Genomic DNA, 56,246 nt, shown 5'->3' on the forward strand with positions numbered 1-56,246 from the left:
CCGTCGGCTCGCGGCGCGCGGCCGCGCGCCTGCCCGGCGGCCCGGGCGCGCGCGCCCCGCGCGCCCCAGTCCGGGGGCCGCGGGGCCCCCCCGACCCCCCCCCCCCCCCCCCACTCCTCTACGCCGGGTCGCCCACCGCCAGCACCACCTTCCCCCGGTTCCGCCCCTCCCCCAGCAGCCGGTGCGCCTCCGCCGCGTCCGCGAGCGCGTACTCCTCCGTGACATCGATCCGTACGGCACCGGAGGCGGCCAGGGCCAGGGCGCTGAGCGCGTGGGCGCGCACCGTCGCCGGGGCGCGGCGGCCGAGGTCGCCGATGTTGTAGCCGGTGAGGGTGCGGTTGTTCTTCCGGATCGGGAGGACGGGGAGCTGGAGGTCGGGGTGGCGGGCCGCTTCGCCGTAGACCGCGAGGCGGCCGGAGGGGGCGAGGACCTCGAAGCTCGCCGGTCGGGTGGGGTCGCCGACCGGGTCGAGGACGATGTCGACGCCCCGGCCGGAGGTGGCCGCGAGGACCGCCTCGGGGAATGCCTCGCGGACGAAGACCTCGTCGTAGCCGAAGGAGCGGCGGGCGTACTCCGCCTTCTCCGGGGTGCTGACGGTGCCGTAGGCCTCGGTCGCCCCCAGCGCCCGGGCGAGCTGCGCCGCCACACCCCCGACACCGCCCGCCGCCGCGTGGACGAGAACCGTGTCACCGGGCGCGACGCGGGCCGCGCCGGCCAGCACGCCGTAGGCCGTCGTCAGGACGAGCGCGGCGGCGCCTGCGGTCCGCAGGTCGAGGCCGGTCGGCCGCAGACCAGGGGCGCCGGTACTCGAAGAGAAGCCGTCCGGCCGCCGGTCGGAGTCGCCGGTACGCCCGCCGGAGTAGTCGGCACGCCCGCCGAGGCCGTCCGGCAGCGGCAGAGCCGAGGCGCCTGCCAGCGGGAGAGCCGAGGCGCCCGGGGCGAAGCCGCCCTGCGGCCGGTCGGGGTCGCCGGTACGCCCGTCGACGCCGCCCGCCGGCGGAAAAGCCGAGGCGCCCGCCAGTGGAAACGTGAACACTGCCGGAGCCACCGCGTACTCCGCGTAACCCCCGCCGTCCGGAAGGTACGCCGTCACCGCGTCGCCGACCGAGACTCCCGTGACGCCCTCGCCGAGCGCCGCCACCCGGCCGGAGGCCTCCAGGCCCGTGACGGTCTCGCCGTCGGGTTCGCCGAAGTCGCCGAGGCGGTGCTGTATCTCGCCGTAGTCGACGCCCGCGTAGGCGACGCGGATCAGGATCTCGCCGGGGCCCGGTTCGGGGTCGGGGAGGTCCACGAGCCGCAGTACCTCCGGTCCGCCGGTCACCTTGAACGCACTCGCCCGCATGGGCCCACCCCTCCGTGTCGAGTGCCCGGTGCCCGGTGATCGGGACCGGGTCGTGCGGAAAGCCGAAACCCGCGGTCTCCTGTCTCTGTTCCGGCCGTCCGGAGGCACGTCATTCCGGCCTTCCGGTGGCGTGCCCCGGTCCGAATTCGACTCGCCCCGACGCACCGCGGTCCGAATACTGGAATGCTGGGCCTGTCGTGCGGACGGACGCGAACAGGGCGCGGACGGGCAGGGCGGGCTATGGGGGGCCGAACATCGTGGAGGACAGGGTGCGTGTGGTCATCGCCGAGGACTCAGTGCTGCTGAGGGAGGGCCTGACCCGGTTGCTGACCGACCGCGGGCACGACGTGGTGGCCGGGGTGGGCGACGGGGACGCGCTGGTCAAGACGATCACCGAGCTGGCCGACCAGGGCGCGCTGCCGGACGTGGTGGTGGCGGACGTACGGATGCCGCCGACGCACACCGACGAGGGCGTGCGGGCCGCGGTGGAGCTGCGCAAGGCGCATCCCGGCCTCGGGGTGCTGGTGCTGTCGCAGTACGTGGAGGAGCGCTACGCCACCGAACTGCTGGCCGGTTCCACCCATGGCGTCGGCTATCTGCTGAAGGACCGGGTCGCCGAGGTGCGGGAGTTCGTCGACGCGGTGGTGCGGGTGGCTTCGGGGGGTACGGCGCTGGACCCGGAGGTGGTCGCGCAGTTGCTGGGGCGCAGCCGCAAGCAGGACGTGCTGGTGCGGCTCACCCCGCGGGAGCGCGAGGTGCTGGGGCTGATGGCGGAGGGGCGGACGAACTCCGCGATAGCCCGGCAGCTGGTGGTGAGCGACGGCGCGGTCGAGAAGCACGTCAGCAACATCTTCCTGAAGCTGGGGCTGTCGCCGAGTGACGGGGATCACCGGCGTGTTCTGGCCGTCCTGACCTACCTCAACTCCTGACAAACTGACACGGTGTCAGACATCAGCCGTTAGTCGAGCCCAGAACCGGACAATGCATGGGGAGCGTCTTCAAAGGAAGCGTCGGGGGGCGAGAAATCATGACAAGTCAGGTTGTCAAGCCGTCTCAAAACAGCGTCCAACATGCGAACGGCCCAAGGAAGGCGACCCTTACGGACGTAGGGTTGATCCTGGGAGGGTCGGCGGTTCGACCATGCCCGGACAGCGTCCTCGAAGAGGAGGTCCAGTTCAGTGACCAGCCAGGTCAGTAGCCCAGCGGAACAGGCCGACGGAGCCGACAGCACGTTGGTCGGGGAGCAACGCAAACCGGCGGGGGTGAAGGACGTCCACCGCCTGGACCGGGTGATCATCCGGTTCGCCGGTGACTCGGGTGACGGTATGCAGCTCACCGGCGACCGCTTCACCTCGGAGACGGCGTCCTTCGGGAACGACCTCTCCACACTGCCGAACTTCCCGGCCGAGATCCGCGCCCCCGCAGGCACCCTGCCGGGGGTTTCGTCGTTCCAGCTGCATTTCGCCGACCACGACATCCTGACTCCGGGCGACGCGCCCAACGTGCTGGTCGCGATGAATCCGGCCGCGCTCAAGGCGAACATCGGTGACGTTCCGCGCGGTGCGGAGATCATCGTCAACACGGACGAGTTCACCAAACGGGCGCTGCAGAAGGTGGGTTACTCCGCCTCGCCCCTCGACGACGGCTCGCTGGACGGCTACAGCCTCCACCCCGTCCCCCTCACCACCCTCACCGTCGAAGCGCTCAAGGACTCCGGCCTGTCCCGCAAGGAGGCCGAGCGCAGCAAGAACATGTTCGCGCTGGGCCTGCTGTCGTGGATGTACCACCGGCCGACCGAGGGCACCGAGAAGTTCCTCAAGTCGAAGTTCGCGAAGAAACCGGAGATCGCGGCGGCCAACATCGCGGCGTTCAGGGCGGGTTGGAACTTCGGCGAGACGACGGAGGACTTCGCGGTCTCCTACGAGGTCGCGCCGGCCGCCACCGCGTTCCCGACCGGCACCTACCGCAACATCTCCGGGAACCTCGCCCTGTCCTACGGCCTGGTCGCCGCGTCCCAGCAGGCGGACCTGCCGCTCTTCCTCGGCTCCTACCCCATCACCCCGGCCTCCGACATCCTGCACGAACTCAGCCGCCACAAGAACTTCGGCGTGCGGACCTTCCAGGCCGAGGACGAGATCGCCGGCATCGGCGCGGCCCTGGGCGCGGCGTTCGGCGGCTCACTGGCCGTCACCACCACGTCCGGCCCGGGGGTGGCGCTGAAGTCGGAGACGATCGGCCTCGCCGTCTCCCTCGAACTCCCGCTCCTCATCCTGGACATCCAGCGCGGCGGCCCCTCCACCGGCCTCCCGACCAAGACCGAGCAGGCCGACCTGCTCCAGGCGATGTTCGGGCGCAACGGCGAGGCCCCGGTCCCGATCGTCGCCCCGTGCACCCCGGCCGACTGCTTCGACGCGGCGCTCGAGGCGGCCCGGATCGCGCTGACGTACCGCACCCCGGTGTTCCTGTTGTCGGACGGCTACCTGGCCAACGGCTCCGAGCCCTGGCGCATCCCCGACATCGACGAACTCCCGGACCTCACCGTCCAGTTCGCGCAGGGCCCGAACCACACCCTGGACGACGGCACCGAGGTCTTCTGGCCCTACAAACGCGACCCGCAGACCCTCGCCCGCCCCTGGGCCATCCCCGGCACGCCCGGCCTGGAACACCGCATCGGCGGCATCGAGAAGCAGGACGGCACGGGCAACATCTCCTACGACCCCGCCAACCACGACTTCATGGTCCGCACCCGGCAGGCCAAGATCGACGGCATCGACGTACCGGATCTGACGGTCGACGACCCCCACGAGGCGCGCACGCTGGTACTGGGCTGGGGCTCGACGTTCGGCCCGATCACGGCGGCGGTCCGCCGCCTGCGCGCATCCGGCGAGTCGATCGCACAGGCGCACCTCCGCCACCTCAACCCCTTCCCCCGCAACCTCGGCGCGGTGCTGAAGCGCTACGACAGAGTGGTGATCCCCGAGATGAACCTCGGTCAGCTCGCCACGCTGGTCCGGGCGAAGTACCTGGTGGACGCGCACTCGTACAACCAGGTGAACGGCATGCCGTTCAAGGCTGAGCAGCTCGCCACGGCTCTCAAGGAGGCCATCGATGGCTGAGACGTCCACGGAAGGCACGGGCACGATCGAGGCGCTTTCGCTCGTCCCCAAGGCCGAGGCAGTGCAGTCCATGAAGGACTTCAAGTCCGATCAGGAAGTGCGCTGGTGCCCCGGCTGCGGTGACTACGCGATCCTCGCGGCGGTGCAGGGTTTCATGCCGGAACTAGGCCTCGCCAAGGAGAACATCGTCTTCGTCTCCGGCATCGGCTGCTCCTCCCGCTTCCCGTACTACATGAACACGTACGGCATGCACTCGATCCACGGCCGCGCGCCGGCGATCGCGACGGGCCTGGCGACGAGCAGGCGGGACCTGTCGGTGTGGGTGGTCACGGGCGACGGAGACGCCCTCTCCATCGGCGGCAACCACCTGATCCACGCCCTGCGCCGCAACGTCAACCTCAAGATCCTGCTCTTCAACAACCGGATCTACGGCCTGACGAAGGGCCAGTACTCGCCGACCTCCGAGGTCGGGAAGATCACCAAGTCGACGCCGATGGGTTCCCTGGACGCCCCCTTCAACCCGGTGTCGCTGGCGATCGGCGCGGAGGCGTCCTTCGTGGCCCGCACGATCGACTCGGACCGCAAGCACCTGACGCAGGTCCTGCGCGAGGCCGCCGCCCACCCCGGCACGGCGCTCGTGGAGATCTACCAGAACTGCAACATCTTCAACGACGGCGCCTTCGACGCGCTGAAGGACCGCCAGCAGGCCGAGGAGGCGGTGATCCGCCTCGAACACGGACAGCCGATCCGGTTCGGCGCGGACGCTGCGCGGGGCGTCGTACGGGACGCGACGACGGGTGACCTGAAGGTGGTCCACGTGACACCGGAGAACGAGTCCCGGATCCTGGTCCACGACGCCCACGCGACGTCTCCGACCACCGCCTTCGCCCTGTCCCGCCTGGCCGACCCCGACACGCTGCACCACACGCCGATCGGAGTACTGCGGTCGGTGGAGCGGCCTGTCTACGACACACAGATGGCCGACCAGCTCGACTCCGCGATCGTGCAGAACGGGAAGGGTGACCTGGCCGCGCTGTTGGCGGGCGGGGACACCTGGACTGTGGTGGGCTGACGGTCGTCCCACTAAAACGTGAGGGCCTGGGCGTGCTGCCCAGGCCCTCTTCTGCGTTCACGTCACGCGTCGGGGATGTCCCTCTTGGCTCTCAGGAGAGTGTCGCGAGTGATGACGACGATGCGCTCGTAGTCCGCGCGGGCGGCGTCGTGGGGGAGGAGGGCATCGAGTTCTTCTGTGCGATCGGTACCGATCACGGCGAAGTTGCCGTCGCTCAGCTCGAAGAGATCAGGGCACGTCTCCTGGGTGAGGCTCCCTCGTTGGCGCGGTGAGTCACCGAGGCGGCGGACGATGTTGACGGCAGAAGGTTCGCTGTGCACGCGCGCGAGCCTAGTGCCCCAAGTCGCCCTACCCCAAACCTAGTTAGGCCTCCGGAATGAACGGCTTCACACCTTGGGGCGACAGTCGCACGTCAGGGCGACGGTTCGGTGGGCGACCCGACCACCCACCATTCCTCGGGATCGTCGCGAAGCTCCTCCACCATCACGTCCACCGCCCTGCCCACGCGGGCCTCCAACGAGTCGGCGGGCAGGCTCCTGCGGTGTTCGCGGGTCATCTCCCAGTAGTGGTCGAAGACCGGGTTCCGGCACAACACCCTTAAATGGCCGATGAGTTCACTCCAGCCGATGGCTCCCACCCGGTGATTCAGGACGATCATGCCGTACTGCGCGTTGACGTAGATCACCTGGCGACGCTCGCGCTCGGACAGGTCCGGCAGGGCGGTGGTGGCCTCCGCCAGCACCGGATCCGCCATCGCGCGCTCCGCCTGAGCGACGGCGATGCCGTGCAGGTTGATCAGGTTCGCGTGCCGGATCTCCCGCGCGAGCGCCGTGAGCTGGCTCAGTAATTCCTCGGCCAGCCGTTCCTGGCGACGCCGGCGGGACGTGCGCTGGAACGGACTGCGTGTCCAGCCCGGCCGTACCCCTGCCGAAGAATCGTTCCCTCGCGCGTCCGAATTCTCTGTGGCCAATGCGAACCCCCGAGTCAGGCATCCGGACGTCGGCCTGCTGCCCCGTGGGCGGCACGGGAGACCGGCGCGCGGTTGGGCACAGCGCCCCGCCTCAGCATGCCCGGCATTTCAAGACAGCGTGAGAGGCGGAGAGGGGGCGCATGGATGGACGTACCGCTCATGTCAACCGGCGCCCTGACTTGTGTGTGCCCGGCGAGCGCCCGCCGCATTCCTGCGCCGGAGGCGTCCGCGCTGCTCAGCCCCGGGCCTTCGCCTCGTCGTAGGCCTGCCGCGCCTTCTCCACCTCCCCCATCCGCGACTCCGTCCACAGCGCCAGCCCCCGCACCTGTTCCGCCGCCTCGCGGCCCAGGTCGGTCAGGGAGTAGTCGACGCGTGGAGGGATCACCGGCTTGGCGTCGCGACACACGAAGCCGTCCCGCTCAAGCGTCTGCAGCGTCTGCGCCAGCATCTTCTCGCTCACGGGCTTCACCCGCCCGACCGCCCGGCGGAGTTCGCTGAAGCGGTAGGGGCGGTCGAGGAGTTCGATGAGGACGAGGACGCCCCAGCGGGAGGTCACGTGTTCCAGGACCAGGCGGTACGGGCACATCGCCGCGCCCGCGGTGTACTTGTCCGCCACCTCGCTGCTTACCGTCATGCCAGTACCTTACTTCAAAGTGGGTACTTTCCCAGAGTTAGCGCACACCCTAGGGTTAGTGCCATCGCACCCCACAAGGAGTAGTCATCATGAGCATCGTCGTCACCGGAGCCACCGGACACCTCGGCCGTCACGTAGTGGAACAGCTGCTGGAGAAGGTTCCGGCCGACCAGATCACCGCCGTGGTCCGCACCCCGGAGAAGGCCGCCGACTTCGCCGAGCGCGGCGTGAAGATCGCGGTTGCCGACTACAACACCCCCGAGACCTTCGACTCCGTCTTCGCCGCCGGCGACAAGGTGCTGCTGATCTCCGGCAACGAGTTCGACAAGGGCCGGGTCGAGCAGCACAAGGTCGTCATCGAGGCCGCGAAGGCCGCCGGTGCGGCGCTGCTCGCGTACACCAGCGCGCCCGGTTCCCTCACCGCCGCCCTGGCCGACGACCACCGCGGCACCGAGGAGGCGCTGCTCGCCTCCGGTCTGCCGTACACCCTGCTGCGCAACGGCTGGTACAACGAGAACTACACCGAGCAGCTGGCCCCGGTCCTGGAGCACAGCGCCGTCGTGAACGCCGCCGGTGACGGCCGTGTCTCCTCCGCCTCCCGCGCCGACTACGCCGCTGCCGCCGTCGCCGTACTGACCGGCGAGGGCCACGAGAACCAGACGTACGAGCTGGGCGGCGACGAGGCCTGGGGCTTCGCCGAGTACGCGGCCGAGCTGAGCCGGCAGACCGGCAAGGAGATCGCCTTCAACAACGTCCCCGTCGAGGTCCTCATCGGCATCCTCACCGGCGCGGGGCTGCCCGAGCCGTTCGCCGCGATCCTCGCCGGTGTCGACGCCTCCATCGAGAAGGGCGAGCTGGTCGTCGCGACCGGCGACCTGTCCCGTCTCGCGGGCCGTCCGACCACGCCGATCGCCGAGTCGATCGCGCTCGCCCTCAAGGGCTGACACCGCCCGCGCACGGAGCACCCTCGTCTGTCATGACCGTATGGCGATACGGGCATGACAGACGGGGGCGCTCGGCGCTACCTTCGTGCAGGTTGCACCGACGCAGCCGGGCAGGCGCGCGAAGGAGGGGCCCGTGAGCGGGAAGCCGAGCGGGAGGCCGAAGGGCGAACAGCACCACATAGGACTGCTGAACGGCTTCGCGGCCTACGGCATGTGGGGCCTGGTCCCGCTGTTCTGGCCGCTGCTCAAGCCGGCCGGCGCCGCCGAGATCCTCGCCCACCGGATGGTGTGGTCGCTCGCCTTCGTCCTCGTGGCGCTGCTCGTGGTCCGGCGCTGGGCCTGGATCGGCGAACTGCTGCGCCAGCCGCGCAAGTTGGGGCTCGTCGCGATCGCCGCGGGCTTCATCACCGTCAACTGGGGCGTCTACATCTGGGCCGTGAACAGCGGCCATGTCGTCGAGGCCTCGCTCGGCTACTTCATCAACCCCCTCGTCACCATCGCGATCGGCGTCCTGCTCCTGAAGGAACGGCTGCGCCCGGCGCAGTGGGCCGCGGTCGGCGTCGGTCTCGCCGCCGTGATCGTGCTGACCGTCGGCTACGGACAGCCGCCGTGGATCTCCCTCTGTCTCGCCTTCTCCTTCGCGACCTACGGCCTGGTGAAGAAGAAGGTCAACCTCGGCGGCATCGAGTCGCTGGCCGCGGAGACCGCGATCCAGTTCCTGCCCGCGCTCGGCTATCTGCTGTGGCTGGGCGCGCACGGCGAGGCGACGTTCGCGCAGGAGGGCGTCGGCCACGCCACACTCCTCGCCTCCACCGGCGTCGTCACCGCACTCCCCCTCGTCTGCTTCGGCGCGGCGGCGATCCGGGTGCCGTTGTCGACACTGGGCCTGCTCCAGTACCTGGCCCCGGTCTTCCAGTTCCTGCTCGGCATCCTCTACTTCCACGAGTCCATGCCACCCGCACGCTGGGCGGGCTTCGCCCTGGTGTGGCTGGCCCTCGTCCTGCTGACGACGGACGCGTGGCGCACCTCGCGGAGGGGCAGGGCGGCAGCGGCGGCGGCAGCGGTCCTACGGGACGAGGCCGCGACCGCGCGTACGAACCCGGTGGACACGGTCGAGGCGTAGCCCGGCGGATGGGGCAGGCGCGTCCTGTCGGCGCCGACTGGGCCTGAGTACCAGCATCAATGTCAGTGCCGGGTGCCACAGTGGAAGGCATGACACAGACTCCCGAGCCGACAGGCACCCCCGCCCCGGTCCACTGGAAGCTCGTCGTCGACGCCGCCGACCCGCACGCGCAGGCGGACTTCTGGGCCGCCGCGCTGCACTACGAGGCCGAGGACAACAGCGCCCTCGTCGAGCAGTTGCTGAAGATCGGCGCGTTGCCCGCCGCCGCGACCGTCGAGTTCCACGGCCGCCCGGCATTCCGCGACCTGATGGCCGTACGGCATCCCGACGACCCCTACGACAAGGAGCGCGGCACCGGGCTCGGCCGGCGGCTGCTGTTCCAGCGGGTACCGGAGGCGAAGACCGTCAAGAACCGGCTGCACATCGACCTGCATCCGGGAGAAGGACGGCGGGAGGCGGAGGTGGAACGGCTGACGGGGCTGGGCGCGAGCGTGCTGCGCCAGGTGTCGGACCCCGCCGGCGCGTGGGTGGTGATGGCGGACCCGGAGGGCAACGAGTTCTGCGTGTCGTAGGCCTTCCAACAACCCTTCCCGCGGCCTTTCCCGCGACGGGGTTCAGTCGGCGGCCCGGCGGGCGCGTTCGGTGAGGCGGCCCATGCGGGCGCGGGCGGACTCCAGTTGCTCGATGTCGTCGACGGCGGGGCCGTCCTCGGTGGCGAGTTCGGTCCACAGGTCGATCAGGGCGCGGCCGAGGGACAGGCCCTGCGCGGGGTCGCGTACGGCGCGCCAGGCGGTGGCCGCGCTCTGGACGTTGCCGTAGGCACCCTCCGCGTCGTGGGCGCGGTGGCGGATGCCGGCGAGGTCGAGGGAGAGGTGGAAGGAGCGGACCGGGTCACCCGCCAAGTAGGCGATATAGGCGGTGAGTTCGCGCAGCCGCAGTACTTCGAGGTGGTCGGGCCCGAGGGCGCCGGCGGCCTCGTCCACGGTCCGCTCCGCCAGCCCCGCCGCCTCCTCGATCCGGCCCGCCTTCACGGCCTCGTTGATCAGCGCCATCGGCTCCGCGAGAAACGCGACACCTTCACCGGCGGTCACCATCGGATCGTCCCCGAGCACGGCCTCGGCCACCGCGTCGAAGCCACGGGCGGGCGTCGGCTTGGGGTCCGGTTCGGGGGCGGTGAGCACCAGGTCGGGGATGGGGGCGGGAGCGGGGGCAGGGACAGGTTGGGGGGCGCGCTCGGCAGTGAAGGGAAGCGGCTCCGCGGTGAAGGGAAGCCGCTCCGCAGCGAACGGCGGTGCGTCCGCGACCGGCGGAACACCCGTGATCGACGGCGGGTCCGCGACCGGCGTGACGTCCCCGCCCGGCGGAAGGGCGGGCAGGGCCCGCGGCGGAGCGTCCATGCTCGGCGGCGGGCCGAACTGTCCCGTCGGGGGCTGGACCGAGCCGAGCGGTGTGCCGGTCTGCGCCGACTCCGGTACGGCGGACAGGGGGAAGGTCGGCGCCGACTCCCCCGCCGACTCGGGCACCGCCCGCAACGGGAAGGTCGGGACCACCTGCCCCGCGGCCCCTCCCTCCGGTTCCGACACGGGCACCGCCCGCAGCCGATGCGTCGCAGGGTCGCCGCCCTGCCAGCGGTCCTCGGGCTCCCGCTCCGGCTCCGGGTGCCCGGGGTGCCGTTCCGCCGCTACGACCGCTGCGGGCGCCGACACGGGCGGCAGCGAGGGCGGGAGCGCCGGCGGAAGCGTGGGCTGTGGCGGAGGAAAGCCCGCCGGAGCACCCGTATCCGAGGGCGCCGCCGCGAACTCGCCTCCCGCAGCCATGCCCGCCGGAACACCCATCGCACCCGCCGCCCCCGTCGCCCGCGGCTCCGCCGTGAAGTGCGTAGAGCCGTCGAGGTCGATCTGGAGGGGGACGACGTAACCGATGCGGTCGTCGTGGATCGTGGCGTGGACGGGGTGGCCGGTGGCCGTGGCGATGCGGTGGAGGTGGGTCAGGATCACCTGCTGGACCTCCTCGCCCGGGGGCACGGTGACCGGCACGCCGCCGATCGACGCGCCGCCCGCGCCCGGGCCGTCCACGGGGACGCGTACCTCGAAGGGCGACGCCGCGGGTGCCGAGCGTGCCGCTCGCTTCTGTTCCCGCTTCTTCTCGCGGCTGAGTCGAGACATCGGTTCCCTCACTCGCATGCGCCGGGGAGCCGGCCGGCGCTCCCCAGCGTCAAGATCCGTTCGTACGCGTACTGTTGAGTCTCGCCGTTCCCTTCCGGTTCTCAGGTCACCGCGACGTCACAGCCTCGTCCCAGGAGTTCCCGGACCCGTCGCGCCCGTTCGGAGGCCGTGAGGATCCGGCGTGGGCCACGAGGGAGGAGCTCGGTCATGCAGACAGGTGGACGGCGGGGGCCGGAGATCTGGCTCCGTGGACCGGTGGACACCGGACCACGCGCGGACACACCTGCGGAGCCCGGGCGCATCTCCAGTATCCCCGCCTCCCCGCGCCGCTTCTCCTGGGTCGCCACCCACGGCGGCGCCGGCGTCACCACCCTCACGACGGTCTACGGCGGCCAGGACTGCGGACGCGAGTGGCCCGGGCCCCAGGACCCGCCGTCGGTGCTGTTCGTCGCCCGTACGCACGCGGCCGGGCTGGCGTCCGTCTCGCGGGCCGTGGAGATGTTCCGGCGCGGTGCGGCGCCGGCCGGGCTGGACCTCGACGCGGTGGTCCTGGTCGCGGACGCGCCGGGGCGGCTGCCGCGCGAACTGGCCGCGCACGTCAGGGCGATCGAGTCGGTGATCGACGTGTACCGGGTGCCGTGGGTACCGGCCTGGCGGCTGGGCGATCTGAGTGGTGAACCGCCCCGCGAGACCGAGGCACTGGTCCGGCTCACGGGGGCCGATCGGCGCCCTCGCTGACGTCCCGGGTCCCTCTGTGCGCATCACGATGGACAATTAGTTGCGCGCGCATATAATGCAGACGGCTATAACGCTCGCACGCCGACTATCCCTGGGGGACCCATGAACCGCCGTTTCCTGTTCGTCCTGGGCAGCGCCCGCGCCGACGGCAACACCGAACTGCTCGCCCGCCGGGCCGCCGAGCAGCTGCCCCCGGACGTCGAGCAGGAGTGGATACGCCTCGCCGAGCACCCGCTCCCCGACCTCGTGGACCTCCGGCACGACGGCCCCGTGCAGGCGCCCACCGACGACGGCGCCACGCGGCTCCTCGACGCCACCCTCGCCGCGACGGACGTCGTGATCGCCTCGCCGGTGTACTGGTACTCCGTGTCCGGCCTCACCAAGCGCTACCTGGACTACTGGTCCGGCTGGCTGCGCGTTCCCGGCGCCGACTTCAGGGCGACGATGGCCGGCCGCACCCTCTGGGGCGTCTCCGTGCTCGCCGATGAGGAAGAGGTGGTCGCCGATCCGCTGGTGGGCACGCTCAACAACTCGGCCGCGTACATGAAGATGCGCTTCGGTGGGGTCCTGCTGGGCAACGGCAGCGACCGGGGTGACGTACTGAAGGACGAGCGGGCACTGGCCCGGGCGAAGACGTTCTTCGCGCGGGACGCGGCCCTCGCTCGATTCCCGCACGAGACCGAAGGCTGACCGGGCGCCCCTACGCCGTGATGTCCTTCGCCGTGAACCTCGCCCAGGCCGCCGAGCCGAACACCGCCGCGTACAGCACCTGCAGGCCGAGGTTCTTCACCAGGTCGTCCCAGTAGACCGGGTCGCGCATGAGGTCGGCGAAGGACAGCCAGTAGTGGGAGAAGAAGTACGGCTGGAGCGCGTGCAGTTGGGGAATCTGGTCGAGGATCTGGACGGTGATCAGCAGGCCCACGGTCGTCGCCATCGCCGCGATGCCGCTGCTGGTCATCGTCGAGATGAAGAGCCCCAGAGCCGCTATGCCGATGAGGGAGGCGGCGACCACCAGCGCGATCAGCAAAGCCCGGCCGAGACCGTCCGCGAAGCTGATCTGGGTGCCGGAGATCGTCGTCAGGTCGCCCAGCGGGAAGAGCAGCGCCCCGACCGTGAGCGCCGAGAGCGCCACGACCAGGGTCGCCACCAGGCAGAACGCCATCACCGTCGCGTACTTGGTCAGCAGCAGCCGGGTGCGGCCCGCGGGGGCGACGAGGAGGTAGCGCAGAGTGCCGCTGCCGGCCTCGCCCGCGATCGCGTCGCCCGCGACGACCCCGATCGCCATGGGGAGGAAGAACGGGAGGGTCGCGGCCAGGGCTGTGAACACCAGGAACAGACCGTTGTTGGTGATCTGTGCGATGAACGCCGGCCCTCCGCCGCCGTCCCCGCGTCCGGGCCCCGATCCGTCCTGTGTCTCCAGCTTGACCGCGATGCCGACCAGGATCGGCACGGCGGCCAGGACGCCGAGCAGTGCCAGGGTGCGCCAGCGGCGGAACGTGGTCACCAGCTCGCTGCGCAGCAGTCCGAAGGTCCACACCAGGCGCGGCGCCCGTACGGCGAGGTCAGCCTGCGACATCGAAGCCCTCCCCCGTGAGCGCCACGAACGCGTCCTCCAGGGAGGCCCGTTCGACGCCGAAGCCGCGGACGCGGACCCCTGCGGTCACCAACGCCTTGTTCACCTCGGCCAGTTCACGGTCCGGCGGCTCCGCCGTCACCCGCTCCTCCGCCACGACCACGTCCGCCAGTCCCTGTTCCTTCAGCACGCGTGCCGCGTCGCCGGTGTCGGGGGTCGTCACGAACAGCCGCCCCCTCGTCCCGGCCGCCAGCTCGGCCACCGAGCCCTGGGTGATCAGTCTGCCCTGGGCCATCACGGCCGCGTGGGTGCAGACCTGCTCGATCTCGTCCAGGAGGTGGGAGGAGAGGAAGACCGTCGTACCGTCGGACGCCAACTCCCGGATCAGGGAACGGATTTCACGCATGCCCTGCGGGTCGAGGCCGTTGGTCGGCTCGTCCAGGACGAGCAGTTTGCGGGGCTGGAGCAGTGCGGAGGCGAGACCGAGGCGCTGCTTCATGCCCAGGGAGTAGGCCTTGGCCTTCTTCCCGGAGGCCGCCGTCAGGCCGACCCGGTCGAGGGCGGCGGCGACGCGGGTCCGCCGGGTGCGCGGGTCGGCGGTCGGGTCGGCGGCGTCGTAGCGCAGGAGGTTGTCGCGGCCGGAGAGGAAGCCGTACAGGGCGGGGCCCTCGATCAGGGCGCCGACGTGCGGCAGGACCGTGCGGACGGATCTCGGCATGGGGCGGCCGAGGACGCGGGCCGTGCCGGAGGTGGGTTCGATCAGGCCCATCAGCATGCGGATGGTGGTGGTCTTGCCGGAGCCGTTGGGTCCGAGGAAGCCGAAGACGCTGCCCGCCGGTACGGTCAGGTCGAGACCGTCCACGGCGAGCTGTCCGCCGCGGAAGCGCTTGGTGAGGCCGCGGGTGGCGATGATGCCGCCGCCACCCGCGTCCGCCTGGTCCGTCTCCGCAGCGGACGGTTCGTCCATCGGCTCCCTCAATTCCCGTGCTCCACAGGGTACTTGCCTACTTCGCGGCGTCGGCCGCCTTCACCAGCGCGCTCTTGGTGACCGCGCCGACGTAGACCTTGCCGTCGTCGGTGACCAGGGCGTTGATCAGCCGGGTCGAGTAGACCGTGCCCGAGCCGAAGGAGCCCTTCACCTGGTCGCCGAGCGAGCTCAGGAAGCCGCCGAGGTCGCCGCCGCCGGACGAGGAGCCGGACGGGATGCCCTGGCCACCGGTCTCGAAGACGGCGATGGAGTTCCAGCCCTTGCCGAGGACCGTCGGGTCGTCGGCGCCCTTGTTGAGGTCCTTCTCGGACTTGCCGGAACCGGTGGAGTGCTTCGGGGCCGGGACGGCCTTCTCCGCGCTGTCCTCCGTGGTGACCTTCGCGCCCTTGGGCGTCTTGAAGTCGAAGGTCGAGGCGGCCGGCTTGGCGAGGCTGAGCTGGGTGAAGCCGACGTCGACGACGGCCGCGCCGCCGCTCGCCGGGGTGAGCGTGAACTTGAGCGGCAGGCCGGTCTTCGCGTCCACCGCGACGCTGATGGTGCCGACCGTCGTGCCGGACTGCTTGGGCTTGATCAGCAGTTTGTAGGCGTCGCGGCCGGCCACGTGCTCGGTGCCGTCGACCGTGACCGAGGTGGTGTCGTCGACCGACTTCAGCGCCTCGTCGGTGAGGCCCTTGGGCGTGGCCCGGGTCTCGTCGCTCTTGGACGTGTCGGCGGAGGTCGTGCCGTGGTAGACCTCGTTCGACTGGCTGTCGTAGCCCCAGACGTCCTTGCCGTTGTGGATGAGGCTGTACTCCGCCGCGTTCTCCAGGAGGGAGACCTTCTGCTTGTCGGGGCCGTCGGCCGCGACGCGCAGGGTGTGGGTGCCGGTGGCCAGCTCGGTGAGCTTGGCGGTGGGGTCGGCGGAGGAGCCGTCGCCGGACTTCGTGGCGCCGGACATCAGGCTGCTCTCCAGGCCGCCGAGGTCGGGCAGGCCCAGGTCCGTGCTGATCTTCACCGTGCCGGACAGCTGCTGGACGTCCGACTTGGCGACCTTGTCGAGGAGCTGCTGTGCGGTGATCTTCGGGAGATTCGGGTCGCCGGAGTCGGCGAGCGCCGGGACCAGTCCGATGGTCGCCGCCGCCACCCCCACCACGGTGACCGGGACGATGTACCGCGCCGCCCTGCGTCGCCCGGACCGGAGCTCGTCGGCCTCTCCGGTGTCCGTGCTGTCGTCGGTTTCGTACGGTGCCATGTCTGCCTTACCTCCGTCGTCGGCGGCGGCCAGTCCGTCCTCTGCACGTCCCACCCTGTGCCGCCATTCTCACCCGAATCGGTGAGGAGTGGTGATTTCCGTGTTCTCCATCTGACCAAATCCGCGAGGGATAAGCGTCAGACCCGGGAGCCAACTCCGCGTACGCCTGGGGTATGACACACGGAGGCGGCGCCTCCTCGAAACCCCTAGGGGAAGGGGCCCCTCGCGCGGGGCAGTTGACCGGCATCGAGTAGAAACCATCCCGAATCCGTACATATGGGTGGCAGCACACCACATCGACCGAAGGGGTCGCCATGCACGCCACCCAGCACCTCACCGGATACGCGGCCACGGGCGCCGCGGTCCTGGCACTCGCGCTCGCCGGCTGCGGAAGCAGCGGCAGCAGTGGAAGCGGCGGCTCGGCCGGCGCTCCGGCCGCGGTCACCTCGGGGACGACCCTCATGACCGCCAAGGTCGACAAGGTGGGCACCGTCGTGACCGACAGCAAGGGGTACGTCCTCTACCGCTTCGACGCCGACTCGGTCCACCCGACGAAGGTCAGCTGCTACGGCACCTGCGCCGTGGTCTGGCCCGCCGCGACCGTCAAGGGCTCCGTCACCGTCAAGGGCATCGACAAGAAGCTCGTCTCGACGGTCAAGCGCTCCGACGGGACCTCACAGCTCACGCTGGCCGGCTGGCCCCTCTACTGGTACGCCAAGGACGACCAGCCCAAGGAGGCCTACGGCCAGGGTGTGGACGGCACCTGGTGGGCGGTGACGCCCAGCGGAGCGAAGGCCACGGCCGCCACCTCCTCCGGCAGCACGGGAGGGAGCGGCTACTGAACGGGCTCAGCCCGCGCGGTGCACCACCGCGTCGCACATCTCCAGGAGGGCGATCTTGGCGTCGCACTCGGGGAGCGGGGCGAGGGCCGCGCGGGCGTCCTCCGCGTAGCGCACGGTGTCGCGGCGGGCCTGCTCCAGGGCCGGGTGGTCGCGGAGCGCGGAGATGGCCTCGGCGAGGCGGGCGTCGTCCGTGAGGTCGGAGTCGAGCAGTTCGCACAGGGCGATGTCCTCGGCCAGGCCCAGGCGGTCCGCGCGCTCCCGGAGCCGCAGCACCGGCAGGGTGGGGATGCCCTCGCGCAGGTCGGTGCCGGGGGTCTTGCCGGACTCGTGGCCGTCGGAGGCGATGTCCAGGACGTCGTCGGCGAGCTGGAAGGCGACGCCGAGCCGCTCGCCGTACTGGGTGAGGACGTCGACGACCGTGTCGTCGCAGCCGGCCATCATCGCGCCGAACCGGCAGGCGACCGCGACCAGGGAGCCGGTCTTGCCGCCGAGCACGTCGAGGTAGTGCTCGACCGGGTCGCGGCCGTCGGAGGGGCCCGCGGTCTCCAGGATCTGGCCGGTGACCAGGCGTTCGAACGCCTCGGCCTGTACGCGCACCGCCTCGGGCCCGAGGTCGGCCAGGGTGTGCGACGCGCGCGCGAACAGAAAGTCGCCGGTGAGGACCGCGACCGAGTTGCCCCAGCGGGTGTTGGCGCTCTCCACGCCCCGGCGCACGGCGGCCTCGTCCATCACGTCGTCGTGGTACAGCGTGGCGAGATGGGTCAGCTCGACGACGACGGCCGAGGGCACGACACCCGGCGCGTAGGGATCGCCGAACTGCGCGGCGAGCATCACGAGGAGCGGCCTGAACCGCTTCCCGCCCGCGCGCACGAGATGCTGGGCGGCCTCCGTGATGAAGGGCACCTCGCTCTTGGTGGCTTCGAGCAGACCCTCCTCGACTGCCGCCATTCCGGCCTGGACATCGGCTTCCAGAGCCTGGTCCCGCACGCTCAGCCCGAACGGCCCGACGACGGTCACGAGGGGTCTCCTGTCTGCTGGTGTCCCTGGGCGGTCACACGGATTGTCGATAGGTCGCTGCCATCACTCAAGTCAGCGTATCCGGTCGGCTTTCGATCACCCATGCCGCCCACCCCGTCCACCCCGGGCGGTATCGGATCATGACCGGTATGTTTTTGATCACCTGATAAGAACGGATATTTATCGACTTAGATGGAAGCAGTGGATCGTGTCTCGCACCGCAGTTGAAGCCGAGCCCGCCGACCAGCCGCCTCCCGGGGACGACCACGCCTTCTTCGGCCGGCCCAAGGGGCTGCTCACGCTCTCCGGTCTCGAGGTCTGGGAGCGTTTCTCGTTCCTGGGCATGCAGGCCATCCTCGTCCTCTACTTCGCGGATACCGTCGCGCACGGCGGTATGGGCATGTCGTCCGGAACGGCCGCATCCGTATCCGCAGCCTACGGAACACTGGTCTATCTCGTCTCGGTCGCGGGCGGCTGGCTCGCCGACCGCATCCTCGGCTCGTACCGCGCGGTGCTGTGGGGCGGGATCCTCATCGCCTGCGGGCACTACGCGATGGCGGTCCCCACGGCCACGATGACCTGGGCCGGCCTCGGTCTCATCAGCGCCGGCACCGGCCTGCTCAAGCCCAACGTGGCCACCATGGTCGGCAGGCTCTACCGCACCGACGACGACCGCCGGGACGCCGGTTTCGCGCTCTACTACATGGCGATCAACATCGGCGCCTTCGCGGGCCCGCTGATCACCGGCTGGCTCGGCGACCACGAGGGCTGGCACTGGGGCTTCTCGGCCGCCGCGATCGGCATGACCTTCGGACTGATCCAGTACGTCGCCGGACGCCGTCATCTCGCCGGCCGCCGGAACACCGCCGAGTTCGCACTCGCACCGGACGCGCTGCGCCGCGCGGTGCGGCTGATCGCCGTGGGAATCCTGGTGGCCGCCGTGCTCGCGACCGGCCTGGCCCTCGCCGGCCGGCTCACCATGGGCCGCTCCGTCGACCTGCTCACGGTCGTCTCGGTCGTCGCGCCCGCCTTGTACTTCGCGGTCATGTTCATGAGCCCGCGCGTGACCCCCGGGGAACGCGGCCGGCTGCGCCCGTACATCGTGCTCTTCCTGGCCTCCACGGTCTTCAACTTCATCCTCTTCCAGGCCTATTCGACGATGATGCTGCTGGCCGCGTCGAACGCCGAGACGACCATCCTGGGCTTCGACTTCCCCGCGAGCTGGTACGCAAGCGCGCTCGGCGCCTTCGAGGTCGGGCTCGCGCCCGTGGTCGCCGCGATCTGGGTCCGCATGGGCCGCGGCCAGCCGCACGCCTCGAACAAGATCGCGATCGGCGTCGTCCTCGGCGGACTCTCCTTCCTCCTGATGGTCCTGCCGACGAGCGGGCACAGCGGCGACGCCTATCGCATGTCGGCCTGGTGGATCGCCGGCTCGTACTTCCTGCTCGGCCTCGGCGACATCCTCCTGGAGACCTCCGGCATGTCGGCCACCACGAAGCTCGCCCCGGCCGCCTTCTCCAGCCAGACCATGTCCCTCTGGTTCCTGTCCCTCGCCCTCGCCAACGGCATCCAGGCCCAGACGGTGAAGCTCTACGACGACGTCTCCAAGTCGGCCTACTTCGGCGTCAACGGCGCGATCGCGGTGGCCGCGGGCCTCGCGGTGATGGCCGCCGCGCCCTGGCTGCGCCGCACCATGCACCCGGTCCACTGAACCCAGGGGTCCCCATGCGCATCCGTACGTCCTTCCCCCACGAGACGGCCCACGAGGACATCCGCATCCCGATGCCCGACGGAACACGCCTCTACGCGCGCGTGTGGCGCCCGCTGACGGACGAACCCGTGCCGGCGCTCCTCGAATACCTCCCGTACCGCCTGACCGACTGGACCGCGCCCCGCGACGCCCAGCGCCACCCCTGGTACGCGGGCCACGGCTACGCCTCCGTCCGGGTCGACGTGCGCGGCCACGGCAACAGCGAGGGGGCGCCCGGCGACGAGTACGACGCGCAGGAACTGGCGGACGGCGTCGAGGTCGTCAACTGGCTTGCCGCACAGCCCTGGTGTACCGGCAAGGTCGGCATGTTCGGCATCTCCTGGGGCGGCTTCAACTCCCTCCAGATCGCGGCCCTCGCCCCGGAGCCGCTGAAGGCGATCGTCACCGTCTGCTCGACCGACGACCGCTACGACAACGACGTGCACTACATGGGCGGTTCGGCCCTCGCCGTCGACCTGCACGCCTGGGCCGCCACCATGCTCGCCTTCGTCGCCCGCCCGCCGGACCCCGAGTACACGGGCCTGATCTGGCGCGACATGTGGCTGAAGCGCCTGGAACAGATCGACCCGTTCATCCACACCTGGCTCGCCCACCAGCTCCGCGACGACTACTGGAAGCACGGCAGCGCCTGCGAGGACTACGGCGCGATCGGCGCCGCCGTCCTGGCGGTGGGCGGCTGGCACGACCCCTACCGCGACACGGTCCTACGGCTCGTCGAACACCTCCCGCCGGAGCGCGTGCGCGGCCTGATCGGGCCCTGGTCCCACCAGTACCCCGACCGGGGTCTGCCGCCAGGACCCGCGATCGGCTTCCTCCAGGAGACCCTGCGCTGGTGGGACCAGCATCTCAAGGGCATCGACACGGGGGTCATGGACGAGCCTGCGCTGCGGGCCTACGTCAGCGACTCGCATCCTCCGGCCACGGTCTACGACAGCCTGCCGGGCCGTTGGGTCGGCGAGCCCGCGTGGCCCTCGCCGCAGGTGAAGACGACGACGTACGGCCTCCGGGGCGCGCCCGTGCTGGTGCGCTCCCCCATGCACACCGGTGTGGACGCGGGCCGTTTCTTCCCGTTCGGGAACGACGCCGATCTGCCGCCGGACCAGCGGGACGAGGACGCGCGGTCGGCGTGTTTCGAGTTCGAGGTGCCGGCCGAGACCTGGGTGCTGGGGCGGCCGAGGGTGCGGTTGCGGTTGACCTGCGGTGTGCCGCGCGGGCAGGTGATCGCACGGCTGTGCGATGTCGCGCCGGACGGGTCGTCGACGCTGGTCACCCGGGGTGTGCTGAACCTGTCGGCTCGCCACGGGCGGGACCGGGCGGTGCCGTGGACGCCGGGTGCCACGGAGGACGTGACCTTCGAGCTGAACGGCATCGGGCATGCGTTTCCGCCGGGGCATCGGATCCGGCTCGCGGTGTCGTCGGCGTACTGGCCGTGGATCTGGCCGCAGCCGGAGTCGGGGGCGGGGTTCACGCTGGATCCGGAGGGGAGTGCGATGGAACTTCCGGTGCGCGAGCGGGAGTTGACGTACGACATTCGCTTCGAAGAGCCCGAGGAGGCCGCGCCGATCGGGGTCAACCACCCGGCCACGCTGGACGAGCCGCGGCCCGAGCGGCTGATCGTGCGGGATGTGGCGAAGGGCGAGTGGCGGCTGGAGGTCGACCCCCGGTACGGCGGCACGCGCGTGTACCCGGACGGGCTCGAGTTCACCGAGGACGCGCTGGAGACGTACACGATCGACGAGTCGGATCCGTTGTCCGCCCGTACGCGGTCCGACTGGACGATCCGGCTGCACCGGCCGGAGCTGGGATGGGACACGACCGTGCGCACGCGATCGGAGATTACTTGCGACGAAACGGACTTTATTACCTCGAATGAGGTGATCTGCACCGAGGGCGACGAAGTGATCTTTCACCGCACTTGGGAGAAAAGGATTCCGAGAACTGCCAGTTGAGGGTGAATGCCCGATTTGCCGTTCTTAATCCTGCCGTGAGTTGGGTCACGCATTTCTGTGCATGACCTGTGTCCTGGTTCGTTCGTGTTTCCCCTTGTGGCGATTGACAGTTGAGCCTTGGCTTACGCAAAGGATCAAGTGCCCCATACGCCTCAGACCAAGGTCAATAGGGGTTAGGTGTGATTCCGCCACTTGTTCCGGACATGTGCTCTCGCATAGTTTCCGGGCCTGTCGAGCGGAACGCCGAATCCTGCCGCCGCCCGGCATCCCAGTCACGAACTTCTCGCACGGCAGGAGCGGGGGACCCAGGTAAGTCGCCGGACCGGTCGCTGCGACCGGGACGGCTTGGGGTTAAGTCACGTCCGTGAGGGCGTGGCCGGGCACCTCCCAGCCCGAACCCGACAGCTCACCTCGCAGGCGACGGAGAGGAACCTCGTCATGCCTGCATCCGCTCAGTCCCGCCGCGCCCGCCTTGTCCGCCGTGTCGTTGTCGCCGGTACCGGTGTCGCGATCCTCGCGCTGCCTGTCGTCGGCGCGACCACCGCCTCGGCCGCCACGACCTCGTCGACCACGCTCGCCGGATACCCCAACACCCTTGACGGGTGGATCCGTGAGTCGCTCGCGATCATGGCGCAGAAGGGGATTCCGGGTACGTACAACGGGATCTACCGGAACGTGATCCGTGAGTCCTCCGGCAACCCGTACGCGATCAACAACTGGGACTCCAACGCGGCGGCGGGTACGCCGTCGAAGGGGCTTCTCCAGGTGATCGACCCGACGTTCAACGCGTATCACGTTGCCGGGACTTCGTTCGACCCGTATGACCCGGTTGCGAACATCACGGCTGCTTGCAACTACGCGGCGGCGGTGTACGGGTCCATCGACAACGTGTACGGCGCTTACTAGAAACCGGCAGCAAGAAGCAGTCTCTCGAGGACGACGGCGATGCCGTCGTCCTCGTTCGACTTCGTCACCTCGTCCGCCACCGCCTTCAGTTCCGGGTGGGCGTTGGCCATCGCCACTCCATGTGCCGCCCAGTCGAACATGGGGATGTCGTTCGGCATGTCGCCGAAGGCGATGGTGTCGGACGGGGTGAGGCCCAAGTGGCGGGCGGCCAGCGCCAGGCCCGTCGCCTTGGTGATGCCGAGTGGCTGGAGTTCGACGGTGCCGGGGCCCGACATGGTGACCGAGGCCAGGGAACCGACCACCGAGCGCGCCGTGGACGCCAACTCGTCGTCCTCCAGGGCGGGGTGACGGAGCAACACCTTGCTGATCGGTTCCGACCACAAGTCGTCGCGCCTTCCCACCCGTACCGCGGGGAGCGTGGGGTGTGGCATGAGGTAGCCGGGCTCGATCAGCGTGAGGCCGTCCACTCCGTCCTGGTCGACCGCCGCGTAGACCTGGCCCACTTCCGCCTCGATCTTGCCGAGCGCGGTCTCCGCCAGCTCACGGTCCAGGGTGACCGACCAGAGCAGACGGTCCGCGCCGGCGTCGTACAACTGCGCGCCCTGTCCGCACACCGCGAGCCCCCTGCTGCCGAGGTCCTCGAGGAGCGGTCGCACCCTCGGGGCGGGCCGGCCGGTGACGACCAGGTGCCGGGCGCCGGCCGCCGCGGCCCTCGCCAGCGCGTTGCGGGACCGGTCGGAGAGTGTGTCGTCGCCGCGCAGCAGCGTCCCGTCCAGGTCGGTGGCGATCAGTGCATATGCGAGGGGTGCGGCCATGATCAGAGAATACGGATGGAACGCCCCACCGACTCGACACGAACCGGACGGCTGCTGCCTTCACATCCGTTGACCCGAGTTCCGGTTGGTTTGACAGTTACGGCACTTATGCCGACTCCCGGACGACCAGTTCCGTCGGCAGTATCACGCCCGCCGTGTCCTCGCCGGCGATCTGGGCCAGGAGCATGCGGACCATTTCGGCGCTGATGCGGTCGTAGGGCTGGCGCATGGTCGTGAGGGCCGGGGTGATCGCCGTGGCCGCCGCCGAGTCGTCGAAGCCTCCGACAGCGATGTCATCCGGGACCGAACGGCCGGATTGCTGGAGGGTGTTGACGACTCCCAGGGCCATGAGGTCCGAGGCCACGAATACCGCGTCTATGTCGGGGGCTTGAGTCAGGAGCCTGCGGGCTGCTTCCTCGCCTCCCGTGCGGCGGTAGTCGCCCTCCACCACCAGCGCCGGGTCCTGTGGGAGGCCCGCCTCCGCCAGGACGTCCCGGTAGCCGGCCAGGCGGTCGGGGCCGCCCGGTGCGTCGAGCGGGCCGGTGACCATGGCGATGCGGCGTCTGCCACGGGAGATGAGGTGGCGGACCATCTCCTGGGCGCCGTCCCGGTCGGCTGCGGCCACGTAGCTGTACTTGGAGGCGGGCCCCAGCGGTTTCCCGCAGGCCACCAACGGGATGCCGGCGTCGCGGAGTTCGGCCGCCACCGGGTCCCCGCTGTGGTTGGAGACGAGCAACACCCCGTCCACGTGGCCCGAGGTGATGTATCTCGTGAGGCGGCGGCGGTCGTCCTTGGAGGACGCCAGCATCAGGAGCAACGGGATGTCGTGGCGGGCCAGGTGTTCGGTGCAACCCCGCAGCAGGACATTGAAGTTGGGGTCCTCGAAGAACTTCTCCTGCGGCTCGGTGAGGAGGAACGCCACCGAGTCCGACCGTCCGGTGCTCAGGGAGCGGGCGTGCCGGTTGACGACGTAGCCCGTCTTCCTGATCGCCGTCTCCACGGCGGTGCGGGCGGCCGGTGAGACGTAGTGGCCGCCGTTGAGGAACCGGGAGACGGTCCCCCGGGAGACCCCTGCCTCCCGGGCCACGTCGTGGATGGTGGGCGGTTTGCGGCGTCCGTTCGGACTGGTGGTCATGGTCCTCGTTCTGCGGGTTCAGTGCGGTGGGGGGAGGTACTCGCTACATACTTCTCACGCCTTGACCGAGCCGCTCAGCAGGTCCAGGGACCAGAAGCGCTGGATCACCAGGAAGAGCGCGATCAGCGGCAGTATCGCGAGGAAGCAGCCCATGATGACCAGGGTGTAGAGGGCGGGTTGGGAGGCGCCCTGGTTGAGCAGGGTGTAAAGGCCCAGCGTGAGCGGGAACTTGGTGTCGTCCGCGAGCATCACGTACGGCAGCAGGAAGTTGTTCCAGATGCCGACGAACTGGAACAGGAACACCGTGATGAGCCCCGGCATCATCATCGGCACCGCGATCCGCGAGAAGATCCGCCACTCGCTCGCACCGTCCATGCGGGCGGCTTCGAGGAGTTCGGCGGGCACGGAGGCCGCCGCGTAGATACGGACGAGGTAGACGCCGTAGGGGGAGAGGATCGACGGGAGGAGCATCGACCAGTACGAGTCGGCCAGGCCCAGCTTCGAGAGGAGCAGGTACTGCGGGACGGTCAGGACGATGCTCGGGACCAGGACGCCGGCCAGCATCAGCTTGAAGACGAACTCCCGGCCGCGGAAGGCGAATCGGCCGAGCGCGTAGCCGCCGGCGGCCGAGACGGCGGCGGAGAGCAGGGCGCCGCCGCCCGCGTAGAAGAGGGAGTTGACCATCCACTCCCAGTAGATGCCGTCGCGGTAGGAGCTCAACTCCTTGAGGTTGTCGAGGAATCCGGTGCCGGGGGCGAAGGTGAAGGTGGAGAAGAGCTCACCGTGGCCCTTGCTGGCCGCGATGACCACCCAGGCCACGGGGATCAGGCAGTACAGCGAGCCGAGGATCAGCACCAGGGTCGGCACCCACGCGGTGCGCTTCGGCTTGGTGAGTCCCCGGTTGGCATCGGCGGTGAGGGTGAGGGGGGTCATGCCCGGTCCTCCCGGGTGTAGCGGTCGGAGACGCGCAGCAGCGTGAAGGAGAGCGCGAAGGTCGCCAGGGCCAGCACCACGGCGGTGGCGGAGGCGCCGTAGATGTCCGACCTGAGGAAGGCGGCGTCGTAGATGGCCATCAGCGGACTCCAGGAACTGGAGAGGCCGTTGGTCAGCGGCTTGAGCGCCATGGGCTCGGTGAAGACCTGGAGGGTGGCGATGACCGAGAAGAAGAACGTGAGCACCAGCGACGGCATCACGATCGGGATCTTGATCCGCAGGGCGATCTTCAGGTCGGAGGCGCCGTCGATGCGGGCGGCCTCGTAGATCTCCTGCGGGATCGAGCGCAGGGCCGTGTAGATCACGATCATGTTGAAGCCGGTGCCGCCCCAGACCGCGATGTTCGCGAAGGAGAGGTACAGGTTGCCGCCGTCGAACAGGTCGGGCTGCGGGAGGTCGAACTCGCGCAGGATGTAGTAGAAGGGGCTGACCGTCGGCAGGTAGAGGAAGCCCCACATGAGGGCGGCGATGATGCCGGGGACGGCGTACGGCAGGAAGATCGCGAGGCGGGCGAACTTGGCGCTGCGCGCCTGCGGGGTGTCCAGCATCAGCGCGAAGACCAGGGCCAGACCGAGCATCGTGGGGATGACGATCAGGCCGTAGCCGAAGGCGCGCAGGACGCTGTGGCCGAACTCGGAGTCCTCGAAGACGGCGGTGTAGTTGCCGATGCCGTTCCACACCTGTTCGCGGGCGCCCTTGCCGAGGCCGATGCCCTTGACCTGGACCTTGTGGAGACTGAGCCACACCGCGTACCCGATCGGTACGACGGTGAAGGCGGCGAAGAGGAGCACGGCCGGTACGAGAAACCAGTACGGCGCGCTGCGGCCACGGCGGCGGATGCGGCGGGGGCGGACGGTGGTGGCGGTGCCGTCCGCCAAGGGCCCGGCCGGCGCGCGGTCGGAGCCCTTGAGCGGAGTGGCGGTCATGCCTCGGTCACCTTGAAGCCCTGCTTCTTCATGTCGGTGAAGGTCGCCGACTGCATGGTGGCGAGCGCGGTGTCGAACTGCGCGGCCTTCTTCGCCTTGGTGGCCTTGCCGAAGGCGTCGCTGAAGGTGTCGTAGGCGACCTGGACGTTCGGGCCCCAGGCGGAGGCGGCCGTGGTGGCGGCGATCTTCGCGGCGGTGTCGTAGAAGTCGGTCTGGTTCGGGAAGAACGCGGGCGGGGTGAGCACCGAGCCGGACTGGCCCTTGGTGGCCGCCGGGTAGATGGCGACCTCCTTGACCAGGGCGGCCAGCGCCTCCGGGTCGGTGTTCAGCCAGGTCGCGAACTTGGCCGCGGCCTCGGCGTGCTTGGTGTCGGTGGAGACACCGGTGGAGGAGCCGCCCCAGCTGCCGGTGACGCTCTCGCCCGCGCTCCACTGCGGCAGCGGGGCCATGCGCCACTTGCCCTTGGTGTCGGGGGCCGAGCTGACCAGCACACCGGGCGCCCACACGGCGGAGACCCAGGCGATGTTGGTGCCCTTGTTCAGGGCGTTGTTCCAGGCCGGCGTGTACATCGGCTGGTTCTCGATCACGCCCTCCTGGACCAGACCGCCCCAGAAGTCCGCGACCTTCTTGGTGGCCGCGTCGTCGATGCCCACGGTCCACTTGCCGCCGTCGCCCACGGTCCACCACTTGGCGCCGGCCTGCTGCGCCAACCCGGCGAACAGACCGGGGTCGTTGGACGAGAACGTCGTCAAGTAGGCGTTCGGAAGTGCCTTCTTGGCGGCGCGGGCGGTCTTGGCGAAGTCGTCCCAGGTGGTGGGGACGGTCAGGTTGTGCTGCTTGAACAGGTCCTCGCGGTAGAAGAACATCAGCGGGCCGGAGTCCTGCGGTATCGCGTAGACCGCGTCGGTGCCGAGCGTGACCATGCCCCAAAGGCCCTCGGCGAACTCGGACTTGGCGGACTTCGCGTACTTCGAGATGTCGGCGAGGACGTCGTTCGAGACCAGCGTCGGCAGCGACTGGTACTCGACCTGGATGAGGTCGGGGGCGTTGCCCGCCTTCTTCGCGGTGATCAGCTTGGAGACGATGTCCTTGCCGGCGGCCTGCTTGGAGACGGTGACCGTGATGTCCGGGTTCTTCTTGTTCCAGATCGCGGCGACCTTGTCCATGTTCGGCGCCCAGGACCAGTAGGTCAGCTTGACGGGCCCGCTGCTCTTGCCGGAGCTGTCGTCGGAACCGCCGCAGGCGGCGAGGGTGCCGGTGAGGCCGACAGCTGCTGCCCCGGCAAGGATGCTGCGCCTGCTGAACTGGTGGCGGTGGATCGACATCTTCATCTCCCCTGACTGAGTGCGAGCCGGCCTCCGATGTCCCATCGGACGTCCCACATGCTCCGCACGGCTCTGTGACCGTGCACAGTAGAGAATTGTTTCGGACCCTTGTCAATGGGTGTCGCCTGGGGTTACCTACTTGTTGCTGATGGGTGAGAGCCGCAACCATCCATGTGCACGATCACAGAAATAGCCGATTCTTACCCGTCGACCTTCGGGAGCGAACCCATGCCGTCCCCCGCCCCGCACGACCGTCTGCCGCTCGCCTTCGGAGGTGACTACAACCCCGAGCAGTGGCCGCGGGAGGTCTGGGAGGAGGACGTACGGCTGATGCGGGAGGCCGGTGTCACGGCGGTCTCCCTCGGCGTCTTCTCCTGGGCCCGTCTCGAGCCGCGCCCCGGCGCGTACGACTGGGAGTGGCTGGACACGGTGATCGGCCTGCTGCACGGGGCGGGCATCGCGGTGAACCTCGGCACGCCCACGGTCGTACCGCCCGCGTGGTTCTACCGCGCGCACCCCGACGCGCTGCCGGTGACGCGTGAGGGCGTGCGCCTCGCCTTCGGCTCGCGCGGCGCGATCTGCCACTCGAACCCCGACTACCGTGCCGCGGCGACGACCATCACGCGGATGCTGGCCGAGCGCTACGGCAGTCACCCGGCCGTCGTCCTGTGGCACGTCCACAACGAGTACGGCGCCCCCGTCCTCGCCTGCTACTGCGATGTCTGCGCGGCGGCCTTCCGGGGGTGGCTGCGCTCGCGCTACGACACCCTCGACGCCCTCAACCACGCCTGGGGAACGGCCTTCTGGGGCCAGCAGTACGGCGACTGGGAGGAGATCACTCCGCCCCGGGCGACCCCGTCCGTATGCAATCCCACCCAGCAGCTCGACTACCACCGCTTCGCCGACGCGCAGGCCCGCGCCAACTTCGTCGCCGAGCGGGACATCCTGCACCGCCTCTCCCCCGGCGTGCCCGTCACCACCAACTTCATGGTCGCGCCGAGCCAGGGCCAGACCGTCGACTACTGGGCCTGGGCGAAGGAGGTCGACCTCGTCACCAACGACCACTACCTGATGACCGACGGCCGCCGCACCCACGTGAACCTGGCGCTGGCGGCGGACTTGACGCGTTCGGTGGCGGGCGGCGGCCCGTGGCTGCTGCTGGAACACGCCACGTCCGGGGTCAACTGGCAGCCGTACAACCCCGCGAAGCGCCCTGGCGAGATGGCCCGCAACTCACTCGGGCATGTGGCGCGCGGCTCCGAGGGCGCGATGTTCTTCCAGTGGCGGCAGTCGCAGTCGGGCGCGGAGAAGTTCCATACGGCGATGCTGGCGAACTCCGGTACGGACAACCGGGGTTGGCGCGAGGTGACGGAACTCGGGCGCCGGGTCGGGGAGTTGAGTGAGGCGGGCCTGCGGGGCACCCGGACGCGGGGCGACGTGGCGATGGTGTGGTCGTGGGACTCCTGGTGGGCGCAGAGCCTGGAGTGGCGGCCGAGCCAGGACCTGGACGCGCGGGAACGGTTGGATTCCTTCTACGAGGCGCTCTACGACCGGCACCTGACGGTGGACTTCCTGCCGCCGACGGGGTTGGGGGACCTTGACCCGGCGCGGTATCCGCTGCTGGTGGTACCGCAGTTGTACTCGGCGCCGGTCGGGGTGGGGGCGGACCTGGAGCGGTACGTGTCGCGGGGCGGCACGCTGCTGGTCTCCTTCTTCTCCGGGATCGTCGACGAGAACGACACCCTCCATCCGGGCGCGTATCCGGGGGCACTGCGGAACGTACTCGGCCTGACCGTCGAGGAGTTCGACCCGTTGCTGCCGGGCGAGACCTTGTCGGTGCGGGGCGCGGACGGGGCGTCGTACACGGCGGATCTGTGGTCGGAGGTCGTGATCCCGGGTGCGGGCTGCGAGACGGTCGCGGTCTTCGCGGACGGTCGTACGGCGGGCGGGGCGGCGCTGACGCGGCACGCGCTGGGGTCGGGGGCGGCCTGGTATCTCGCGACGCGGCTGACCGGCGCCGACCTGGCCGCCGTGGTGGATCTCGCCCTCGCGGACGCGGGGGTCACGCCGGTCGATCTGCCGCGCGATGTCGAACTCGTCGTACGGGAGGGCGAGTCGGGGACGTTCCGCTTCGCGGTGAACCACACCGGGAGCGAGGTGAAGGTGGTGCTGCCGGACGGGAACCGGGCGGCGGTACCGGCGGGCGGGGTGGAGGTCTTCCGCGATCCGCGCTGACCCCGACTGTTTGCTTCTTCGGCTCAACTCGCTTGTTTCTTTGGTTACTTGATGAAGGGAAGTCTTGTGATGCGCAGACGAAGTGTTCTTACGGCGGCGGGTGCGGCGGCACTCTCGATCCCGGTGCTGGCGGCAGCGCCCGCCGTCGCCGCGGACCGGCGCCGGCTGGAGATCCGGGGGATGGACATCTCGTCCCTCCCCAAGGACGAGGCGTACGGCGCGGTGTACCGCCGTGCGGACGGGCGCCGGGACGACCCGATCCGCATCCTGGCCGACGCGGGTGTGACCCACGCCCGCCTCAAGGTCTGGGTGAACCCGGCCGACGGCTACAACACCAAGCAGCACATCCTCCCGCTGGCCAAGCGGCTGCGCCGGGCCGGGATCGGCATCTGGGTCGACTTCCACTACTCCGACACCTGGGCCGACCCGTCCCACCAGACCAAGCCGGCGGCCTGGGCGGACCTGGACGTGGCGGGCCTGACGAGGGCGGTCTACGACCACACCGCCGATGTGCTGGGCGCGTTGCGCCGTCAGGGCACCCCGGCCGACCTGGTCCAGATCGGCAACGAGATCAACGGCGGCCTGCTCTGGCCCACCGGCAAGAACTGGGGCGACGACGCCGGGGGTTGGGGCAACCTGACGGCCTTCCTGAAGGCGGGTCTGACGGCGGCGCGCGACACCACCCCCCGCATCCGCACGATGCTCCACATCGCCTCGGGCGGCGACAACGGCACGTCCCGCTGGTGGTACGACAACGTGGTGGCCGACGGGGTCGACTTCGACATCATCGCCCAGTCGTACTACCCGTTCTGGCACGGCGCCCCGGCGGCAGCGGCTGCCAACTTGGCGGATCTGGCGGCCCGTTACGACAAGCCGGTGCTGATCGCGGAGACGGCGTACCCGTTCACGCTGGAGAGCGAGGACGCGACGAACGACATCATGTACGACCCCTCACAGCTCACGGAGGGCTACCCGGCGACCCCGGCGGGCCAGGCGGCGTGGCTGCGCACGGTGGCGGACCTGATGGTCGACGTCCCCGACGGCAAGGGCCTCGGCTACTGCTACTGGGAAGGCGTCTGGACCTACCGCAAGGGCGACGGCTGGGACCCGACCGACCCGACGTCCGGCAACGCGTGGGAGAACCTGGCACTGTTCGACTTCGACGACAAGGCGCTGCCGGGGTTGCGGACGCTCGGGCGCTATCGCTCGTAGAGCTGGTCGTGGGGTGACCTGTCCGGAGCGACGTACGCGCCCGAAGCCTGACTCCCACCCCACCCTTCCCCAAAAAGTGTGTCACTTTCCTAACGAACCGTCACACTTCCACGCCCCCTCCCCCGGGACCGCCCCGCCATGTTCCCCCCCGAACAACGCGACCGCACCCAGGCCCAACTCCTCGCCCACGCCGAAGCCGACGACTCGATCGTCGGCTTCGCCCTCACCGGTTCGCATGCCACCGGCGACGGCGACCGCTGGTCGGACACGGACATCGTGCTGGCCGTGCGGGGCGAGGTCCCCGAAGCCGTGCAGCAGTGGACGGCGTGGATCTACGACGAGTTCGGCGCCCGGCACCACTGGGACCTCGGTGCGGGTGGCGCGGGCGTGATCCGGGTCTTTCTGCTGCCCGGATGGGTGGAGCTGGACGTCAACTTCTCACCGGAGTCGGAGTTCGGCGCCCGGGGCCCGCAGTGGCGGACGGTCTTCGGCAGCCCGCGGGCACAGCCGCCGTTCGCCCCGCCCCACCGCAACACACTCGTCGGCTTGACCTGGCACCACGCCCTGCACGCCAGGATCTGCATCGAACGCGACCGCCCCTGGCAGGCGGCGCACTGGATCAACGCCCTGCGCGACCAGCTGATCGCCCTCGCCTGTCTACGACTTGGCCTCCCCATCGCCTACTCCAAGGGCGCCCATCTCCTCCCGGAGGAGGTGACCGCCCCACTGGAGCCGACCCTCGTCCGCTCTCTCACCGCGCCGGAACTCCGCCGCGCGCTGAGCGCGACGATCACCGCGGCGACGGCCGAACTGGACCTTTCCGCCCCGGAGTTGGCGCCCCGCCTCCGCCCGATGCTCATGGAGCTGGCGTAGGGGAGGCACCCCCGACCGGCAGACCGTCAACTACCCGTGTGCCGCCGCCAGATGCTTCGCCAACCGCGGTGACGCGAACTCCGTGCCGCACACGAACCGCATCACCGGCCCGTACGACGACGCGGCCGGCAGCCCCGTGAAGTACACCCCCGGCACGGACGACACATACCCGGCACCGAGCTTCGGCGTACCCCGGCTCACCGCGAGCTGGGTGCGCAGCTCGTGGCCCAGGAAGTCCATCGCCGCGATGTCGACCCGGTAGCCCGTCGCCGAGATGACGTGGTCGGCGGTGAGGCGCTCGGTACCGCCGCTGTGCGTGCCGACCGTCAGGACGGGACTCCCCGTCTCCGCGTCCGCCCGTACGATCCGGTCGACCTCGCTGACCTGCACCTTCCCCTCGAACCGCTCGCGCAGCCACCACGCGCCGAGCGGACCGAGCACCCGGCGCACCAGGTAGTGGCGGGTCCCCTCGGGGAGGTAGCGGTACGGCTGGGGGTAGTAGCTGAGCGCCCACAGCGACCAGGCGCGCCCGAAGGGGGACTCGGGGCGCAGCTTCGGCTGTTCCCAGGGCGCCGCGCCGAACGCGACCCGGCCGCGCCCGCGCGAGACGATCCGCACCTGCGCGCCCGCCTCCGCCGCGAGTACCGCGGTCTCGAGCGCGGACTGGCCGGCGCCGACGACGATCAGTTCCTTGCCCTTGAACCCGCTCAGGTCGTGGTGCTGGGAGCTGTGCGAGACGGGACCGGTGGGCGCGGGGCCGTCGGCCGCCGCTGCCGCCAGTTCGGGCGGGAGGTGGGCCAGGCCGTACAGACCCGTCGCCACCACGACCGCCCGGGCGGTGAACAATTCCCCCGAGTCCAGCTTGAGTTCGAAGCCGCCGCCCTTGTTCCGGTCCACCGACACGACCCGTACCCGCTCCAGCTCGGGCACCAGCTTCTGCTGGAACCACTCGCCGTAGCCGATGAAGGTCTCGACGGGGATGATGTCCTCGTCGGTCACCAGGCGGGGGATGCCGGCCGCGTCGCAGTAGTCGACGAGGTTGTGGCCGGGCTGCGGGGCGTCGAAGTTGGAGGCGGCCGGGGTCGACTTCAGGAGCATTCCGGCTGGCATGTGGTCGCGCCAGCTGACCATGGGCTCGCCGAAGACACGGACCGGGATGCCGCGCGCCCGCAGATGGGCGGCGGTGGACAGGCCGAACGGGCCGGCGCCGATGATTGCTACCGGTTGAATCACGAAGTCCCTCCCCAGGACGTCAATTCGTCACTTCGTGCTGGAGCTGCCGCCACCTGTTCCTTATTGACTACTGGTGGCCGCTACTGGTGCTGCTGCCGCGCCGGTTGGTGCGCCACAGCTGATACAGGTGCTTCGCGCCCGGCCGCACGAAGCGTGCGAGCATCGTGAAGAACGGCCGCAGGTCGTCACCCGCGAGCCAGGCCAGCTCGGTCCCGCTCGCCTTCACCGGCGCGTGCGGCGTCGTATAGCCGCTGCGGCGGTAGGCGAGGAGGGCGGGCAGGTCGATGTTCTCCACGATGTACCGGTGGCCGGCGCGCTGTTCCCCCTCCGGGACGGGGCGGCCGGTCAGGTCGAGGTGCATGGCGCGGACGACGTCCACCCCGGACTCGTTCTCGAAGAGCCGGAACTGGGCGCCCATGCGGGGGTTGAAGTCGAGCAGTTTGTACTGACCGTCGCGCCGGTCGAAGCGCAGGTCGAGGTCGATGATGCCGGTGAAGCCGATCTGTTTGATGAAACGCGCGGCGAGATCCGCGAGTTCCGGATTGTCCACGACGTATGCATTTGCCGTCATGCCCGCGTGCGGCGGCCAGGAGCGCACCTTGACGCCGGTGAACATGGCGAGCGGGGTGGAGTCCTGGTCGAAGTAGGCGTGCACGATCCAGTCCTCGGCCTCCTCCCTCGGCAGGTATTCCTGGAGGATCACTCCGGGGTGCTCGCCCCAGTCACGGGCGAGCGCGAGCAGTCCCTCGCGGGTGGCGATCTTCGTCGTGCCGTTGACCGCGGGCCGGGAGCGTCGTACGAACGCCTCCCGGTTCTTGGCCACGACCGGGAAGCGGGCCTTCTCCGCGAAGTCGACGATGTCGTCGTAGGACTGCGGGAAGGCGGCCGCGGGGCTGGGGATGCCGTGCTCCACGCAGAGTTCGTGCAGCCCCTGTTTGCTGGCGAGGTGGCGCGGAAGCTTCGGATCCACGCGCGGTAACAGGAATCGGCCGGTGAGTTCGTCCTGATGTTCGGCGATCAGGACGGCGGCCTCCTCGTCGGTGGGGATGAGGACGGTGGGACGGCCGATGCGGCGCCCGATGCGCAGCAGTCCCTCGACGAGTCGTTCGGGTTCCTCGGTGCCGGTCGTCGGCCAGACGAACGCGCGTTCCAGATAACGGGATGCCGCGGCCGGCGTGTATCGGTCCTCCGTGATTGCATACATCGGCACGCCGAGACGGCCGAGACTGCGGATCGCGCCCACCCCGCCGTGATGCAGCGGATAGGAGCCGAACTTCACGATCAGGCCCGGCACTTCGCGGTCGGCCTCGAAAGGCACGCTGCTGGTGCGTTTGGCCACGGGTCCCCCCACGTGTCCCCCCTACGGACCGGACCCACCCCGTCCATGTCCCCAAAGGACGCTAAGCCGGAATTGCCTCCTCCGACAAGGCCTATTCGGACATTGCGAACTCTTTAGACACTGCCGGTCCCTGCAACTCACCCGTAACGTGTGGCGCGGCCACATGCGAGTACGTACGAGAGTGAGGCAGCACCCCATGCCCCCCTTCGATCTTCCCGAGGGCGACCCCTTCGGCCCGCACAACCTTCCCTACGGCGTCTTCTCGCCCCTCGGCTCGGACGAACGGACCGTCGGCGTCCGGTACGGCGACCAGGTGCTCGACGCGGGCGCCGCCGCCGCCGCGCTCGGCTCACCGTATGTCTCCCTGCTCGCGCACCCCACGCTCGACCCCCTGCTCGCCGCGGGCCGTACGGCCTGGTCGGACGTCCGGCGCGCGCTGACCGCGTGGGTGACGGTGCCGTCCCACCAGGAGACGATCGCCCCCTTCCTCCACCCCCTCTCCGCGGTGACCCTGCACCTCCCCTTCGAGGTCGCGGACTACGTCGACTTCTACGCCTCCGAGAACCACGCCCGGAACGTCGGCCGCATCTTCCGCCCCGACGCGCCCGACTCCCTGACCCCCAACTGGAAGCATCTGCCCATCGGTTACCACGGCCGCTCGGGCACGATCGTGGTCTCGGACACCGACGTCGTACGACCGTCCGGGCAGCGCAAGTCCCCGTCCGACCCGGCGCCCGTCTTCGGCCCGTCGATCCGCCTGGACATCGAGGCGGAGGTCGGCTTCGTCGTCGGCACACCGTCGCGGATGGGCGAGCCGGTGGCGCTCGCCGACTTCCGCGAGCACGTCTTCGGACTGTGCCTCCTCAACGACTGGTCCGCGCGCGACATCCAGGCCTGGGAGTACGTCCCCCTCGGCCCGTTCCTCGGCAAGTCCTTCGCCACCTCGGTGTCGGCGTGGATCACCCCGTTGGACGCGCTGGAGGAGTCGCGGGTGGCGCCGCCGGAGCGCACGCACGAACTCCTCCCCTATCTGGACGACTCGGCGGAGGAGCCCGGCGGCTACGACCTCCACATCTCGGTCGCGATCAACGGCCATGTCGTCTCCGAACCACCGTTCTCCACCATGTACTGGACGGCCGCGCAGCAGCTCGCCCAGATGACGGTCAACGGCGCCTCCCTGCGCACCGGCGACCTGTACGGCTCCGGCACGGTCAGCGGGCCCGCCGAGCGCGAGCGCGGTTCGCTGCTGGAGCTGACCTGGAACGGGCGGGACGTCCTCGAACTCCCGGACGGCAAGCGGACGTTCCTGGAGGACGGGGATGTCGTGACCCTGTCGGCGTGGGCACCGGGCGCGAACGGAACTCGGGTGGGGCTCGGCGAGGTCACCGGGCGGATCGTGGGCCGGGGCTGAGGCGGATCGCGGGCGAGGCGTGAGGCGGCTCGCGGGCCGGAGTCGGAGCGGTCGCGGGTGCGTCCGGTGCTCGCCGTACACCTGACTCCGGCCGCCCGGACAGTCATACTGACGGCGGGCGGGCCCACACCTCGTGCGCCCGCCCTCGGGTACAGCCGCACCCGCAGCCCCCGTTGTTCCCCCTGTCTGTGCCGTTGACCAGGATCCGGAGCCCGTGGCATGACTGTCTGCCTGCTCCTGCTGAGCGTCGTCGCCCTCTCGGCCGCCGTGCCGGTTCCGCGCGCGCTGACCCGGGCCGTGTGGCCGGAGCGGGAACCCGTGGTCGGCCTGTGGGTGTGGCAGTGCCTGGTCGCCACGGTCCTGCTGTGCTGTCTCGGCGCCCTCGTGCTCGGCGCGGCGGCCGTCTTCCACACCGTCCGCGACCATGTCTTCGCCCCCGCTCCACCCGCCGTCACAGCGGCCTACGACCTCTCCGCCGCCCCGGTCTGGGCGGTCGCCCTCACGCTGTCCCTCGCCTGCGGCGCCGCCTGGACGACGGCGATGCTGGCCCGCGAACTCGCCGAGGCCCGCCGCCGGCGCGGTCAGGCCCGCGCGCATCTGCGGGAGCGCGCCCCCGACCTGCCCGCCGGGCTGCCCCCGGCACGCGGCCCCCTCCTCGTCCTGGAGGACGAGTACCCGGACGCCTGGTGGATGCCCGGCCATCCACCCCAACTGGTCGTCACCACAGGCGCCCTGCACCGCCTCACCGGCCACCAGCTCGACGCGGTCCTCACCCACGAACGCGGCCACGCCCGCGCCCACCACGACTGGCTGCTGCATCTGTCGACCGCGCTGGCCTCCGGTTTCCCGCGCGTCCCCCTGTTCGCCCACTTCTGCGACCAGACCCACCGCCTGGTGGAACTCGCCGCGGACGACACCGCGTCCCGCCAATGCGGCCACCTGACCACGGCCCTGGCCCTGATCGAACTCAACAACCACCGCGGCGTCCTCTCCTGCGCCTCCAGCCACCGCCTCCTCGGCGAACGAGTCGACCGCCTCCTGGACCCCCGCCCCCGCCTGGGCCGCCGCCGCCGCGCCCTGACGACGACGGTCGCGGCACTGATCCCGCTGCTGCCGCTCCTGATCGTTTTCGCACCGGGGCTGACGGCGCTGGCCTGAGGCCCGAGGCATGGCGGACGCTGCCACTGATCCGCTCAGGTGCGAGCGGCTATATCCAGTCCTCGGGCTCCGGCTCCGCATCCATCTCCGGCCAGTAGTCCTCACCGGGGTCAACATCCTTCGCCGCCCGGCCCCGTGCGGGCGCCGACGCCTGCACTTGCGCGGGCACCTGAGCCGCGGCCGGAGTCACGGTCGGCGCCTCGCCCAGCGAAGCCAGCACCCCGATCACGCCCTCCCCGTACGTCGCCAGCTTCTTCTCGCCGACCCCGCTGATCTCCCCCAACTGCCCCACCGACGTGGGCCACACCGTCGCGATCTCCCGGAGCGTGGCGTCATGGAAGATGACGTACGCCGGAACCCCCTGCTCCCGGGCCTGCTCCGCACGCCAGGCGCGCAGGGCCTCGAAGGCGGGCTGCAACGACTCGGGCAACTCCACCGCCGCTGCCTTCGCCTTGCGCTCGCCCCGACCGGAGGACGACGACCGCGATGCCGCCGGCTTCTTGGGCTCCTTGCGCAGCGGCACCTCCCGCTCGCGCCGCAGCACCGTGCCGCTCGCCTCGGTGAGCACCAGCGTGCCGTACTCCCCCTCGACCGCGAGCAGCCCCTGCGCCAGCAACTGCCGTACGACGCCCCGCCATTCGCCCTCGGCCAGGTCCTCGCCGATGCCGAACACGGACAGCTGGTCGTGGTCGAACTGGATCACCTTGGCCGTCCGGCGCCCCATGAGGATGTCGACGATCTGCACCGCACCGAACTTCTGGCCCCGCTCGCGCTGCAGCCGTACCACCGTGGACAGCACCTTCTGCGCGGCGACCGTGCCGTCCCAGGTCTCCGGTGGGGTGAGGCAGGTGTCGCAGTTGCCGCAGGCCGCCGCGTCCGGGTCCTGCCCGAAGTAGGCGAGCAGCTGGCCGCGCCTGCACTGTGCCGTCTCGCAGAGCGCGAGCATGGCCTCGAGGTGGGCGGCGGCGCGGCGGCGGAACGCCTCGTCGCCCTCGCTGGACTGGATCATCTTGCGCTGCTGTATGACGTCGTTCAGGCCGTACGCCATCCAGGCCGTGGAGGGCATTCCGTCACGCCCGGCGCGTCCCGTCTCCTGGTAGTAGCCCTCCACCGACTTGGGCAGGTCGAGGTGGGCGACGAACCGTACGTCCGGCTTGTCGATGCCCATGCCGAAGGCGATGGTCGCGACGACGATCAGCCCGTCCTCGCGCAGGAACCGGGACTGGTGTGCCGCGCGGGTGCCCGAGTCGAGGCCCGCGTGGTACGGCACCGCCTCGATGCCGTTGCGGGACAGGAACTCAGCGGTCGCCTCCACCGACTTGCGTGACAGGCAGTACACGATGCCCGCGTCGCCCGCGTGCTCCTCGCGCAGGAAGCTCAGCAGCTGCTTCTTCGGGTCGGCCTTCGGCACGATCCGGTACTGGATGTTGGGCCGGTCGAAGCTCGCCACGAAGTGCCGGGCGTCCGGCATCTTCAGCCGCTGGGTGATCTCCTTGTGCGTGGCGTCCGTGGCAGTCGCCGTGAGCGCGATCCTCGGGACGTCCGGCCAGCGCTCGCCCAGGAGCGAGAGGGAGAGATAGTCCGGGCGGAAGTCGTGGCCCCACGAGGACACGCAGTGCGCCTCGTCGATCGCGAACACCGAGATCTTGCCGCGCGAGAGCAGGTCCAGGGTGGAGTCGAGCCGCAGCCGCTCCGGCGCGAGATAGATCAGGTCCAGCTCACCGGCGAGGAACTCGGCCTCGACCACCCGCCGCTCGTCGAAGTCCTGCGTCGAGTTCATGAACCCGGCGCGCACGCCCAGCGCCCGCAGCGCGTCCACCTGGTCCTGCATCAGCGCGATGAGCGGGGAGACGACAACGCCCGTACCGGGTCTGACCAGGGACGGGATCTGGTAGCACAGCGACTTGCCGCCGCCGGTCGGCATGAGGACCACGGCGTCGCCGCCGGCCACCACATGCTCGATGACCTCTTCCTGCGCGCCGCGGAAGCTGTCGTAGCCGAAGACGCGGTGGAGCGTGGCCAGTGCCTCGCTCTCGCCGTGTGCCTGCGGCGTCCGTACTTCGGTCGTCACAACCGTCCCGCCCATCCCGTGCATCGCTCGTCCCCCGTACGTCGTCCCTCGACCACTGCGTCCACGATAGGGCTCCGTGCTGACAGCGTCGGAGTTATCCACAGGCCGGTGGCGGTGACCGGGTGTGGTCAGTCGAATGGCTGCCGTCACATGGCGCGACGGATCGGGCCGGAACATGCTGCTGGGGCGGGACCGGGGAAGGCCCGCCACGCCCCCGAACGGACGGCGCGCCCTCGTGCGGACGCCTCCCGAAGTCAAGGAGCTCCACCATGTCCTCTCGGTCCCTGCAGGGTGTCGTCAAGACCGCCGTCGCCGTGGCGACTGCCGCGGCCTTCGCGCTGACCGCCGCCCCGGCCCACGCCGCGTCCGACCCCGACCCGTCCGCGTGGACCACGCTGAGCAAGACGTACCAGGCCACGGCGAAGTACGGGTACGAGGCGTTCGCCGCCGGTGGCGGATACGTACGCACCGACACCTGTGCCGACGACCTGGCCGAGGGCGGCATGGGCTACCACTACGTCAACCTGGCGAACGCCGTCTCACCGCCCGATCCGGAGAAGCCGGCAGCCCTGCTGTACGCGGACGGGTTCAACGACGAGTACACGGGCGAGTCCGACTTCGGCGGCGGGCGCAAGCTGGTCGCGGTCGAGTGGATGGTGAAGGACACGGGTCAGACGACCGCGCCGACGCTGTTCGGGCAGACCTTCCAGAAGGACCCGAAGCTCGGCTACTTCACCCTCCACGCCTGGATCTACAAGCCCAACCCCAAGGGCCTGTTCGCGCCCTGGAACCCCGAGGTGGTCTGCCCGAAGGTCTGACCGCACATGCACGAAGGCCCCGGCCCCACGAGGGGAAACCGGGGCCTTCGGCCTGACCTCAGCGAACGAAGACTCCCGCCTGGTTCGCCAGGTGCAGGAAGTACTGCGGGGCCACACCGAGGACGAGCGTGGCCGCCACGGCCACCCCGATCGTGGCCATGGTCAGCGGGGACGGGACCGCGACGGTGGGGCCGTCGGGCCTCGGCTCGCTGAAGAACATGAGCACGATCACGCGGATGTAGAAGAACGCCGCGATCGCGGAGGAGAGCACACCGACCACGACCAGCGGGGCCGCGCCGCCCGACGCCGCCGCCTTGAACACGGCGAACTTCCCGGCGAAACCGGCCGTCAGCGGAATGCCCGCGAAGGACAGCAGGAACACCGCGAAGACGGCCGCGACCAGCGGCGACCTGCGCCCGAGCCCCGCCCACTTCGACAGGTGCGTCGCCTCGCCGCCCGCGTCCCTTACGAGGGTGACGACCGCGAAGGCGCCGATCGTCACGAACGAGTACGCGCCGAGGTAGAAGAGCACGGACGAGACGCCGTCCCGGGTGGTCGCGATGACGCCGGCGAGGATGAAGCCCGCGTGGGCGATCGACGAGTACGCCAGGAGCCGCTTGATGTCGGTCTGGGTGATCGCGACGACCGCGCCGCCCAGCATCGTGATGATCGCGACGCCCCACATGACGGGCCGCCAGTCCCAGCGCAGGCCCGGCAGCACGACGTAGAGGAGCCGGAGCAGCGCTCCGAAGGCGGCCACCTTGGTCGCGGCGGCCATGAAGCCGGTGACCGGGGTCGGCGCGCCCTGGTAGACGTCGGGCGTCCACATGTGGAACGGCACCGCGCCCACCTTGAACAGCAGCCCCATGACGATCATCGCGCCGCCGATGAGCAGCAGCGCGTCGTTGCCCATGGTGTCCGCGAGGGCAGGGTTGATGTTGGTGATGGAGCCGTCGACGACCTGCGCGATCGTGGCGTACGACATCGAGCCCGCGTAGCCGTAGAGCAGCGCGATGCCGAAGAGGGTGAACGCGGAGGCGAAGGCGCCGAGGAGGAAGTACTTGACCGCCGCTTCCTGCGAGAGGAGCCGCTTGCGGCGGGCCAGGGCGCACAGGAGGTAGAGCGGGAGGGAGAAGACTTCCAGGGCCACGAACAGGGTCAACAGGTCGTTGGCGGACGGGAAGACCAGCATTCCGGAGACCGCGAAGAGCAGGAGCGGGAAGACCTCCGTGGTGGTGAACCCGGCCTTGACGGCGGCCTTCTCGCTGTCGCTGCCGGGCACTGACGCGCCCTGTGCGGCGAAGGAGTCGACCCGGTTGCCGTGTGCCTCGGGGTCGAGCCGCCGCTCGGCGAAGGTGAACAGGCCGACAAGGCCGGAGAGCAGGATCACGCCCTGGAGGAACAGGGACGGCCCGTCGACCGCGATCGCGCCCATCGCCGCGATGTGCGCCTTGGTGGTGCCGTACCCGCCCGCCGCGAGTGCCACGACCGCCGCGAAGGCGGCGCAGAGCGCCACGACGGACACGAACACCTGGGCGTAGTAACGGGACTTGCGCGGGACGAACGCCTCGACCAGTACCCCGATGAGTGCCGCGCCGAGGATGATCAAGGTGGGCGACAATTGCCCGTACTCGATCTTCGGTGCGGGGATCTTCGAGATCGGGTCCGCGCCTGCCGCCGTTGTCCACAGGCTGTGGACGGCTGTTGCGCTCACTTGGCCGCCTCCACCGAGGGCTTGGGATCCTTCTTGTGTACGTCGGACAGGGTCTGCTTGACCGACGGGTTCACGATGTCCGTGATCGGCTTCGGGTAGACGCCCAGGAAGATCAGCAGCACGATCAGCGGGGCGACGACCAGGAGTTCACGCGGTCGCAGGTCCGGCATCGCGGCGACCTCGGGCTTCACCGGGCCGGTCATCGTCCGCTGGTACAGGACCAGGGTGTAGAGCGCGGCGAGGACGATGCCGAAGGTGGCGATGATCCCGATGGCCGGGTAGCGCGTGAACGTGCCCACCAGGACCAGGAACTCACTCACGAAGGGCGCGAGTCCCGGCAGCGACAGGGTCGCGAGGCTGCCGATCAGGAAGGTGCCGGCGAGCACCGGGGCCACCTTCTGCACCCCTCCGTAGTCGGCGATGAGACGCGAGCCGCGCCGCGAGATCAGGAATCCGGCGACCAGCATCAACGCGGCGGTGGAGATACCGTGGTTGACCATGTAGAGGGTCGCGCCGGACTGTCCCTGGCTGGTCATCGCGAAGATGCCCAGGATGATGAACCCGAAGTGCGAGATCGACGCGTACGCCACCAGCCGCTTGATATCCCGCTGGCCGACGGCGAGCAGCGCCCCGTAGATGATGCTGATCAGGGCGAGGACGAGGATGACGGGCGTCGCCCACTTGCTGGCCTCCGGGAAGAGCTGGAGGCAGAAGCGGAGCATCGCGAAGGTGCCCACCTTGTCGACGACCGCCGTGATGAGCACGGCGACCGGCGCGGTGGACTCCTGCATGGCGTTGGGCAGCCAGGTGTGCAGCGGCCACAGCGGCGCCTTCACCGCGAAGGCGAAGAAGAAGCCCAGGAAGAGCCAGCGTTCGGTGTTGGTCGCCATGTGCAGCGTGCCGTTGGCCCGCGCCTGCGCGATCTCCGCGAGCGAGAAGTTCCCGGCCACTACGTAGAGGCCGATCACGGCGGCCAGCATGATGAGCCCGCCGACCAGGTTGTAGAGCAGGAACTTGACGGCCGCGTACGACCGTTGGGTGGCCGCCGCCTCGTCGCCGTGCTCGTGGGCCCGGTCCCCGAAGCCGCCGATGAGGAAGTACATCGGGATCAGCATGGCTTCGAAGAAGATGTAGAAGAGGAAGACGTCGGTGGCCTCGAAGGAGATGATCACCATCGCCTCCACCGCAAGGATGAGGGCGAAGAAGCCCTGGGTGGGCCGCCAGCGCTTGCTGCCGGTCTCCAGGGGGTCGGCGTCGTGCCAGCCGGCCAGGATCACGAACGGGATCAGCAGGGCGGTGAGCGCGATGAGCGCGACCGCGATGCCGTCCACACCCAGCTCGTAGCGGACCCCGAAGTCGGCGATCCACGCGTGGGACTCGGTGAGTTGGTAGCGGTCGCCGCCCGGGTCGAAGCGCACCAGGACGGCGATGCCCAGCGCGAGCGTGGCCAGCGAGACGAACAGCGCCAGCCATTTCGCGGCGGTGCGCCGGGCGGCCGGGACGGCGGCCGTGGCGACCGCCCCGAGGGCCGGGAGCGCCGCCGTCGCTGTCAGGAGGGGAAAGGACATCGGTATCAGACCGCCCTCATCAGCAGGGTCGCGGCGACGAGGATGGCCGCACCGCCGAACATCGAGACCGCGTACGACCGCGCGTAGCCGTTCTGCAGCTTGCGCAGCCTTCCGGAGAGGCCGCCCATGGAGGCCGCCGTGCCGTTGACGACGCCGTCGACCAGGGTGTGGTCGACGTAGACCAGGGAGCGCGTGAGGTGCTCGCCGCCGCGCACCAGGACGACGTGGTTGAAGTCGTCCTGGAGGAGGTCGCGGCGGGCGGCCCGGGTGAGCAGCGAACCGCGCGGGGCGACGGCCGGGACCGGACGGCGCCCGTACTGCGCCCAGGCGATCGCCACGCCGACGACCAGCACGGCCATGGTGGCCAGGGTGACCGTGAGGGCGCTGACCGGGGAGTTGCCCTCCTCGTGGCCGGTGATGGGCTCCAGCCAGTGCAGGAAGCGGTCGCCGATGCTGAAGAAGCCGCCGGCGAAGACCGATCCGAAGGCCAGCACGATCATCGGGATCGTCATCGTCCTCGGGGACTCGTGCGGGTGCGGCTCGTGGCCGTTCTCGTCGGGCTGCCAGCGCTTCTCCCCGAAGAACGTCATCAGCATCACGCGCGTCATGTAGAACGCCGTGATGGCCGCGCCCAGCAGGGCCGCGCCGCCGAGGATCCAGCCCTCGGTGCCGCCCTTGGCGAAGGCCGCCTCGATGATCTTGTCCTTGGAGAAGAAGCCGGACAGGCCCGGGAAGCCGATGATGGCGAGGTAGCCGAGGCCGAAGGTGATGAAGGTGACCGGCATGTACTTCCTGAGGCCGCCGTACTTCCTCATGTCGACCTCGTCGTTCATGCCGTGCATGACGGAGCCGGCGCCGAGGAAGAGCCCGGCCTTGAAGAAGCCGTGTGTCACCAGGTGCATGATCGCGAAGACGTAGCCGATGGGGCCGAGTCCGGCGGCGAGCACCATGTAGCCGATCTGCGACATGGTCGAGCCGGCGAGGGCCTTCTTGATGTCGTCCTTCGCGCAACCGACGATCGCACCGAACAGGAGCGTGACGGCGCCGACGACGGTGACGACGAGCTGTGCGTCGGGCGCCGCGTTGAAGATCGCTCCGGAGCGGACGATCAGGTACACGCCCGCGGTCACCATGGTCGCCGCGTGGATGAGGGCCGAGACCGGGGTCGGGCCCTCCATCGCGTCGCCGAGCCAGGACTGCAGCGGCACCTGGGCGGACTTGCCGCAGGCGGCGAGCAGCAGCATCAGGGCGATGCCGGTGAGCTTGCCCTGGGAGGCGTCGCCGACGTGGCTGAGGACCGGCCCGAAGGCGAAGGTCCCGAACGTCGTGAACATCAGCATGATGGCGATCGACAGGCCCATGTCGCCGACCCGGTTCACCAGGAAGGCCTTCTTCGCGGCGGTCGCCGCGCTGGGCTTGTGCTGCCAGAAGCCGATCAGCAGGTAGGAGGCGAGCCCGACGCCTTCCCAGCCGACGTACAGCAGCAGGTAGTTGTCGGCGAGGACGAGGATCAGCATCGCTGCGAGGAACAGGTTCAGATAGCCGAAGAAGCGGCGGCGGCGCTCGTCGTGCTCCATGTACCCGACCGAGTACAGGTGGATGAGCGAGCCGACACCGGTGATCAGCAGGACGAAGGTCATCGACAGCTGGTCGAGGCGGAAGGTGACGTCCGCCTGGAAGCCCTCGACGGGGACCCAGGTCCACAGGTGCTGCATGAGCGTCCGGTGCTCGGCGTTCTTCCCCAGCAGGTCGGTGAAGAGGACGACACCGATCACGAAGGAGGCGGACGACAGGAGCGTGCCGATCCAGTGGCCGACGGCATCGAGCCGCCGGCCGCCGCACAGCAGGACGACCGCTCCGAGCAGAGGCGCCGCTACCAGCAGCGCAATCAGGTTCTCCACGATTCAGCGACCCCTCAGAGCTTCATCAGGCTGGCGTCGTCGACCGAGGCCGAGTGGCGGGAACGGAACAGCGACACGATGATCGCGAGCCCGACCACGACCTCCGCGGCGGCGACGACCATCGTGAAGAAGGCGATGACCTGACCGTCGAGGTTGCCGTGCATCCGGGAGAAGGTGACGAACGCGAGGTTGCAGGCGTTGAGCATCAGCTCGACGCACATGAAGACGACGATCGCGTTCCGCCTGATCAGTACGCCGGTGGCGCCGATCGTGAACAACAGGGCGGAGAGATAGAGGTAGTTGACGGGGTTCACTTCGACGCCTCCTCGGTCCGCTTGAGGTTCGCCGGTTCGATCGCGGTCCGCTCCAGGCGCTCCTCGGCGCGCTGCTCCAGGGCCCGCAAGTCGTTCAGCGCCTCGCTGGACACGTCACGGATCTGGCCGCGGTCGCGGAGCGTCTTGCTGACCGTCAGCTCGGACGGGGTGCCGTCGGGCAGCAGGCCCTGGACGTCCACCGCGTTGTGCCGGGCGTAGACGCCGGGGGCCGGGAGCGGCGGGACGTGCTTGCCCTCGCGGACGCGCTGTTCGGACAGCTCGCGCTGCGTCTTGGGCCGCTCGGTGCGCTCGCGGTGCGTGAGCACCATGGCGCCGACGGCCGCCGTGATCAGCAGGGCGCCGGTGATTTCGAAGGCGAACACGTACTTGGTGAAGATGAGGGCGGCCAGGCCCTGCACGTTGCCGTTCGCGTTGGCGGTGCTCAGGCCGTCGAACTGGTTCAGCGAGGCGTTGCCGATGCCCGCGAACAGCAGGATGCCGAAGCCGAGCCCGCAGAGAAGGGCCAGCCAGCGCTGGCCCTTGATGGTCTCCGTCAGGGAGTCGGCGGCCGTGACGCCGACCAGCATCACCACGAAGAGGAACAGCATCATGATCGCGCCGGTGTAGACGACGATCTGGACGACGCCCAGGAAGTAGGCGCCGTTGGCCAGGTAGAACACCGCCAGGATGATCATGGTCCCGGCGAGCGATAGGGCGCTGTGCACGGCCCTCTTCATGAGGATGGTGGACAGGGCGCCGATCACCGCGACCGTGCCGAGGACCCAGAACTGGAAGGCCTCGCCGGTCGAGGTGGAGTAGGCGGCGGCGAACTGCGCGCTCATGCGCCCACCCCCTCTTCCTTGGGCTTCTCGCCCTTGGAGACGGCTACTTGGGGCACCGTCCCGGGCGCGGCCTCCGTCACCAGGCCCCGGTAGTAGTCCTGTTCGTCCATCCCCGGGTAGATGGCGTGCGGGCTGTCGACCATGGTGTCTTCGAGGCCGGCCAGCAGCTGTTCCTTGGTGTAGATGAGGTTGGCGCGGCTGGAGTCGGCCAACTCGAACTCGTTGGTCATCGTCAACGCGCGCGTGGGGCACGCCTCGATGCACAGGCCGCACAGGATGCAGCGGGCGTAGTTGATCTGGTAGACGCGGCCGTACCGCTCGCCCGGCGAGTAGCGCTCCTCGTCGGTGTTGTCGGCGCCCTCCACATAGATGGCGTCGGCGGGGCAGGCCCAGGCGCACAGCTCGCAGCCGACGCACTTCTCCAGGCCGTCCGGATGGCGGTTGAGCTGGTGCCGTCCGTGGAACCGGGGGGCTGTGGTCTTCTGCTGCTCCGGGTACTGCTCGGTCAGCCGCTTCTTGAACATGGCCTTGAAGGTCACGCCGAAGCCGGCCACGGGGTTCTGGAAACCGGGTGTGGTCTCCTTGGGCTCCTCAGCCATCGGACGCCTCCTTTCCATCCAGAGATCCGTCACTGCCAGTATCCGGGCCACCACTGACAATCAACTCCCGCTCGCGTCGCGAGGGGCGCCGAGGCACCGGCGGCAACTCCTGTCCCGGCAGCGGCGGTACGGGGAATCCGCCCGCCATCGCGTCGAACCCGGCGGGTTCCTCGGCCAGTTGCGCGTCCTCCTTGGCCTTCTGGCGGAACATGTCCGCGATGAAGGACAGCAACAGCAGGGCGAGCACACCGCCGACGATGTAGAGGGTGATGTCGGCGAAGTCGTAGTTCTGGTTCCTGAGGGTCCGTACGGTCGCGACGAGCATCAGCCAGACCACGGAGACCGGGATGAGGACCTTCCAGCCGAGCTTCATCAACTGGTCGTAGCGCACACGCGGAAGGGTGCCGCGCAGCCAGATGAAGAAGAACAGCAGCAGCTGGACCTTGATGACGAACCAGAGCATCGGCCACCAGCCGTGGTTCGCGCCCTCCCAGAAGGAGCTGATCGGCCACGGGGCCCGCCAGCCGCCCAGGAAGAGCGTGGTCGACACCGCGGAGACCGTCACCATGTTCACGTACTCGGCGAGCATGAAGAGCGCGAACTTGATGGACGAGTACTCGGTGTTGAAGCCGCCGACCAGGTCGCCCTCGGACTCCGGCATGTCGAAGGGGGCGCGGTTGGTCTCGCCGACCATCGTGACGACGTAGATGATGAAGGACACCGGCAGCAGGATGATGTACCAGCGGTCGTGCTGTTGTTCAACGATCGCCGACGTCGACATCGACCCGGAGTACAGGAACACCGAGGCGAACGCGGCGCCCATGGCGATCTCGTAGGAGATCATCTGCGCGCAGGAGCGCAGGCCGCCCAGGAGCGGGTAGGTGGAGCCGGAGCTCCAGCCCGCCAGGACGATGCCGTAGATGCCGACCGAGGCGACCGCGAGGATGTAGAGCATCGCGATCGGGAGGTCGGTGAGCTGCATCGTGGTGCGGTGGCCGAAGATCGACACCTCGTTGTCGGCCGGCCCGAAGGGGATGACCGCGATCGCCATGAAGGCCGGGATGGCCGCGACGACCGGCGCGAGGACGTAGACCACCTTGTCCGCGCGCTTGACGATGACGTCTTCCTTGAGCATCAGCTTCACGCCGTCGGCGAGCGACTGGAGCATGCCCCAGGGGCCGTGCCGGTTGGGGCCGATGCGCAGCTGCATCCAGGCGACGACCTTGCGTTCCCAGACGATCGAGAACAGCACGGTGATCATCAGGAAGGCGAAGCAGAACACCGCCTTGACGACGACCAGCCACCAGGGGTCGCGGCCGAACATCGAGAGGTCTTCCGCGGCGAGGTACAGATTGCTCATGCCTCCACCTCCTTGGGAGCCCCGCCCGCGGGCGTGGCCGGGCCGATGCGGACCAGTGCGCCGGGCAGCGCCCCGGTGTCGGAGGCGACGCCCCCGCCGGTGGAGTTCAGCGGGAGCCAGACCACGCGGTCGGGCATCTCCGTGATCAGCAGCGGGAGTTCGACGGTTCCGGAGGCGCCGGTCACGGCGAGGATGTCGCCGCCCTTGACGCCCGCCTCGGCGGCGGTGGCGGCCGACACGCGCGCGTGGGCGGCGTGCCGGGTGCCGGCGAGCGCGTCGTCGCCCTCCTGGAGGGCGCCCTGGTCGAGCAGCAGCCGGTGCCCGGCGAGCACGGCCTCCCCGGCGGCGGGCCGGGGCAGTACGCCCGCGGTCTCCAGCGGTTCGGTGGCCCGCGGTCCGTCCCAGGCACCGAGCCGGTCCAACTCCGCGCGCGCGGTGCGCAGATCGGGCAGTCCCAGGTGGACGTCCATGGCGTCGGCCAGCATGTGCAGGACACGCGCGTCGGTGGGGGCGAGGGTGCGGGTCATCTGGTCGGGCTTGAGCGCGGCGTCGAAGAAGCGCACCCTGCCCTCCCAGTTGAGGAAGGCACCCGCCTTCTCGGCGACCGCCGCGACCGGAAGAACCACGTCGGCGTGTTCGGTGATCTCACTCGGCCGCAGTTCGAGCGAGACCACGAAGCCGACCTCGTCGAGTGCCGCACGCGTGCGTGCCGGATCGGGCAGGTCGCCCGGCTCCACACCGGCGACGAGCAGCGCCCGGAGTTCACCACCGGCGGCGGCCTCGACGATCTGGCCGGCGTCGCGGCCGTAGCGGTGCGGGAGTTCGGCGACACCCCAGGCGGCGGCGACCTCCTCACGCGCGCGCGGATCGGTCGCCGGACGCCCGCCCGGCAGCAGCGACGGCAGCGCCCCCGCCTCGATCGCGCCGCGCTCCCCGGCCCGGCGCGGAATCCACACCAGCCGGGCACCGGTCGCGGACGCGGCCCGTACGGCGGCGGTGAGGCCCCCGGCGACGGCCGCCAGCCGCTCGCCGACGACGATCACCGCGCCCTCGGTGCGCAGCGCCTCGGAGGCGCGCGCTCCGTCATCCTCCAGGCCGACCCCGCTCGCGAGCGCGTCCAGCCACTCGGTCTCGGTTCCGGGAGCGGCCGGCAGCAGCGTGCCGCCCGCCTTCTCCAGGCCCCGCGTGGCGAACGTGGCCAGCGAGAACACCCGCTGCCCGTGCGTGCGCGAGGCCTTGCGCAGCCTCAGGAAGACGCCGGGCGCCTCCTCCTCGGACTCGAACCCGACCAGCAGGACGGCGGGCGCCTTCTCCAGAGAGGTGTACGTGACGCCCTCGCCGTCGAGGTCCCGGCCGCGCCCTGCGACCCGGGCGGCCAGGAAGTCGGCCTCCTCGCTGCTGTGCACGCGCGCGCGGAAGTCGATGTCGTTCGTGTCGAGCGCCACGCGCGCGAACTTGCTGTACGCGTAGGCGTCCTCGATGGTGAGCCGGCCGCCGGTCAGGACACCGGTGCGGCCCCGCGAGGCGAGCAGCCCCTGGGCGGCGATCTGGAGTGCCTCCGGCCAGGAGGCGGGGACGAGTTCGCCCTCGGGGTTGCGGATCAGCGGCGTCTCCAGCCGGTCGCGCTGCTGCGCGTACCGGAAGGCGAAGCGCCCCTTGTCGCAGATCCACTCCTCGTTGACCTCGGGGTCGACGGCCGCCAGGCGCCTCATGACCTTCCCGCGCCGGTGGTCGGTGCGGGTCGCGCAGCCCCCGGAGCAGTGCTCGCACACGGACGGCGTGGAGACCAGGTCGAAGGGGCGGGAGCGGAATCGGTACGCCGCCGAGGTCAGCGCGCCCACCGGGCAGATCTGGATGGTGTTCCCGGAGAAGTACGACTCGAAGGGGTCGCCCTCACCGGTGCCGACCTGTTGCAGCGCACCGCGCTCCAGCAGCTCGATCATCGGGTCGCCCGCGATCTGGTTGGAGAAGCGGGTGCAGCGGGCGCACAGCACGCACCGCTCGCGGTCGAGCAGCACCTGGGTGGAGATCGGCACGGGCTTCTCGTAGGTCCGCTTCTTGCCTTCGAAGCGGGACTCGGCGTTGCCGTGGGACATCGCCTGGTTCTGCAGGGGGCACTCGCCGCCCTTGTCGCAGACCGGGCAGTCCAGCGGGTGGTTGATGAGGAGCAGTTCCATCACACCGTGCTGGGCCTTCTCGGCCACCGGCGAGCTGAGCTGGGTCTTGACGACCATGCCGTCCGTGCACGTGATCGTGCAGGACGCCATCGGCTTTCGCTGGCCCTCGACCTCGACGATGCACTGACGGCAGGCGCCGGCCGGGTCGAGGAGAGGGTGGTCGCAGAACCGGGGGATCTCGATGCCGAGTTGCTCGGCGGCGCGGATGACCAGAGTGCCCTTGGGCACGCTGATCTCGGCGCCGTCGATCGTCAGCGAGACGAGATCCTCCGGCGGGACCGCCGCCTCCCCTCCACCGGAGGGAGCGCTCGTGGTCACCGTCATGCGTTCACCTCCGTGCGGTCGGCCCAGGCCGTGGACTTGGCCGGGTCGAAGGGGCAGCCCCGGCCCGTGATGTGCTGCTCGTATTCCTCGCGGAAGTACTTGAGCGAGGAGAAGATCGGCGAGGCGGCGCCGTCACCGAGGGCGCAGAAGGACTTGCCGTTGATGTTGTCGGCGATGTCGTTCAGCTTGTCGAGGTCGGACATCGCGCCCTTGCCGGCCTCGATGTCGCGCAGCAACTGCACGAGCCAGTACGTCCCTTCGCGGCACGGTGTGCACTTGCCGCAGGACTCGTGGGCGTAGAACTCGGTCCAGCGGGTGACGGCACGCACGACGCAGGTCGTCTCGTCGAAACACTGCAGAGCTTTTGTGCCGAGCATGGAACCCGCGGCACCCACTCCTTCGTAATCAAGAGGGACGTCGAGGTGCTCGTCGGTGAACATCGGCGTGGAAGAACCGCCCGGCGTCCAGAACTTGAGGCGGTGCCCGGCGCGCATCCCGCCGCTCATGTCGAGCAGTTGGCGGAGTGTGATGCCGAGCGGCGCCTCGTACTGACCGGGACTGGTGACATGGCCGCTGAGCGAGTAGAGCGTGAAGCCCGGAGACTTCTCGCTGCCCATCGACCTGAACCATTCCTTGCCTTTTTGCAGAATCGCGGGAACTGACGCGATCGACTCGACGTTATTCACGACAGTCGGGCACGCATAGAGGCCCGCGACGGCAGGGAAAGGGGGACGGAGCCGCGGTTGACCACGGCGGCCTTCGAGCGAGTCGAGCAGTGCGGTCTCCTCACCGCAGATGTACGCGCCGGCGCCCGCGTGCACGGTGAGCTGCAGGTCCAGGCCACTGCCCAGGATGTTCTCGCCGAGGTAGCCCGCCGCGTAGGCCTCACGCACGGCCTCGTGCAACCGCCGCAATACGGGGACGACTTCACCACGCAGATAGATGAAGGCATGCGAAGACCTGATGGCATAACACGCGATGACAATGCCCTCGATGAGGCTGTGCGGGTTCGCGAAGAGGAGCGGGATGTCCTTACAGGTTCCGGGCTCCGACTCGTCGGCGTTGACAACTAGATAGTGCGGTTTTCCATCCCCTTGGGGAATGAATTGCCATTTCATTCCGGTGGGGAAGCCGGCGCCACCGCGACCGCGCAGACCGGAGTCCTTCACATACGCGATGAGGTCGTCCGGCGACATCGCGAGCGCCTTGCGGAGCCCCTCGTATCCCTCGTGCCTTCGGTACGTGTCCAGAGTCCAGGACTCGTCCTCGTCCCAGAAGGCCGACAGCACGGGTGCGAGCAGCTTCTCGGGGCTGTGGTCTTTCAGTTCGGGTGCCAAGGTCATCACTCCCCCTCCTCGGCTACGGGCCCCGCCGGGTGGGCGGGGTCGGAGGCCGATGTGTCCTGCGGCGCATCGTGCGAACTGAGGTGCTCGGCCGGCGGCTCGTTCTGCGGCGCTCCGGAGCCGCGCGGATGGACCACGCGCGCGGGTGCGGTCTCTCCCCTTGCCAGGCGGAGTCCCACCAGCGACGCGGGTCCCGCACCGCCGCTCGCCTCGACGGCCCCGGGCCGCTCGTCGGGGAAGCCGGCGAGGATCCGCGCGGTCTCCTTGAAGGTGCACATCGGCGCCCCGCGCGTGGGCTCCACGGGTGCGCCCGCGCGCAGGTCGTCGACGAGGCGCCGGGCGCTGGCGGGGGTCTGGTTGTCGAAGAACTCCCAGTTGACCATCACCACCGGCGCGAAGTCGCAGGCCGCGTTGCACTCGATGTGCTCCAGGGTGACCTTGCCGTCGTCGGTGGTCTCACCGTTGCCGACGCCCAGGTGCTCCTGGAGGGACTCGAAGATGGCGTCGCCGCCCATCACCGCGCACAGCGTGTTGGTGCAGACCCCGACCTGGTAGTCGCCGCTCGGCCGGCGCCGGTACATCGTGTAGAAGGTCGCGACGGCGGCGACCTCGGCCGTGGTCAGCTCCAGTAGGTCCGCGCAGAACTGCTGCCCCGTGCGCGTGACATGGCCTTCCTCCGCCTGCACGAGGTGCAGCAACGGCAGGAGGGCCGAGCGGGAGTCCGGGTAGCGGGCGATGATCTCCCGCCCGTCGGCCTCCAGCCTGGCCCGGACGTCGTCCGGGTAAGCGGGCGCGGGCAGTTGGGGCATGCCCAGGCTGACGCCCTGCTCCGAAGAACTGGTGGTCACCGGTCGACGCCTCCCATCACGGGGTCGATGGACGCGACGGCGACGATGACGTCGGCGACCTGGCCGCCCTCGCACATCGCCGCCATGGCCTGAAGGTTGGTGAAGGACGGGTCCCTGAAGTGGACCCGGTAGGGGCGGGTGCCTCCGTCGGAAACGGCGTGCACCCCGAGTTCGCCCTTGGGCGACTCGACCGCCGCGTACGCCTGTCCCGGCGGTACGCGGAAGCCCTCGGTCACCAGCTTGAAGTGGTGGATCAGGGCCTCCATGGAGGTGCCCATGATCTTCTTGATGTGGTCGAGCGAGTTGCCCAACCCGTCCGGCCCGAGGGCGAGTTGGGCGGGCCAGGCGATCTTCTTGTCGGCGACCATGACCGGCCCGGGCTGCAGCCGGTCCAGACACTGCTCGATGATCCGCAGCGACTGGCGCATCTCCTCAAGACGGATGAGGAAGCGGCCGTAGGAGTCGCAGGTGTCGGCGGTCGGGATGTCGAAGTCGTAGGTCTCGTAGTCGCAGTACGGCTGCGCCTTGCGCAGGTCGTGCGGCAGACCGGTGGAGCGCAGGATCGGGCCGGTGGCGCCGAGGGCCATGCAGCCGGCCAGGTCGAGGTAACCGACGTCCTGCATACGGGCCTTGAAGATGGGGTTCCCGGTGGCGAGCTTGTCGTACTCCGGGAGGTTCTTCTTCATCTTCTTCACGAACTCGCGGATCTGGTCCACCGCGCCGGGCGGCAGGTCCTGGGCGAGTCCGCCGGGGCGGATGTACGCGTGGTTCATCCGCAGGCCCGTGATGAGCTCGTAGATGTCGAGAATCATTTCACGATCACGGAATCCGTAGATCATGATCGTGGTGGCGCCGAGTTCCATACCGCCGGTGGCGATGCACACCAGGTGGGAGGACAACCGGTTCAGCTCCATCAGGAGCACCCGGATGATCTTCGCCCGCTCGGTGATCTGGTCCTCGACGCCGAGGAGTTTCTCGACGGCGAGACAGTAGGCGGTCTCGTTGAAGAAGGACGTCAGATAGTCCATGCGCGTCACGAACGTCGTGCCCTGCGTCCACGTGCGGTACTCGAGGTTCTTCTCGATACCGGTGTGCAGGTAGCCGATGCCGCAGCGGGCCTCGGTGACCGTCTCGCCGTCGATCTCCAGGATCAGCCGGAGCACACCGTGCGTGGAGGGGTGCTGGGGCCCCATGTTGACGACGATGCGCTCGTCGTCGGCCCGGGCCGCGGACTGGACGACCTCGTCCCAGTCGCCACCGGTGACCGTATATACGGTGCCCTCGGTGGTCTCGCGCGCCGAAGCGGCGGAAGCGGATGCTGACTGCGTGCTCACGAGTACGACCTCCGCTGGTCCGGAGCCGGGATCTGGGCGCCCTTGTACTCGACGGGGATGCCGCCGAGGGGGTAGTCCTTGCGCTGCGGGTGGCCCGGCCAGTCGTCCGGCATCATGATCCGCGTCAGCGCCGGGTGACCGTCGAAGACGATGCCGAAGAAGTCGTAGGTCTCGCGCTCGTGCCAGTCGTTGGTCGGATAGACCGAGACCAGTGACGGGATGTGCGGATCGCTGTCCGGGGCGCTGACTTCGAGGCGGATCAGCCGGTTGTGGGTGATCGAGCGCAGGTGGTAGACGGCGTGCAGCTCACGGCCCTTGTCGTGCAGGTAGTGAACTGCGCTCACGCCCGTGCAGAGCTCGAAGCGCAGGGCCGGGTCGTCGCGCAGGGTCTGGGCGACGCGGACCAGGTGCTCGCGCTCGATGTGGAAGGTGAGTTCGCCGCGGTCGACGATCGTCTTCTCGATCGCGTTGCCGGGCAGCAGGCCCTGTTCCTCCAGGGCGCCCTCCAGCTCGTCGGCGACCTCGTCGAACCAGCCGCCGTAGGGCCGGCTCGCGGCTCCCGGCAGGCGGACCGAGCGGACCAGGCCGCCGTAACCGGAAGTGTCGCCACCGTTGTTGGCGCCGAACATGCCGCGCTGGACGCGGATCTCCTCACCGCCGTCCCCGCGCTGGCCGGGGAGGTTGGAGCCGCTGAGATCCTTCTCGGGGTTGGTGCCGTTCGCGTCACTCACCGCAGCAGGCCCTTCATCTCGATGGTGGGCAGTGCCTTGAGCGCCGCCTCCTCCGCCTCGCGGGCCGCCTCCTCGGCGTTCACGCCGAGCTTGGAGGACTGGATCTTCTGGTGGAGCTTGAGGATCGCGTCCATCAGCATCTCGGGCCGTGGCGGACAGCCCGGGAGATAGATGTCGACCGGGACGATGTGGTCGACGCCCTGCACGATCGCGTAGTTGTTGAACATGCCGCCCGACGAGGCGCAGACCCCCATGGAGATCACCCACTTGGGGTTCGGCATCTGGTCGTAGACCTGCCGCAGCACCGGCGCCATCTTCTGGCTGACCCGGCCCGCGACGATCATCAGGTCCGCCTGGCGGGGTGAGCCGCGGAAGACCTCCATGCCGAAGCGCGCCAGGTCGTACCGTCCGGCGCCGGTCGTCATCATCTCGATGGCGCAGCAGGCGAGTCCGAACGTGGCCGGGAAGACGGACGCCTTGCGCACCCAGCCCGCGGCCTGCTCGACGGTGGTGAGCAGGAAGCCGCTCGGCAGCTTTTCTTCGAGTCCCATGAGTTAAAGGCCCCTCAGTCCCATTCCAGGCCGCCGCGCCGCCATACGTACGCGTACGCGACGAAGACGGTGAGCACGAAGAGCAGCATCTCCACGAGCCCGAAAACACCCAGGGCGTCGAAGGTGACGGCCCAGGGGTAGAGGAAGACGATCTCGATGTCGAAGACGATGAAGAGCATCGCCGTCAGGTAGTACTTGATGGGGAAGCGCCCGCCGCCGGCCGGCGTGGGGGTCGGCTCGATGCCGCACTCGTACGCTTCGAGCTTGGCCCGGTTGTACCGCTTCGGACCGATCAGCGTGGCCATGACCACGGAGAAGATCGCAAAGCCTGCCCCGAGGGCTCCCAGTACGAGGATGGGCGCATACGCGTTCACCGCTCCTCGCTCCTCTCAGTCGGCACTGACTGCTGGCGATGGCGTCGGACTCACACCCACCTCACACACTCGGCAACTCCCGCCCGTCCCGGCGAAGATCGCGAACATGTGAAGCAGGTCACAAGCCCAACCGCTCCGCATCTTATGCCCGTCGCTCTGTGATCTGCGACACGGGGTATTGCACAAGCTTTGTGATCTCCACCACCCGGCGAAGGATCATCACGTCGAGTGAGCGGCGATCTTCACACGCGAAGCGCCCACACGATCACCGGACGTGACATTTGCGCTCGTCATCGCAGGCCGAGAGCGGCGTCTCAATATCAAGAGACTTCCCTTGCATG

Annotated in this window: 49 protein-coding genes and 1 riboswitch; of the genes, 18 read left to right on the top strand and 31 right to left on the bottom strand. The window is 69.7% G+C overall.

Annotation, left to right across the window (positions count from 1 at the left end; all coding sequences use genetic code 11):
• Positions 1-118: 118 nt before the first annotated feature.
• On the bottom strand, positions 119-1,342 hold the full coding sequence (locus ACFXC1_RS33135) for a quinone oxidoreductase family protein (protein ID WP_381249724.1): 1,224 nt from the start codon (positions 1,340-1,342) through the stop codon (positions 119-121).
• 269 nt (positions 1,343-1,611) lie between these two features.
• Here ACFXC1_RS33135 and ACFXC1_RS33140 point away from each other — a divergent pair, with 269 nt between their 5' ends.
• From ACFXC1_RS33140 to ACFXC1_RS33150, 3 genes are all read left to right on the top strand, one after another.
• Positions 1,612-2,271, top strand: a complete 660-nt coding sequence (locus ACFXC1_RS33140; protein ID WP_026179104.1) for a response regulator transcription factor — start codon at positions 1,612-1,614, stop codon at positions 2,269-2,271.
• A gap of 249 nt (positions 2,272-2,520) precedes the next feature.
• Complete coding sequence (locus ACFXC1_RS33145) at positions 2,521-4,458, top strand: 2-oxoacid:acceptor oxidoreductase subunit alpha (protein WP_381249727.1); 1,938 nt, start codon at positions 2,521-2,523, stop codon at positions 4,456-4,458.
• Complete coding sequence (locus ACFXC1_RS33150; RefSeq protein WP_381249730.1) at positions 4,451-5,530, top strand: 2-oxoacid:ferredoxin oxidoreductase subunit beta; 1,080 nt, start codon at positions 4,451-4,453, stop codon at positions 5,528-5,530. The genes ACFXC1_RS33145 and ACFXC1_RS33150 overlap by 8 nt, the downstream gene beginning before the upstream one ends.
• 62 nt (positions 5,531-5,592) lie before the next feature.
• Here the strand turns inward: ACFXC1_RS33150 and ACFXC1_RS33155 are convergent, their stop codons facing one another.
• From ACFXC1_RS33155 to ACFXC1_RS33165, 3 genes are all read right to left on the bottom strand, one after another.
• Positions 5,593-5,850 carry a hypothetical protein gene (locus ACFXC1_RS33155; RefSeq protein WP_381249733.1) on the bottom strand — a complete coding sequence of 86 codons (258 nt, stop codon included), beginning with the start codon at positions 5,848-5,850 and terminating at the stop codon, positions 5,593-5,595.
• Between the two features lie 92 nt (positions 5,851-5,942).
• Positions 5,943-6,500: a DUF6082 family protein gene (locus ACFXC1_RS33160; protein WP_381249736.1), complete on the bottom strand. Its 558-nt coding sequence runs from the start codon at positions 6,498-6,500 to the stop codon at positions 5,943-5,945.
• A 235-nt stretch (positions 6,501-6,735) separates the two neighbouring features.
• Positions 6,736-7,134, bottom strand: a complete 399-nt coding sequence (locus ACFXC1_RS33165; protein WP_381249739.1) for a winged helix-turn-helix transcriptional regulator — start codon at positions 7,132-7,134, stop codon at positions 6,736-6,738.
• Positions 7,135-7,223: 89 nt separating this feature from the next.
• Between ACFXC1_RS33165 and ACFXC1_RS33170 the strand changes: the two genes are divergently transcribed.
• The 3 genes from ACFXC1_RS33170 to ACFXC1_RS33180 all read left to right on the top strand — a co-directional run bounded on the left by ACFXC1_RS33170 (position 7,224) and on the right by ACFXC1_RS33180 (position 9,773).
• A complete protein-coding gene (locus ACFXC1_RS33170; protein ID WP_381249742.1) occupies positions 7,224-8,078 on the top strand; it encodes an SDR family oxidoreductase in 855 nt (284 codons plus the stop codon).
• A 133-nt stretch (positions 8,079-8,211) separates the two neighbouring features.
• Entirely contained in the window at positions 8,212-9,201 is a 990-nt protein-coding gene (gene rarD / locus ACFXC1_RS33175; protein ID WP_381249745.1) for an EamA family transporter RarD, read from the top strand.
• 89 nt (positions 9,202-9,290) lie between these two features.
• A complete protein-coding gene (locus ACFXC1_RS33180; RefSeq protein WP_381249747.1) occupies positions 9,291-9,773 on the top strand; it encodes a VOC family protein in 483 nt (160 codons plus the stop codon).
• A gap of 42 nt (positions 9,774-9,815) precedes the next feature.
• Here ACFXC1_RS33180 and ACFXC1_RS33185 read toward each other — a convergent pair whose 3' ends face one another.
• Complete coding sequence (locus ACFXC1_RS33185; protein WP_381249750.1) at positions 9,816-11,366, bottom strand: tetratricopeptide repeat protein; 1,551 nt, start codon at positions 11,364-11,366, stop codon at positions 9,816-9,818.
• A gap of 207 nt (positions 11,367-11,573) precedes the next feature.
• Here ACFXC1_RS33185 and ACFXC1_RS33190 point away from each other — a divergent pair, with 207 nt between their 5' ends.
• Together ACFXC1_RS33190 and ACFXC1_RS33195 are read left to right on the top strand one after the other, a co-directional pair.
• Entirely contained in the window at positions 11,574-12,104 is a 531-nt protein-coding gene (locus ACFXC1_RS33190; protein WP_381249752.1) for a hypothetical protein, read from the top strand.
• Between the two features lie 102 nt (positions 12,105-12,206).
• The gene (locus ACFXC1_RS33195) at positions 12,207-12,794 is read left to right on the top strand and encodes a flavodoxin family protein (protein WP_381249755.1); all 588 of its coding nucleotides are present in this window, start codon (positions 12,207-12,209) and stop codon (positions 12,792-12,794) included.
• 10 nt (positions 12,795-12,804) lie between these two features.
• Here ACFXC1_RS33195 and ACFXC1_RS33200 read toward each other — a convergent pair whose 3' ends face one another.
• Genes ACFXC1_RS33200 through ACFXC1_RS33210 form a run of 3 tightly spaced genes read right to left on the bottom strand, consistent with a single transcriptional unit; the run spans position 12,805 to position 15,896 of the window.
• On the bottom strand, positions 12,805-13,680 hold the full coding sequence (locus ACFXC1_RS33200) for an ABC transporter permease (RefSeq protein WP_381249758.1): 876 nt from the start codon (positions 13,678-13,680) through the stop codon (positions 12,805-12,807).
• Positions 13,667-14,644: an ABC transporter ATP-binding protein gene (locus ACFXC1_RS33205; RefSeq protein ID WP_381249761.1), complete on the bottom strand. Its 978-nt coding sequence runs from the start codon at positions 14,642-14,644 to the stop codon at positions 13,667-13,669. The genes ACFXC1_RS33200 and ACFXC1_RS33205 overlap by 14 nt, the downstream gene beginning before the upstream one ends.
• 37 nt (positions 14,645-14,681) lie before the next feature.
• Complete coding sequence (locus tag ACFXC1_RS33210; RefSeq protein ID WP_381249764.1) at positions 14,682-15,896, bottom strand: LolA family protein; 1,215 nt, start codon at positions 15,894-15,896, stop codon at positions 14,682-14,684.
• Positions 15,897-16,210: 314 nt separating this feature from the next.
• Between ACFXC1_RS33210 and ACFXC1_RS33215 the strand changes: the two genes are divergently transcribed.
• Positions 16,211-16,738, top strand: coding sequence for a hypothetical protein (locus ACFXC1_RS33215; RefSeq protein ID WP_381249767.1), 528 nt, complete (start codon positions 16,211-16,213; stop codon positions 16,736-16,738).
• A 6-nt stretch (positions 16,739-16,744) separates the two neighbouring features.
• Here ACFXC1_RS33215 and ACFXC1_RS33220 read toward each other — a convergent pair whose 3' ends face one another.
• On the bottom strand, positions 16,745-17,755 hold the full coding sequence (locus ACFXC1_RS33220) for a polyprenyl synthetase family protein (RefSeq protein WP_381249770.1): 1,011 nt from the start codon (positions 17,753-17,755) through the stop codon (positions 16,745-16,747).
• A gap of 208 nt (positions 17,756-17,963) precedes the next feature.
• On the opposite strand from ACFXC1_RS33220, the gene ACFXC1_RS33225 reads away from it, so the two are divergent.
• The 3 genes from ACFXC1_RS33225 (at position 17,964) to ACFXC1_RS33235 (ending at position 22,381) form a co-directional block, all read left to right on the top strand.
• Positions 17,964-19,466 (top strand): peptide MFS transporter, encoded by a 1,503-nt coding sequence (locus tag ACFXC1_RS33225; RefSeq protein WP_381249773.1) that lies wholly within the window; start codon positions 17,964-17,966, stop codon positions 19,464-19,466.
• A gap of 14 nt (positions 19,467-19,480) precedes the next feature.
• Positions 19,481-21,475, top strand: coding sequence for a CocE/NonD family hydrolase (locus tag ACFXC1_RS33230; RefSeq protein ID WP_381249776.1), 1,995 nt, complete (start codon positions 19,481-19,483; stop codon positions 21,473-21,475).
• A gap of 263 nt (positions 21,476-21,738) precedes the next feature.
• Positions 21,739-21,910, top strand: a riboswitch (cyclic di-AMP (ydaO/yuaA leader).
• 3 nt (positions 21,911-21,913) lie between these two features.
• Complete coding sequence (locus tag ACFXC1_RS33235) at positions 21,914-22,381, top strand: transglycosylase SLT domain-containing protein (protein ID WP_019074260.1); 468 nt, start codon at positions 21,914-21,916, stop codon at positions 22,379-22,381.
• Here the strand turns inward: ACFXC1_RS33235 and ACFXC1_RS33240 are convergent.
• The 5 genes from ACFXC1_RS33240 to ACFXC1_RS33260 form a co-directional block, all read right to left on the bottom strand.
• A complete protein-coding gene (locus ACFXC1_RS33240; protein ID WP_381249778.1) occupies positions 22,378-23,196 on the bottom strand; it encodes an HAD family hydrolase in 819 nt (272 codons plus the stop codon). The genes ACFXC1_RS33235 and ACFXC1_RS33240 overlap by 4 nt on opposite strands.
• A gap of 106 nt (positions 23,197-23,302) precedes the next feature.
• On the bottom strand, positions 23,303-24,331 hold the full coding sequence (locus ACFXC1_RS33245) for a LacI family DNA-binding transcriptional regulator (RefSeq protein WP_381249781.1): 1,029 nt from the start codon (positions 24,329-24,331) through the stop codon (positions 23,303-23,305).
• A 54-nt stretch (positions 24,332-24,385) separates the two neighbouring features.
• On the bottom strand, positions 24,386-25,264 hold the full coding sequence (locus tag ACFXC1_RS33250) for a carbohydrate ABC transporter permease (protein WP_381249784.1): 879 nt from the start codon (positions 25,262-25,264) through the stop codon (positions 24,386-24,388).
• A complete protein-coding gene (locus ACFXC1_RS33255) occupies positions 25,261-26,250 on the bottom strand; it encodes a carbohydrate ABC transporter permease (protein WP_381249787.1) in 990 nt (329 codons plus the stop codon). Before ACFXC1_RS33255 ends, ACFXC1_RS33250 begins: the two co-directional genes overlap by 4 nt.
• The gene (locus tag ACFXC1_RS33260; protein ID WP_381249790.1) at positions 26,247-27,581 is read right to left on the bottom strand and encodes an ABC transporter substrate-binding protein; all 1,335 of its coding nucleotides are present in this window, start codon (positions 27,579-27,581) and stop codon (positions 26,247-26,249) included. Before ACFXC1_RS33260 ends, ACFXC1_RS33255 begins: the two co-directional genes overlap by 4 nt.
• 222 nt (positions 27,582-27,803) lie before the next feature.
• On the opposite strand from ACFXC1_RS33260, the gene ACFXC1_RS33265 reads away from it, so the two are divergent.
• From ACFXC1_RS33265 to ACFXC1_RS33275, 3 genes are all read left to right on the top strand, one after another.
• A complete protein-coding gene (locus ACFXC1_RS33265) occupies positions 27,804-29,810 on the top strand; it encodes a beta-galactosidase (RefSeq protein WP_381249793.1) in 2,007 nt (668 codons plus the stop codon).
• Positions 29,811-29,879: 69 nt separating this feature from the next.
• Positions 29,880-31,022 carry a glycoside hydrolase family 53 protein gene (locus ACFXC1_RS33270; RefSeq protein WP_381249796.1) on the top strand — a complete coding sequence of 381 codons (1,143 nt, stop codon included), beginning with the start codon at positions 29,880-29,882 and terminating at the stop codon, positions 31,020-31,022.
• Positions 31,023-31,160: 138 nt separating this feature from the next.
• On the top strand, positions 31,161-31,895 hold the full coding sequence (locus ACFXC1_RS33275; RefSeq protein WP_381249799.1) for a nucleotidyltransferase domain-containing protein: 735 nt from the start codon (positions 31,161-31,163) through the stop codon (positions 31,893-31,895).
• A gap of 30 nt (positions 31,896-31,925) precedes the next feature.
• Here ACFXC1_RS33275 and ACFXC1_RS33280 read toward each other — a convergent pair whose 3' ends face one another.
• The gene (locus ACFXC1_RS33280; protein WP_381249802.1) at positions 31,926-33,128 is read right to left on the bottom strand and encodes an NAD(P)-binding domain-containing protein; all 1,203 of its coding nucleotides are present in this window, start codon (positions 33,126-33,128) and stop codon (positions 31,926-31,928) included.
• Positions 33,129-33,195: 67 nt separating this feature from the next.
• Positions 33,196-34,467, bottom strand: a complete 1,272-nt coding sequence (locus ACFXC1_RS33285; RefSeq protein ID WP_381249805.1) for a carboxylate--amine ligase — start codon at positions 34,465-34,467, stop codon at positions 33,196-33,198.
• 196 nt (positions 34,468-34,663) lie between these two features.
• On the opposite strand from ACFXC1_RS33285, the gene fahA reads away from it, so the two are divergent.
• Both fahA and ACFXC1_RS33295 read left to right on the top strand, forming a co-directional pair.
• Positions 34,664-35,878 carry a fumarylacetoacetase gene (gene fahA / locus ACFXC1_RS33290; protein ID WP_381249808.1) on the top strand — a complete coding sequence of 405 codons (1,215 nt, stop codon included), beginning with the start codon at positions 34,664-34,666 and terminating at the stop codon, positions 35,876-35,878.
• Positions 35,879-36,097: 219 nt separating this feature from the next.
• Complete coding sequence (locus ACFXC1_RS33295) at positions 36,098-37,036, top strand: M56 family metallopeptidase (RefSeq protein ID WP_381249811.1); 939 nt, start codon at positions 36,098-36,100, stop codon at positions 37,034-37,036.
• 49 nt (positions 37,037-37,085) lie between these two features.
• Here the strand turns inward: ACFXC1_RS33295 and recQ are convergent, their stop codons facing one another.
• Positions 37,086-39,122: a DNA helicase RecQ gene (gene recQ / locus ACFXC1_RS33300; RefSeq protein WP_381249814.1), complete on the bottom strand. Its 2,037-nt coding sequence runs from the start codon at positions 39,120-39,122 to the stop codon at positions 37,086-37,088.
• A 254-nt stretch (positions 39,123-39,376) separates the two neighbouring features.
• On the opposite strand from recQ, the gene ACFXC1_RS33305 reads away from it, so the two are divergent.
• On the top strand, positions 39,377-39,925 hold the full coding sequence (locus ACFXC1_RS33305; protein ID WP_381249817.1) for a hypothetical protein: 549 nt from the start codon (positions 39,377-39,379) through the stop codon (positions 39,923-39,925).
• Between the two features lie 58 nt (positions 39,926-39,983).
• On the opposite strand, the gene nuoN is transcribed toward ACFXC1_RS33305, so the two are convergent.
• From nuoN to ACFXC1_RS33375, 14 genes are read right to left on the bottom strand one after another with little or no spacing between them, the layout of a single operon-like run.
• Positions 39,984-41,639, bottom strand: a complete 1,656-nt coding sequence (nuoN, locus tag ACFXC1_RS33310; RefSeq protein ID WP_381249820.1) for an NADH-quinone oxidoreductase subunit NuoN — start codon at positions 41,637-41,639, stop codon at positions 39,984-39,986.
• A complete protein-coding gene (locus ACFXC1_RS33315; protein ID WP_381249823.1) occupies positions 41,636-43,207 on the bottom strand; it encodes an NADH-quinone oxidoreductase subunit M in 1,572 nt (523 codons plus the stop codon). The genes nuoN and ACFXC1_RS33315 overlap by 4 nt, the downstream gene beginning before the upstream one ends.
• Positions 43,208-43,212: 5 nt before the next feature.
• Complete coding sequence (gene nuoL / locus ACFXC1_RS33320; protein ID WP_381249826.1) at positions 43,213-45,108, bottom strand: NADH-quinone oxidoreductase subunit L; 1,896 nt, start codon at positions 45,106-45,108, stop codon at positions 43,213-43,215.
• 14 nt (positions 45,109-45,122) lie between these two features.
• On the bottom strand, positions 45,123-45,422 hold the full coding sequence (gene nuoK, locus ACFXC1_RS33325) for an NADH-quinone oxidoreductase subunit NuoK (protein WP_019074282.1): 300 nt from the start codon (positions 45,420-45,422) through the stop codon (positions 45,123-45,125).
• Positions 45,419-46,264, bottom strand: coding sequence for an NADH-quinone oxidoreductase subunit J (locus ACFXC1_RS33330; protein ID WP_381249829.1), 846 nt, complete (start codon positions 46,262-46,264; stop codon positions 45,419-45,421). The genes nuoK and ACFXC1_RS33330 overlap by 4 nt, the downstream gene beginning before the upstream one ends.
• Positions 46,261-46,863: an NADH-quinone oxidoreductase subunit NuoI gene (nuoI, locus tag ACFXC1_RS33335; RefSeq protein ID WP_381249832.1), complete on the bottom strand. Its 603-nt coding sequence runs from the start codon at positions 46,861-46,863 to the stop codon at positions 46,261-46,263. The genes ACFXC1_RS33330 and nuoI overlap by 4 nt, the downstream gene beginning before the upstream one ends.
• Complete coding sequence (gene nuoH, locus ACFXC1_RS33340; protein WP_381249834.1) at positions 46,856-48,223, bottom strand: NADH-quinone oxidoreductase subunit NuoH; 1,368 nt, start codon at positions 48,221-48,223, stop codon at positions 46,856-46,858. The genes nuoI and nuoH overlap by 8 nt, the downstream gene beginning before the upstream one ends.
• The gene (locus tag ACFXC1_RS33345; protein ID WP_381249837.1) at positions 48,220-50,724 is read right to left on the bottom strand and encodes an NADH-quinone oxidoreductase subunit G; all 2,505 of its coding nucleotides are present in this window, start codon (positions 50,722-50,724) and stop codon (positions 48,220-48,222) included. The genes nuoH and ACFXC1_RS33345 overlap by 4 nt, the downstream gene beginning before the upstream one ends.
• On the bottom strand, positions 50,721-52,067 hold the full coding sequence (gene nuoF, locus ACFXC1_RS33350; RefSeq protein ID WP_019074287.1) for an NADH-quinone oxidoreductase subunit NuoF: 1,347 nt from the start codon (positions 52,065-52,067) through the stop codon (positions 50,721-50,723). The genes ACFXC1_RS33345 and nuoF overlap by 4 nt, the downstream gene beginning before the upstream one ends.
• A complete protein-coding gene (nuoE, locus tag ACFXC1_RS33355) occupies positions 52,067-52,915 on the bottom strand; it encodes an NADH-quinone oxidoreductase subunit NuoE (protein ID WP_381249840.1) in 849 nt (282 codons plus the stop codon). The genes nuoF and nuoE overlap by 1 nt, the downstream gene beginning before the upstream one ends.
• Positions 52,912-54,249: an NADH-quinone oxidoreductase subunit D gene (locus ACFXC1_RS33360; protein WP_381249843.1), complete on the bottom strand. Its 1,338-nt coding sequence runs from the start codon at positions 54,247-54,249 to the stop codon at positions 52,912-52,914. Before ACFXC1_RS33360 ends, nuoE begins: the two co-directional genes overlap by 4 nt.
• Complete coding sequence (locus ACFXC1_RS33365) at positions 54,246-54,980, bottom strand: NADH-quinone oxidoreductase subunit C (protein WP_381249846.1); 735 nt, start codon at positions 54,978-54,980, stop codon at positions 54,246-54,248. Before ACFXC1_RS33365 ends, ACFXC1_RS33360 begins: the two co-directional genes overlap by 4 nt.
• Positions 54,977-55,531: a NuoB/complex I 20 kDa subunit family protein gene (locus ACFXC1_RS33370; RefSeq protein WP_007383964.1), complete on the bottom strand. Its 555-nt coding sequence runs from the start codon at positions 55,529-55,531 to the stop codon at positions 54,977-54,979. Before ACFXC1_RS33370 ends, ACFXC1_RS33365 begins: the two co-directional genes overlap by 4 nt.
• Positions 55,532-55,545: 14 nt before the next feature.
• Entirely contained in the window at positions 55,546-55,905 is a 360-nt protein-coding gene (locus ACFXC1_RS33375; RefSeq protein WP_007383963.1) for an NADH-quinone oxidoreductase subunit A, read from the bottom strand.
• Positions 55,906-56,246: the final 341 nt, after the last annotated feature.

It is taken from the genome of Streptomyces hokutonensis (genome assembly GCF_042751305.1).
GTDB classification, from domain to species: Bacteria; Actinomycetota; Actinomycetes; order Streptomycetales; family Streptomycetaceae; genus Streptomyces; species Streptomyces hokutonensis_A.

What these genes read in the sequence shown, in the direction of transcription:
- ACFXC1_RS33305 (WP_381249817.1), top strand. Translation starts at nt 39,377, where the DNA reads ATGTCCTCTCGGTCCCTGCAGGGTGTCGTCAAGACCGCCGTCGCCGTG.
- recQ (WP_381249814.1), bottom strand. Translation starts at nt 39,122, where the DNA reads ATGGGCGGGACGGTTGTGACGACCGAAGTACGGACGCCGCAGGCACAC.
- fahA (WP_381249808.1), top strand. Translation starts at nt 34,664, where the DNA reads ATGCCCCCCTTCGATCTTCCCGAGGGCGACCCCTTCGGCCCGCACAAC.
- ACFXC1_RS33195 (WP_381249755.1), top strand. Translation starts at nt 12,207, where the DNA reads ATGAACCGCCGTTTCCTGTTCGTCCTGGGCAGCGCCCGCGCCGACGGC.
- nuoH (WP_381249834.1), bottom strand. Translation starts at nt 48,223, where the DNA reads ATGAGCAATCTGTACCTCGCCGCGGAAGACCTCTCGATGTTCGGCCGC.
- ACFXC1_RS33200 (WP_381249758.1), bottom strand. Translation starts at nt 13,680, where the DNA reads ATGTCGCAGGCTGACCTCGCCGTACGGGCGCCGCGCCTGGTGTGGACC.
- ACFXC1_RS33135 (WP_381249724.1), bottom strand. Translation starts at nt 1,342, where the DNA reads ATGCGGGCGAGTGCGTTCAAGGTGACCGGCGGACCGGAGGTACTGCGG.
- ACFXC1_RS33265 (WP_381249793.1), top strand. Translation starts at nt 27,804, where the DNA reads ATGCCGTCCCCCGCCCCGCACGACCGTCTGCCGCTCGCCTTCGGAGGT.
- ACFXC1_RS33270 (WP_381249796.1), top strand. Translation starts at nt 29,880, where the DNA reads ATGCGCAGACGAAGTGTTCTTACGGCGGCGGGTGCGGCGGCACTCTCG.
- ACFXC1_RS33245 (WP_381249781.1), bottom strand. Translation starts at nt 24,331, where the DNA reads ATGACCACCAGTCCGAACGGACGCCGCAAACCGCCCACCATCCACGAC.
- ACFXC1_RS33295 (WP_381249811.1), top strand. Translation starts at nt 36,098, where the DNA reads ATGACTGTCTGCCTGCTCCTGCTGAGCGTCGTCGCCCTCTCGGCCGCC.
- ACFXC1_RS33260 (WP_381249790.1), bottom strand. Translation starts at nt 27,581, where the DNA reads ATGAAGATGTCGATCCACCGCCACCAGTTCAGCAGGCGCAGCATCCTT.
- nuoF (WP_019074287.1), bottom strand. Translation starts at nt 52,067, where the DNA reads ATGACCTTGGCACCCGAACTGAAAGACCACAGCCCCGAGAAGCTGCTC.
- ACFXC1_RS33240 (WP_381249778.1), bottom strand. Translation starts at nt 23,196, where the DNA reads ATGGCCGCACCCCTCGCATATGCACTGATCGCCACCGACCTGGACGGG.
- ACFXC1_RS33215 (WP_381249767.1), top strand. Translation starts at nt 16,211, where the DNA reads ATGCACGCCACCCAGCACCTCACCGGATACGCGGCCACGGGCGCCGCG.
- ACFXC1_RS33150 (WP_381249730.1), top strand. Translation starts at nt 4,451, where the DNA reads ATGGCTGAGACGTCCACGGAAGGCACGGGCACGATCGAGGCGCTTTCG.
- nuoI (WP_381249832.1), bottom strand. Translation starts at nt 46,863, where the DNA reads ATGGCTGAGGAGCCCAAGGAGACCACACCCGGTTTCCAGAACCCCGTG.
- ACFXC1_RS33165 (WP_381249739.1), bottom strand. Translation starts at nt 7,134, where the DNA reads ATGACGGTAAGCAGCGAGGTGGCGGACAAGTACACCGCGGGCGCGGCG.
- ACFXC1_RS33205 (WP_381249761.1), bottom strand. Translation starts at nt 14,644, where the DNA reads ATGGACGAACCGTCCGCTGCGGAGACGGACCAGGCGGACGCGGGTGGC.
- ACFXC1_RS33210 (WP_381249764.1), bottom strand. Translation starts at nt 15,896, where the DNA reads ATGGCACCGTACGAAACCGACGACAGCACGGACACCGGAGAGGCCGAC.
- ACFXC1_RS33185 (WP_381249750.1), bottom strand. Translation starts at nt 11,366, where the DNA reads ATGTCTCGACTCAGCCGCGAGAAGAAGCGGGAACAGAAGCGAGCGGCA.
- ACFXC1_RS33230 (WP_381249776.1), top strand. Translation starts at nt 19,481, where the DNA reads ATGCGCATCCGTACGTCCTTCCCCCACGAGACGGCCCACGAGGACATC.
- ACFXC1_RS33180 (WP_381249747.1), top strand. Translation starts at nt 9,291, where the DNA reads ATGACACAGACTCCCGAGCCGACAGGCACCCCCGCCCCGGTCCACTGG.
- ACFXC1_RS33255 (WP_381249787.1), bottom strand. Translation starts at nt 26,250, where the DNA reads ATGACCGCCACTCCGCTCAAGGGCTCCGACCGCGCGCCGGCCGGGCCC.
- ACFXC1_RS33275 (WP_381249799.1), top strand. Translation starts at nt 31,161, where the DNA reads ATGTTCCCCCCCGAACAACGCGACCGCACCCAGGCCCAACTCCTCGCC.
- ACFXC1_RS33330 (WP_381249829.1), bottom strand. Translation starts at nt 46,264, where the DNA reads ATGAGCGCGCAGTTCGCCGCCGCCTACTCCACCTCGACCGGCGAGGCC.
- ACFXC1_RS33250 (WP_381249784.1), bottom strand. Translation starts at nt 25,264, where the DNA reads ATGACCCCCCTCACCCTCACCGCCGATGCCAACCGGGGACTCACCAAG.
- ACFXC1_RS33345 (WP_381249837.1), bottom strand. Translation starts at nt 50,724, where the DNA reads ATGACGGTGACCACGAGCGCTCCCTCCGGTGGAGGGGAGGCGGCGGTC.
- ACFXC1_RS33190 (WP_381249752.1), top strand. Translation starts at nt 11,574, where the DNA reads ATGCAGACAGGTGGACGGCGGGGGCCGGAGATCTGGCTCCGTGGACCG.
- ACFXC1_RS33170 (WP_381249742.1), top strand. Translation starts at nt 7,224, where the DNA reads ATGAGCATCGTCGTCACCGGAGCCACCGGACACCTCGGCCGTCACGTA.
- ACFXC1_RS33370 (WP_007383964.1), bottom strand. Translation starts at nt 55,531, where the DNA reads ATGGGACTCGAAGAAAAGCTGCCGAGCGGCTTCCTGCTCACCACCGTC.
- ACFXC1_RS33235 (WP_019074260.1), top strand. Translation starts at nt 21,914, where the DNA reads ATGCCTGCATCCGCTCAGTCCCGCCGCGCCCGCCTTGTCCGCCGTGTC.
- ACFXC1_RS33315 (WP_381249823.1), bottom strand. Translation starts at nt 43,207, where the DNA reads ATGTCCTTTCCCCTCCTGACAGCGACGGCGGCGCTCCCGGCCCTCGGG.